The 55,586-nt window shown below is 61.7% G+C and carries 54 protein-coding genes and 1 tRNA gene (1 of these 55 only partly in view); 39 read left to right on the top strand and 16 right to left on the bottom strand.

Translation table 11 applies throughout. The annotated features are described in order from the left end of the window. From PRZ03_RS10395 to pepF, 5 genes are all read right to left on the bottom strand, one after another. Positions 1-3,031, bottom strand: the 5' portion of a protein-coding gene (locus PRZ03_RS10395; protein ID WP_273600239.1) for an error-prone DNA polymerase. 113 nt of this gene lie to the left of the window's left edge; the window shows 3,031 of its 3,144 coding nt (coding positions 1-3,031); the start codon lies at positions 3,029-3,031; its stop codon lies off the left edge, out of view. Continuing rightward, positions 3,031-4,377, bottom strand: a complete 1,347-nt coding sequence (locus tag PRZ03_RS10400; RefSeq protein WP_273600240.1) for a Y-family DNA polymerase — start codon at positions 4,375-4,377, stop codon at positions 3,031-3,033. The genes PRZ03_RS10395 and PRZ03_RS10400 overlap by 1 nt, the downstream gene beginning before the upstream one ends. Then, positions 4,331-5,227 (bottom strand): recombinase RecA, encoded by an 897-nt coding sequence (locus PRZ03_RS10405; RefSeq protein WP_273600241.1) that lies wholly within the window; start codon positions 5,225-5,227, stop codon positions 4,331-4,333. Before PRZ03_RS10405 ends, PRZ03_RS10400 begins: the two co-directional genes overlap by 47 nt. A 160-nt stretch (positions 5,228-5,387) precedes the next feature. Further along, on the bottom strand, positions 5,388-7,436 hold the full coding sequence (locus tag PRZ03_RS10410; RefSeq protein WP_273600242.1) for a sensor histidine kinase: 2,049 nt from the start codon (positions 7,434-7,436) through the stop codon (positions 5,388-5,390). A gap of 162 nt (positions 7,437-7,598) precedes the next feature. Next, positions 7,599-9,491 carry an oligoendopeptidase F gene (pepF, locus tag PRZ03_RS10415; RefSeq protein WP_273600243.1) on the bottom strand — a complete coding sequence of 631 codons (1,893 nt, stop codon included), beginning with the start codon at positions 9,489-9,491 and terminating at the stop codon, positions 7,599-7,601. 313 nt (positions 9,492-9,804) lie between these two features. Here pepF and PRZ03_RS10420 point away from each other — a divergent pair, with 313 nt between their 5' ends. Beyond that, positions 9,805-10,431: a GNAT family N-acetyltransferase gene (locus tag PRZ03_RS10420; RefSeq protein ID WP_273600244.1), complete on the top strand. Its 627-nt coding sequence runs from the start codon at positions 9,805-9,807 to the stop codon at positions 10,429-10,431. 36 nt (positions 10,432-10,467) lie between these two features. Here the strand turns inward: PRZ03_RS10420 and PRZ03_RS10425 are convergent, their stop codons facing one another. Beyond that, entirely contained in the window at positions 10,468-10,869 is a 402-nt protein-coding gene (locus tag PRZ03_RS10425) for a 5-carboxymethyl-2-hydroxymuconate Delta-isomerase (protein ID WP_273600245.1), read from the bottom strand. A 274-nt stretch (positions 10,870-11,143) separates the two neighbouring features. Between PRZ03_RS10425 and PRZ03_RS10430 the strand changes: the two genes are divergently transcribed. The 9 genes from PRZ03_RS10430 to PRZ03_RS10470 all read left to right on the top strand — a co-directional run bounded on the left by PRZ03_RS10430 (position 11,144) and on the right by PRZ03_RS10470 (position 21,254). Beyond that, entirely contained in the window at positions 11,144-13,090 is a 1,947-nt protein-coding gene (locus PRZ03_RS10430; RefSeq protein ID WP_273600246.1) for an AMP-dependent synthetase/ligase, read from the top strand. An 88-nt stretch (positions 13,091-13,178) separates the two neighbouring features. Next, a complete protein-coding gene (locus PRZ03_RS10435; RefSeq protein WP_273600247.1) occupies positions 13,179-13,964 on the top strand; it encodes an ABC transporter ATP-binding protein in 786 nt (261 codons plus the stop codon). Between the two features lie 9 nt (positions 13,965-13,973). Continuing rightward, the gene (locus PRZ03_RS10440) at positions 13,974-14,903 is read left to right on the top strand and encodes a branched-chain amino acid ABC transporter permease (RefSeq protein WP_273600248.1); all 930 of its coding nucleotides are present in this window, start codon (positions 13,974-13,976) and stop codon (positions 14,901-14,903) included. A gap of 101 nt (positions 14,904-15,004) precedes the next feature. Next, positions 15,005-16,069 carry a branched-chain amino acid ABC transporter permease gene (locus PRZ03_RS10445; RefSeq protein ID WP_273600249.1) on the top strand — a complete coding sequence of 355 codons (1,065 nt, stop codon included), beginning with the start codon at positions 15,005-15,007 and terminating at the stop codon, positions 16,067-16,069. A 74-nt stretch (positions 16,070-16,143) separates the two neighbouring features. Further along, positions 16,144-17,448: an ABC transporter substrate-binding protein gene (locus tag PRZ03_RS10450; RefSeq protein ID WP_273600250.1), complete on the top strand. Its 1,305-nt coding sequence runs from the start codon at positions 16,144-16,146 to the stop codon at positions 17,446-17,448. 19 nt (positions 17,449-17,467) lie between these two features. After that, complete coding sequence (locus PRZ03_RS10455; protein WP_263534549.1) at positions 17,468-18,280, top strand: ABC transporter ATP-binding protein; 813 nt, start codon at positions 17,468-17,470, stop codon at positions 18,278-18,280. A 39-nt stretch (positions 18,281-18,319) separates the two neighbouring features. Continuing rightward, positions 18,320-18,619 carry a hypothetical protein gene (locus PRZ03_RS10460; protein ID WP_263534548.1) on the top strand — a complete coding sequence of 100 codons (300 nt, stop codon included), beginning with the start codon at positions 18,320-18,322 and terminating at the stop codon, positions 18,617-18,619. After that, positions 18,616-19,890, top strand: coding sequence for a phenylacetate--CoA ligase family protein (locus tag PRZ03_RS10465; protein ID WP_273600251.1), 1,275 nt, complete (start codon positions 18,616-18,618; stop codon positions 19,888-19,890). The genes PRZ03_RS10460 and PRZ03_RS10465 overlap by 4 nt, the downstream gene beginning before the upstream one ends. Positions 19,891-20,105: 215 nt before the next feature. After that, positions 20,106-21,254: a YybH family protein gene (locus PRZ03_RS10470; protein WP_273600252.1), complete on the top strand. Its 1,149-nt coding sequence runs from the start codon at positions 20,106-20,108 to the stop codon at positions 21,252-21,254. 16 nt (positions 21,255-21,270) lie between these two features. Here the strand turns inward: PRZ03_RS10470 and PRZ03_RS10475 are convergent, their stop codons facing one another. Both PRZ03_RS10475 and PRZ03_RS10480 read right to left on the bottom strand, forming a co-directional pair. Continuing rightward, entirely contained in the window at positions 21,271-23,520 is a 2,250-nt protein-coding gene (locus PRZ03_RS10475; protein ID WP_273600253.1) for a xanthine dehydrogenase family protein molybdopterin-binding subunit, read from the bottom strand. Continuing rightward, on the bottom strand, positions 23,517-23,984 hold the full coding sequence (locus tag PRZ03_RS10480) for a (2Fe-2S)-binding protein (protein ID WP_273600254.1): 468 nt from the start codon (positions 23,982-23,984) through the stop codon (positions 23,517-23,519). The genes PRZ03_RS10475 and PRZ03_RS10480 overlap by 4 nt, the downstream gene beginning before the upstream one ends. Before the next feature lie 73 nt (positions 23,985-24,057). Here PRZ03_RS10480 and PRZ03_RS10485 point away from each other — a divergent pair, with 73 nt between their 5' ends. Both PRZ03_RS10485 and htpX read left to right on the top strand, forming a co-directional pair. Further along, positions 24,058-24,462: a MerR family transcriptional regulator gene (locus PRZ03_RS10485; protein ID WP_263534543.1), complete on the top strand. Its 405-nt coding sequence runs from the start codon at positions 24,058-24,060 to the stop codon at positions 24,460-24,462. A 198-nt stretch (positions 24,463-24,660) separates the two neighbouring features. After that, positions 24,661-25,542 carry a protease HtpX gene (htpX, locus tag PRZ03_RS10490; protein ID WP_273600255.1) on the top strand — a complete coding sequence of 294 codons (882 nt, stop codon included), beginning with the start codon at positions 24,661-24,663 and terminating at the stop codon, positions 25,540-25,542. On the opposite strand, the gene dtd is transcribed toward htpX, so the two are convergent. Then, entirely contained in the window at positions 25,539-25,979 is a 441-nt protein-coding gene (dtd, locus tag PRZ03_RS10495) for a D-aminoacyl-tRNA deacylase (RefSeq protein ID WP_273600256.1), read from the bottom strand. The genes htpX and dtd overlap by 4 nt on opposite strands. Positions 25,980-26,121: 142 nt before the next feature. Here dtd and argB point away from each other — a divergent pair, with 142 nt between their 5' ends. From argB to tatC, 13 genes are all read left to right on the top strand, one after another. Further along, the gene (gene argB / locus PRZ03_RS10500) at positions 26,122-27,039 is read left to right on the top strand and encodes an acetylglutamate kinase (RefSeq protein WP_263534540.1); all 918 of its coding nucleotides are present in this window, start codon (positions 26,122-26,124) and stop codon (positions 27,037-27,039) included. 72 nt (positions 27,040-27,111) lie between these two features. Beyond that, entirely contained in the window at positions 27,112-27,819 is a 708-nt protein-coding gene (locus PRZ03_RS10505) for a pyrimidine 5'-nucleotidase (protein WP_273600257.1), read from the top strand. Positions 27,820-27,907: 88 nt separating this feature from the next. Beyond that, a complete protein-coding gene (locus PRZ03_RS10510; RefSeq protein ID WP_273600258.1) occupies positions 27,908-28,582 on the top strand; it encodes a response regulator in 675 nt (224 codons plus the stop codon). A gap of 95 nt (positions 28,583-28,677) precedes the next feature. Continuing rightward, complete coding sequence (slmA, locus tag PRZ03_RS10515) at positions 28,678-29,340, top strand: nucleoid occlusion factor SlmA (protein ID WP_409993953.1); 663 nt, start codon at positions 28,678-28,680, stop codon at positions 29,338-29,340. Between the two features lie 58 nt (positions 29,341-29,398). Continuing rightward, positions 29,399-30,292 (top strand): ATP-binding protein, encoded by an 894-nt coding sequence (locus PRZ03_RS10520; protein ID WP_273600260.1) that lies wholly within the window; start codon positions 29,399-29,401, stop codon positions 30,290-30,292. Next, on the top strand, positions 30,285-30,740 hold the full coding sequence (locus PRZ03_RS10525; RefSeq protein ID WP_273600261.1) for an NUDIX domain-containing protein: 456 nt from the start codon (positions 30,285-30,287) through the stop codon (positions 30,738-30,740). The genes PRZ03_RS10520 and PRZ03_RS10525 overlap by 8 nt, the downstream gene beginning before the upstream one ends. A gap of 13 nt (positions 30,741-30,753) precedes the next feature. Beyond that, entirely contained in the window at positions 30,754-31,164 is a 411-nt protein-coding gene (gene hisI / locus PRZ03_RS10530; RefSeq protein ID WP_273600332.1) for a phosphoribosyl-AMP cyclohydrolase, read from the top strand. Then, complete coding sequence (locus PRZ03_RS10535) at positions 31,161-31,535, top strand: phosphoribosyl-ATP diphosphatase (RefSeq protein WP_273600262.1); 375 nt, start codon at positions 31,161-31,163, stop codon at positions 31,533-31,535. Before hisI ends, PRZ03_RS10535 begins: the two co-directional genes overlap by 4 nt. Then, positions 31,528-31,929: a DUF4870 family protein gene (locus PRZ03_RS10540; RefSeq protein ID WP_273600263.1), complete on the top strand. Its 402-nt coding sequence runs from the start codon at positions 31,528-31,530 to the stop codon at positions 31,927-31,929. Before PRZ03_RS10535 ends, PRZ03_RS10540 begins: the two co-directional genes overlap by 8 nt. A 44-nt stretch (positions 31,930-31,973) precedes the next feature. Next, positions 31,974-32,321: a histidine triad nucleotide-binding protein gene (locus PRZ03_RS10545; RefSeq protein ID WP_263534532.1), complete on the top strand. Its 348-nt coding sequence runs from the start codon at positions 31,974-31,976 to the stop codon at positions 32,319-32,321. A 106-nt stretch (positions 32,322-32,427) separates the two neighbouring features. Beyond that, positions 32,428-32,670, top strand: coding sequence for a Sec-independent protein translocase subunit TatA (tatA, locus tag PRZ03_RS10550; RefSeq protein ID WP_263534531.1), 243 nt, complete (start codon positions 32,428-32,430; stop codon positions 32,668-32,670). Between the two features lie 22 nt (positions 32,671-32,692). Further along, positions 32,693-33,205, top strand: a complete 513-nt coding sequence (gene tatB, locus PRZ03_RS10555) for a Sec-independent protein translocase protein TatB (protein WP_263534530.1) — start codon at positions 32,693-32,695, stop codon at positions 33,203-33,205. A gap of 29 nt (positions 33,206-33,234) precedes the next feature. Next, entirely contained in the window at positions 33,235-34,011 is a 777-nt protein-coding gene (tatC, locus tag PRZ03_RS10560) for a twin-arginine translocase subunit TatC (RefSeq protein WP_273600264.1), read from the top strand. A 10-nt stretch (positions 34,012-34,021) separates the two neighbouring features. On the opposite strand, the gene PRZ03_RS10565 is transcribed toward tatC, so the two are convergent. After that, positions 34,022-35,224, bottom strand: a complete 1,203-nt coding sequence (locus PRZ03_RS10565) for a trypsin-like peptidase domain-containing protein (RefSeq protein WP_273600265.1) — start codon at positions 35,222-35,224, stop codon at positions 34,022-34,024. A gap of 15 nt (positions 35,225-35,239) precedes the next feature. On the opposite strand from PRZ03_RS10565, the gene PRZ03_RS10570 reads away from it, so the two are divergent. Continuing rightward, positions 35,240-35,989: a Nif3-like dinuclear metal center hexameric protein gene (locus tag PRZ03_RS10570; RefSeq protein WP_273600266.1), complete on the top strand. Its 750-nt coding sequence runs from the start codon at positions 35,240-35,242 to the stop codon at positions 35,987-35,989. Continuing rightward, on the top strand, positions 35,986-37,020 hold the full coding sequence (pdxA, locus tag PRZ03_RS10575) for a 4-hydroxythreonine-4-phosphate dehydrogenase PdxA (RefSeq protein ID WP_273600267.1): 1,035 nt from the start codon (positions 35,986-35,988) through the stop codon (positions 37,018-37,020). The genes PRZ03_RS10570 and pdxA overlap by 4 nt, the downstream gene beginning before the upstream one ends. Before the next feature lie 27 nt (positions 37,021-37,047). Here the strand turns inward: pdxA and PRZ03_RS10580 are convergent, their stop codons facing one another. Both PRZ03_RS10580 and mscL read right to left on the bottom strand, forming a co-directional pair. After that, complete coding sequence (locus tag PRZ03_RS10580; RefSeq protein ID WP_273600268.1) at positions 37,048-39,561, bottom strand: DUF1631 family protein; 2,514 nt, start codon at positions 39,559-39,561, stop codon at positions 37,048-37,050. 178 nt (positions 39,562-39,739) lie between these two features. Further along, the gene (gene mscL / locus PRZ03_RS10585; protein ID WP_263534524.1) at positions 39,740-40,174 is read right to left on the bottom strand and encodes a large conductance mechanosensitive channel protein MscL; all 435 of its coding nucleotides are present in this window, start codon (positions 40,172-40,174) and stop codon (positions 39,740-39,742) included. A 223-nt stretch (positions 40,175-40,397) separates the two neighbouring features. Here mscL and petA point away from each other — a divergent pair, with 223 nt between their 5' ends. From petA to PRZ03_RS10615, 6 genes are all read left to right on the top strand, one after another. Further along, on the top strand, positions 40,398-40,994 hold the full coding sequence (petA, locus tag PRZ03_RS10590) for a ubiquinol-cytochrome c reductase iron-sulfur subunit (RefSeq protein WP_263534523.1): 597 nt from the start codon (positions 40,398-40,400) through the stop codon (positions 40,992-40,994). A 32-nt stretch (positions 40,995-41,026) separates the two neighbouring features. Next, a complete protein-coding gene (locus PRZ03_RS10595) occupies positions 41,027-42,436 on the top strand; it encodes a cytochrome b (protein WP_263534522.1) in 1,410 nt (469 codons plus the stop codon). Between the two features lie 17 nt (positions 42,437-42,453). Continuing rightward, the gene (locus tag PRZ03_RS10600) at positions 42,454-43,224 is read left to right on the top strand and encodes a cytochrome c1 (protein WP_263534521.1); all 771 of its coding nucleotides are present in this window, start codon (positions 42,454-42,456) and stop codon (positions 43,222-43,224) included. A gap of 136 nt (positions 43,225-43,360) precedes the next feature. Continuing rightward, positions 43,361-43,978 (top strand): glutathione S-transferase N-terminal domain-containing protein, encoded by a 618-nt coding sequence (locus tag PRZ03_RS10605; protein WP_263534520.1) that lies wholly within the window; start codon positions 43,361-43,363, stop codon positions 43,976-43,978. An 11-nt stretch (positions 43,979-43,989) separates the two neighbouring features. Further along, positions 43,990-44,604, top strand: a complete 615-nt coding sequence (locus tag PRZ03_RS10610) for a ClpXP protease specificity-enhancing factor (protein ID WP_273600269.1) — start codon at positions 43,990-43,992, stop codon at positions 44,602-44,604. Between the two features lie 39 nt (positions 44,605-44,643). After that, a tRNA-Thr gene (locus PRZ03_RS10615) sits at positions 44,644-44,719 on the top strand. A gap of 94 nt (positions 44,720-44,813) precedes the next feature. On the opposite strand, the gene PRZ03_RS10620 is transcribed toward PRZ03_RS10615, so the two are convergent. Then, positions 44,814-45,152, bottom strand: a complete 339-nt coding sequence (locus tag PRZ03_RS10620) for a hypothetical protein (protein WP_263534518.1) — start codon at positions 45,150-45,152, stop codon at positions 44,814-44,816. A 267-nt stretch (positions 45,153-45,419) separates the two neighbouring features. Between PRZ03_RS10620 and secA the strand changes: the two genes are divergently transcribed. Next, positions 45,420-48,164 (top strand): preprotein translocase subunit SecA, encoded by a 2,745-nt coding sequence (secA, locus tag PRZ03_RS10625; RefSeq protein WP_273600270.1) that lies wholly within the window; start codon positions 45,420-45,422, stop codon positions 48,162-48,164. Positions 48,165-48,309: 145 nt separating this feature from the next. Here secA and PRZ03_RS10630 read toward each other — a convergent pair whose 3' ends face one another. Both PRZ03_RS10630 and hemP read right to left on the bottom strand, forming a co-directional pair. Then, positions 48,310-49,419 (bottom strand): collagen-binding domain-containing protein, encoded by a 1,110-nt coding sequence (locus tag PRZ03_RS10630; RefSeq protein ID WP_273600271.1) that lies wholly within the window; start codon positions 49,417-49,419, stop codon positions 48,310-48,312. A gap of 299 nt (positions 49,420-49,718) precedes the next feature. Next, on the bottom strand, positions 49,719-49,943 hold the full coding sequence (gene hemP, locus PRZ03_RS10635) for a hemin uptake protein HemP (RefSeq protein WP_273600272.1): 225 nt from the start codon (positions 49,941-49,943) through the stop codon (positions 49,719-49,721). A gap of 177 nt (positions 49,944-50,120) precedes the next feature. Here hemP and bfr point away from each other — a divergent pair, with 177 nt between their 5' ends. After that, complete coding sequence (bfr, locus tag PRZ03_RS10640) at positions 50,121-50,600, top strand: bacterioferritin (protein ID WP_273600273.1); 480 nt, start codon at positions 50,121-50,123, stop codon at positions 50,598-50,600. Between the two features lie 125 nt (positions 50,601-50,725). After that, positions 50,726-50,953 carry a (2Fe-2S)-binding protein gene (locus PRZ03_RS10645; protein ID WP_273600274.1) on the top strand — a complete coding sequence of 76 codons (228 nt, stop codon included), beginning with the start codon at positions 50,726-50,728 and terminating at the stop codon, positions 50,951-50,953. 12 nt (positions 50,954-50,965) lie between these two features. On the opposite strand, the gene PRZ03_RS10650 is transcribed toward PRZ03_RS10645, so the two are convergent. Beyond that, positions 50,966-51,961: a M14 family metallopeptidase gene (locus tag PRZ03_RS10650; protein ID WP_273600275.1), complete on the bottom strand. Its 996-nt coding sequence runs from the start codon at positions 51,959-51,961 to the stop codon at positions 50,966-50,968. An 85-nt stretch (positions 51,962-52,046) separates the two neighbouring features. Between PRZ03_RS10650 and PRZ03_RS10655 the strand changes: the two genes are divergently transcribed. From PRZ03_RS10655 to PRZ03_RS10665, 3 genes are read left to right on the top strand one after another with little or no spacing between them, the layout of a single operon-like run. Further along, positions 52,047-53,399 carry a D-amino acid dehydrogenase gene (locus PRZ03_RS10655; RefSeq protein ID WP_273600276.1) on the top strand — a complete coding sequence of 451 codons (1,353 nt, stop codon included), beginning with the start codon at positions 52,047-52,049 and terminating at the stop codon, positions 53,397-53,399. A 15-nt stretch (positions 53,400-53,414) separates the two neighbouring features. Next, the gene (locus PRZ03_RS10660) at positions 53,415-54,593 is read left to right on the top strand and encodes a serine hydrolase (protein ID WP_273600277.1); all 1,179 of its coding nucleotides are present in this window, start codon (positions 53,415-53,417) and stop codon (positions 54,591-54,593) included. A gap of 13 nt (positions 54,594-54,606) precedes the next feature. Beyond that, entirely contained in the window at positions 54,607-55,509 is a 903-nt protein-coding gene (locus PRZ03_RS10665; RefSeq protein WP_273600278.1) for a S66 peptidase family protein, read from the top strand. Positions 55,510-55,586 lie beyond the last annotated feature (77 nt).

Here is a 55,586-nt window from a genome sequence, read left to right on the forward strand (position 1 = left end):
GCACGGCCAGCAGCCGGGCGGCGCGCACGACGATGCGGTGCTCGGCATAGATGTCGGGCCAGACGATCACCTGCACGCTGCCGCTTTCGTCTTCCAGGCTGATGAAGAGCGTGCCATGGGCCGTCTGCGGGCGCTGGCGCACGGTGACGATGCCGCAGGTGTGTGCCTTGCGGCCATTCGGCCAATGCTGCAGTTGCTCTGAGCTTTTCAGCCCGAGTTTGGCCAGGCGCGGGCGGAGCAACTTAAGCGGGTGGCTGCGCAGGGTCAGGCCCAAGGCGGCATAGTCCCAGATCACTTCCTCGCCCTCGGGTGCTGCCGGCAGGTCTAACTCTTCATCTGCGCTGAAGGCGCCCTGCAGCAGCCGCGGCTGGGCGCGCAGGGCCGAGGCCTGCCAGACCTGCTGGCGGCGCTGGCCGGCCAGCGACATCAGCGCGTCGGCGGCGGCGAGCTGCTGCATGTCTTGCTGGTCCAGCTCGGCGCGCAGGGCCAGGTCTTGCGCGTCGCTGAAGGGGCCGGCCTTGCGGCGCTCGGCCTCAATCCGAGCTGCTGCGGCCTTGCTGAGGCCCGAGATCAAATGCAGGCCCAGGCGCACCGCCGGCTGCTGGCTGCCTTCAAGAGTCTCCAAGCTGCTCATCTGCTCGCTCTCGTTGACGTCGGCCGCGCGCACCTCAATCTGGTGCCGGCGCGCATCCTGCACCAGCTGGCTGGGCGTGTAAAAACCCAGCGGCTGCGAGTTCAAGAGCGCGCACAAAAAGGCGGCCGGCTCATGCCGTTTGACCCAGCAGGACACATAGGTCAGCAGCGCAAAGCTGGCCGCATGCGACTCCGGAAATCCATAGGACGCAAAGCCCTTGATCTGGCGAAATATCGCCTCGGCAAACTCGTCCTGGTAGCCGCGTTCGCGCATGCCTGTGAGGATCTTCTCGTGGAAACGGGCCAGATCACCAGGCCGCTTCCAGGCCGCCATCGCGCGGCGCAGCTGATCGGCCTCGCCGGGCGAGAAGCCGGCCGCGATCATCGCCACTTGCATCACCTGCTCTTGAAAAATCGGGATACCGCAGGTGCGCTCCAGCGCCGCGCGCAACTCGTCCTTGGGGTATTTGATCTGTTCGGGCGGCAGCGCGCGGTTCTTCAAATAGGGGTGGACCATGCCGCCGGCAATCGGCCCCGGGCGCACCAGCGCGACCTCGATCACCAGGTCGTAAAAGCAGCGCGGTTTAAGGCGCGGCAGCATGGACATCTGCGCGCGCGATTCGATCTGGAACACGCCGATGGTGTCGGCCTTGCAAATCATGTCGTAGGTGGGTTGGTCACCCTCGGGCACATCTTTGATGCCGAAAGACTTGCCGCGCAAGCTGCTGATGAGGTCGAAGCTGCGGCGCAGCGCGCTCAGCATGCCCAGCGCCAGCACATCGACCTTCATCAGGCCGAGCGCGTCGATATCGTCCTTGTCCCACTGGATCACGGTGCGCTCGGCCATGCTGGCGTTCTCGATCGGCACCAGGCGCGACAGCGGCCCTTGGGTCAATACAAAGCCGCCGGGATGCTGGCTGAGGTGGCGCGGCATGCCCATCAGCTGGCGGCTCAGGCGCACCAGCTGGCGCAGTTTGAGGTCATTCGGGTCCAGCCCCAGCTCGATCTGCAAAGCTTGCAGGCGCTCGTCCGGCAGGCTCTCTTCGCTCCAGCCGCTGTGGTCCTTGGCGAGCTTTTCGACCAAGGCTTCGTCCATATTCAAAGCGCGGCCGACGTCGCGGATCGCGCTGCGCGGCCGGTAGCTGATGACGACGGCGGTCAGCGCGGCACGTTCGCGGCCGTATTTGCGGTACAGGTACTGGATTACTTCCTCGCGCCGCTCATGCTCGAAGTCCACATCGATATCGGGCGGCTCATTGCGCTCGCGGCTGATGAAGCGCTCGAACAGCATGCTGGAGCGCGCCGGGTCCACCTCGGTGATGAACAGGCAATAACAGACGATGCTGTTGGCGGCCGAGCCGCGGCCCTGGCAGAGAATCTCGCGGCCGCGCGCGAAGCGCACGATATCTGCCACGGTGAGGAAGTAATGCTCGTAGCCCAGCTCATGGATCAAGCTCAGCTCATGCTCAATCTGGCTGCGCAGTTTGGTCCTTATGCCGCCGGGCCAGCGCCGCACCACCCCGGCCTCGGTCAGCGCGCGCAGATGGGCCGTCGGCGTGCTGCCGGCGGGGATCACCTCGCTGGGGTATTGGTAGCGGATCTCGTCGAGCGAAAAATCGCACAGCCCCGCCACCACCAGCGTTTCGGCCAGCAGCTCGGCCGGGTAGAGCTGGGCCAGGCGCAGGCGGCTGCGCAGATGACGCTCGGCGTTAGGCTGCAGCTCAAAGCCGCAGTCGGCAATCGGCTTGTTCAGCCGGGTGGCGGTCATCACGTCCTGCAGCGGTTTGCGTGAGCGCCGATGCATATGTACATCGCCGCAAGCGACCAGGGGCAGGGCGGTCAGCGCTGACAAGGCGCGCAGGCGCTGCAACCACATCTCGTCACCCAGCTCGCGCAGCAACTCGACACCCAGCCAGGCGCGGCCCGGCACCTGCTGCAGCAGCCAGCGCGCCGGGGCCAAGAGCTCTGCGTCGCTGGCCGTGCGCGGCAGCAGGGCGATGAACAGGCAATCGGCCAAGGCCGGCAGCAACTGCTTTTGCAGTTGTGACCAGCGCAGGCAGTACGTGCCCTTGTCGGCCGCTCGGCGCAGATCGGTGATGAACTGGCAGAGATTGCCGTAGCCGTTCAGATGGCGTGCCAGTACCAGCAGCTTGAACAGCGGCTGTTCCGTCTCATCTTGCACAAGGAACTCGGCGCCAATGATCAACTTCAAACCGCAGGATTTGGCTGCTACATGCGCCCGCACCACACCGGCCAGTGAGCATTCATCGGTCAAGGCCAGCGCCGCATAGCCCTGCGCATGCGCGCGCTCCACCAGCTCGGCCGGCGTCGAGGCGCCGCGCAGAAAGGAGTAGTTGCTCAGGGCATGCAGCTCGGCGTAGCTGCTGATGAGGTTCATCACGCAAACACCCCATGCAAAAACCAGCCATGTTCGAACTCGGACAAGCGCTGCTGAAACACCCACAGCACGAGGTGGCCGGCGCTCAGCGCGAGAAAGTAGTCGCGCTGCACCTGAGCATGGCCATTCGGCAATGTCGCATCAAGCTGCCACCAGCCGCCCTCGATGCGCTGCGGCCCGGCCAGCAGCTGCAGTGGTGCTTGCTGGTACTGCGGGCGGTCCTGATGCACGCTCAGGCGCAGTGGGCAGCTGAGCAACCAACTCGGTTGCGGGTAGCTTGGCCCACGCACGGCCGATCTGGGCGCTGCGCCGCTGCTCGCCCAGGCCTGCCAATGTTGCATCGCTTCCAGCCGGTGGTCCTCTTGCAAATGGCCGCAGCGCACCCGCTCGGGGCTCAAACGCACGGAGATGCGTTCCAGCAATTGCGCCAGCGGCTCCAGTGCCTGATCGGGTGCGGCCGGCAGCAGGCTGGCGCTGGCCTCGATCAAGGGCAGGACTTCGCCCGCTTGCAGGCGAATCTCACCGGCCGGCGCGGCCAGCCTCAGCTGCGCCAGATGCTCGCCCAAGAGCCGCGAGAGGTGACCGAAGTCGCGCGTGCAGTGGCTGGTGTGGATCTGTAGCGAGCCGCCGCAGCCCACACCGCGAGCCCGCATCGCGTCATGCTCCCAGTGCAAGGTCAGCGCCTGGATGCCGGCATGGCGACCTGCCAACCAGGCGCATAACTGCAAAAGCAGATGGCGCACATATTGAAGCAAGAGCTGCGCATTCTCGACCCGCTGCGGCAGCTCCAGTCTGGCTTCAAATTCGGCCGGCGCCTGCAACCAAGCGTGCGCCTCGGGCTGCAGGCCCAGCGCCTGATCCAGCGCCTGCAGCAAGGCCTTGCCGAAGCGTCGGCTCAGGCCCGCACGCGGCAGCCGCCGCACATCGCCGAGCGTGCGGCAGCCCAGCCGCGCCAGCATGGCTGCCTGCGCCTGCACCGCGCTCAGACAGTGCAAGGGCAGGCCATCAAGGACTTCTGCGATGGGCCGGCTAAGACCGTCGCTGACGGCCGCGCGTGCTAGCGCCAGCGCGGCCAGGCTGGTCGGCGCCCAGGCGAGGGCTTGCAGGCTCAGGCCGGCCTGGACGGCGCTGCGCCGTACCCGCTGGTGCAAGACCTCGGCGCCGCCAAACAGCCGCAGGCAGGCTTGCACTTCGAGTACCACCGCTTCTTCGAGCCGAGCGACCTTGGGGCTGAACTGCAGCGCCCACCAAGCCAGCGCTTGCTGGGTTTGTTCGGGGTCAGCGCTGCAGGACGGCGGCTCATCGGTGGCTGATGGCGGGCTGGGGAGCAGGGCGAGCCAATGCATGGCGAGCCTCCACGGTATTGGGCAGCTGAATCTGTGGCTGGGCCCGGCTCAGCATCTGCGGTGTCAGCACCTGCGCCAGATCGGCCGGCATGGCCGGTAGGCTCAACAGCCCTTCGTGGCGCGGGCCGCGGCGTTTGAGCACATGCACTTGCAGCGTCCAGCCCGAGCCGGTGCTGACACACAGACGCAGCGGCGCGGCCGAGGGCTGCGTTTGCACGGCCAGCGGGCGGAACAGAAAAATCGGCGCATCCATCACTTGAGCGCAGCTTTGCAGGCGGCGGATTTGCTCGGGCGCGGCGCGTGGCAACCAGGCCAGGATGGCGGCGCTGGCATTGGCCTTGATCGCCTGCTCCAGCGTCCAGAGCTGCTGGGCCGGTGTTTCGGGGGCAATCCAAATCAGCCGGTGGGGCGGCAGCCCAGCTTGCTGTAAACCGGGCAGATGGGGCGTGAGCGGCGGGTTGATCAACAAGAGCGGGCGCTCGGGGCGAAGGGCCTTGGGCCGGTTTGATGCACGACTAAGCCTGCTCGTTGCGCTTGGCAAGGCCTGGCTGGCTGGGCTTCCAAGCAGCAAGCGCAGCGTTGGCGCCAGCAGCCGCCATTCCAGCGTGGCCACGCTGTCGCAGAGGATCTCGCTCAGGCTCTGGCTTGGCCAGCCGCCACCCGGCAGCTCGGCGTCCAGCGCGGCAAAGCCGCTGCCTACACAGGCACTGCGGCTGGAGCCCAAGCTGCTGGCGCGCCAGACCTGCGCCCGCAGCAAAGCATCCAGGCGAGCGCTGTTGGCGGCGGCTGAAGCTGCCGCGGCGCCAACATCGTCAGGCAGCGCCGAGCGTTGGGGGTCGGGGGCGAACATGGTTTGGGGTAATCAATTTACTGTATTTTTATACAGTATACGACCATACCCTCCGCTGGCAAGAGCGGCGGCAGGAGTGCCTCATATCCAGGGTCGGTCAGGGCCTTGCTTGGCGTGCGCGCTGTCCTGGTGACGCCAGGCTGTGTCTCAGCGGCAGGAGTCAGCCGGCGGGATGATGGATATGGAGGGGCAGTTTTAGCTCGACCTGACAACCTGCTCCGGCGCTGCTGAGAATCTTGATCTCGCCGCCCAAGCTCTGTGTGACCAAGCGGTATGCCGCATGCAGCCCCAGGCCTGAAGAACCCTGGCCGAGCCGCGTGGTGAAGAAGGGGTCGAACACATGGTCGAGATGCTCGGCCGCTATGCCGCGGCCATTGTCCTCGATGCGCAAGACATAATTTCCATTATCAACGGTTCCGGAAAGGGACAAGCGGCACGGTGGCGCTTGATCCTGAAAGCCGTGCAGCAGGCTGTTTTCTATCAGCTGAGCCAGTACTTGGCCGAGCGCGCCGGGGTCACTGCACAAGCTCACGGCTTGCAAACCCTGGGCATCGACCTCGATCTGGCTGGCGCGCAGGGCCGGTGCCATCACGGCCAGCGTGTTTTCAATCACCTGCAGCGGATTGAATCTCAGCACTTGCTGGCTCGATTGTTCGATCGCCAGCGCCTTGAAGCGCTGGATCAAGTCGCCCGCCCGGTGCAAGCTGCGCCCGGCAATGTCCAGGCCTTCTCCCATGGCCCTGTGCATCTGCGTCAAGTCTTGGCGGCGCATGCGGTTCTCATCAAAGGCCTGCACATTCGCTCTCAGGCTGTCGCTCATGGTGCTGGTGGCCAGGATCGCGTTGCCGATGGGCGTATTGAGCTCATGCGCCACGCCGGCCACCAGATAACTCAGCGCCGCCTGTTTTTCGCGCTCCAGCAGCAAGCGCATCGCATGCTCCAACTCGCGGCTGCGTTCCTCGACTTTGAGCTCCAGCGCGTCGCGCGCGGCTTTCAGCTCTGCTTCGGCTTGGCGGCGTATTTCGATCTCGTCTTGCAGGCGCAGCAGGCTGCGTTTGAGTTCGTGGTTGCGCTCGGCCAGTTCCAACTCCAACTGATTGCCCTGTTTGCGCAGGTATTCGTTCTGAGCCTGGGTGCGGGCGTGGCCCAACATGCCCAGCAGGCTGTTGCTATTGTTCAGCCGCATGGCGGCCAGTTGTGACTGTTGCAACTCCATCTGCTCTTTGCGGGCGGCCAGGGCTTCTTCCCACAGGCCTGCTTCCTCAGCGCATTCGGCCCGGCGGCGCAAGGCGCGCCCCAGGATGGGCCATTGCGACTGACTGCGGGCCGAGTCTCTGGCCTGCCGGAATAGCTCAATCGCCTGCGCATGCTGGCCCGATTTCCAGGCGACCAGGGCGTGGTTTTGCAAAAGGAAGGTTTCTTGTTCTTTGTTGATGGGGTGAGCGTTGTGCGTGGCTTCGGCCACCGCCAGCAGTTGCCGCGCTTCGTCCAGACGCCCGACCCACAGGCGCTGGTTGGCCAGATTGACCGCGTCGCGGAACAGCCGGGCCGGCTGGGCCAGCGTCAGCGCCTCCGCATAGAGGATTTCCTGCCAGTAGGTGGCGTCAAGCGGCCGGTCCAAAAAGGAATAGGCGGCCGCCAAATTGACCAGCAGGCTGTAGCGTTGCTCGGTGCTTAATGCAGCCAGGCGCTGCGCGTCATGCGCCCAGGGTTCCAGCTTGTCGACGGCCTGCTGATACATCTCGGTGTCATGCAGGATCTTGGCCGCCAGATTGAGGCAGCGAAACAGGTTCTCCGCATCCTGCAGCGCTTCAAAAATGGCTTCGGCTCGGCCCAGCGAGGCCAGCGCCAGCGCGCTCAGATGTGATTTGCTCTGAAAGCGGGCGAGACAGGTCAGCGCATCGGCCAGCGGCCGTTGTTCAGCTTGTGTCAGGCACAGTTGCTCGGCGCGGTCCACCAAGGCAAATGCTTGATCGACCATGTCTTGCGTGACGCCGTGCGGCATGCTGTTGCGCAGTTCACGGCTGCTCAGGCTGATCAAATCGCCCGGGCTCAGGTCATTGCGCAGCCGCAAGTCCTGCAGCAGGCGCACTACTTGCGCGCGGTCGCTGCTGTCGAGGTAGAAATCGAGGCGGGAGAGGGTCGCGGCGATGTCGGGGCTGTTGCCCATAGAGAGAACTTCGGCCGTCCTGTCGGTTTGGTCTGCCATGCTCACGCAACAAATGTTGGATGCGAGAAATTCTTAGAGGTGAACGCCCCATCACCCTGAGCGAAAGGATAGCAGTTCGTCAAACCGTTCGGCAGGGCGTTCCTAGAGGCGGGCGACGCCTTTGTGCTTGTCGCCCGCCTCGTTTCCTGCGCCTGTGAGCGCTCAGGACTTGGTCGCCAGCAAACCTTCCAGCTGATCCATCGCGAGGTTCATGCGCCGCACCAGCGCACGGTAAGGTTCCGGCGTGGCCAAGTCCAGACCGGCAGCGCGGGTCAGCGGATAGGGGTCGGCGGAGTTGCCGGCCTTGAGCAGGGTGAAGTAACGCTCCAGCATGGCGGCGTCTCCCTTGGCAATGCCTTCCGCAAAGAAGGCCCCGGCGCTGATGCAGGTGGCGTATTGGTAGACATAGAAATCACGGTAAAAGTGCGGGATATAGGCCCACTCGATGCCATAGATGTCGTCGATCTTGACCACGCCCTGGGCGTCACCGTGGTAGCGCTTGAGCAGATCCAGGTACATCTTGCTGAGGCTCTCGCCGGTGACGGGCTCGCCCTTTTCGACCGCTGCATGGGCGGCCAGTTCGAACTCGGCAAACATGGCCTGGCGGAAGAAGGTGGCGCGCAGGTTCTCGAGTTGCTGGCTGAGCGCAAAGATCTTCTCGTCGCGGGTCTTGGCGTTGGCCACCATGTAATCGGCCAGCAGCAGCTCATTGGCGGTGGACGGGATCTCGGCGATGAAGGTCGCGTAACCCGAAGTTTCATAGGGCTGCGAGTTCGAGTAGACCGTGTGCATCGCGTGGCCCCACTCATGCGCCAGTGTCGAGACGCTGTTGTAGTCGCCGTTGTAGCTCATCAAGAGATAGGGGTGCACATCGTAGGCGGCGCCGTTCATATAGGCGCCCGAGCGCTTGCCGCGCTGTGGCAGCGAGTGCATCCAGTTTTGTTTGAACGCGGCGCCGAGTTTTTGCGTGTAGTCCTCGCCCAGCGGCTTCAGCGCGGCCAAGGTCAAAGCCTCGGCTTCGGCCTGGGTGTAGGCGCCGGCGGGCTTGGCCAGCGGTACATACATGTCCTGGTAGCCGGCTTGTTTGAGGCTCAAGACCTTGCTGCGCAGCTTGAGGTAACGGTGCAAGGTGGGTAGGCCGGCATTGGCCTCTTGCACCAGGGTCAGGTAGACGGCCTCGGGGATGTTGTACTCGGCCTGCGCCATCGCCACGCTGCTGGGGTAGTTGCGAGCCTTGGCGTTGAAGACCGTGCCGCGCAAATTGGCGGCATAGACGGCGCCCAGCGTGCGCTCATAGTTTTTGTAGACCGGCCAGAAGGCGTCGAAGACCTGCTTGCGCACCTTCGGGTCCGGGTCGGAGCGGTAAGCGGTGTACTGTTCCTGATCCAGCACCACGTCTTTGCCACGGATCTTGATCTTGGGCCAAGGCAGATCAGCATTGGTCAGCAAGGTGTAGATCTGGCCCGGCTGCTGCAGCGTTTCGCTGGCAGCGGCCAGCAGTGCTTCCTCCTTGGGGCTCAAGGTGTGCTCGGCCATGCGCAAGATGGTTTGCAGCGACTGCCGGTGCTTGGCCAGGCCTGGCTCGGCAGCAATGAAGCCCTCGACCTTGGCACGGCCCATCGCGGCCACCTCGGCGTTGACGAAGGAGACGGCCTCGCCGTACTGGTTGTAGATCTGGTCGCCGAGTTGGCTGCGCGCTTGATTGGCGGTGATCTGGGTGTCCTCATCGGCCTTCATGCTGGCGTAGGACTGCAGGCGTGACAGGCGGCGTTGCATCGCTGACATCAAATCCAGGCCCTTGAGCAGGCTCTGTGCGCTTTCGCCCAGCGTGCCGGCCAGCGCCTTGAGCTTGGGGAACTCGGCTGCGATGGCCTGGCGCTCGGCCTCCCATGTGGCGTCGTCGGCGTAGAGCTGGGTCAAGTCCCACTGCTGCGCACTGGCTGTGCTGGGCGCCTTGGCGCTGCTGGTGACGGGCTTGCTGGGGGTGCTGGCTGCTTGTGCGTTGCTGAGCAGCAGCAGGGTGGCGGAGGCCAGGGCAATAGCGCTTAATTTCATGGACTGTCTCTTCGCTTATGGCGGTTTTGATGATGTGGGCGCCAGCTTGCGGCCGGCAACGGCCGCCATTGTGCAGTGCCCGTGCTGTGCAGGCTTTCGTCATGCTTGCGCGGCGTGGTTGGCAGCAGCGCCGGGTTTCGGGTGACAGCGGCGGGTCTGTCGCCCTTGGTGCATTGTTGTGTCTATGCCGCAGCCACCCTGCAGATGAGGGGGGTAAATCCGGCGATCCGGGGCGCGCAAGTCTTGGGCTGGGGTAATCTTAGGGTTTTCACCAGTTCTTCATTCCTGGTCGTTGATTCGAAGGCGAGCTTAGATGGCGTTGACAGAAGATTTTGAGGCGGCCTCGGCGCCAGCAGTGGCTTTTGCCGCCTTCGGGGACGCCGCCACTTCGCGCCTCTTGCTGCGCCCGCCAAGGGCCGACGATCTGGAGGCCGTGTTCGAGTTGCATGCCGATCCGGTTTGCACCCGCTGCAGCGCCAGCGCCACCTTGGTGGGTCGCGACGAAGCGCAGGTTTTGTTGCAGGGCTGGCTTGATCATTGGCAGACGAATGGTTTTGGCTATTGGGTGATCAGCGCGCGCGAGCAGCCCGATGTCGTGCTCGGCTTTGGTGGCGTGATGCACAAGACCGTCGACGGCGTCAGCGGCCCCTATCTGTATTTCCGCTTCCGCCCGCAAGCTTGGGGCCAGGGCTTCGCCTCCGAGATGGCCTTGAAGGCGCTGGACCTGAGTTTCAACACCCTTGGGCAAGCCCATGTGCTGGCCGTCGTGTTGCCGGCCAACACGCCCTCGCGCAAGACGCTGGAGCGCCTGGGCATGCTGTTGAAAAGCGCGCTGGCCGATGTGCCGGGCCAGCCACCCAGCTTGGTCTACGAACTCAGCGCCGCGCGCTTTGCCGGCCTGCCCAAGGTGCAGCCCCAGCCCACACCGTTTGGTGCTTGAGCGGGGCCGAGGCGAGGCTTTAAGCCCCGCGCCTGCTTAAAGCTCGGCCGCCCCCAGGCCGGTGGACTTGGCATAACTCGCCTTGGCATAACTCGCGCGCTCAATGTCTTGCAACTCCACGCAGAGCTGTACCGACTGGGTCTTGGGCCAGGCACAGGCCTGTTCCAAGACCTGCAGCAGGCCGGCCGAGAGGGTTTGCTTGAGCTGCGCCGAGCGCCCGCTCAGCAAGGCCAGCTTGACATGCACAAAGGCCTGGTTGTCTGGGTGGTTGCTGACATGCGTGCCGACCAAATAGGTGTCCAGGCGAATGGCTCGACTCTTGATGTCTAGCGCCTCGAATTCGCCACTGTTCAGCAGCAGCTTGTTGAGCGCCAATAGCGCGTCAGCGGCCTTGAACAGGGGGAGGTTGCTGGTGTATTCGAGGGTCAGGTGGGGCATGGTGACTTTCAATCGATGCGGCAGCGGCTCGGGGTGAGCGCGCTGGCGGCAAGCTGCGGATTTTCTTCGATTGCGCGCCAGGGCGCTTGCGCCAGCGCAGGGGGAATGCTTGTCAAGCACCGAGAGGCGCAAAGGGATTAGGGAAACTACGCGGCAGGGAAGTCCCTTGCTCTGTAGAGACAAAGCTGTGCCCGCAGCGAACTAGGATAGTGCCTGATTGATGAACACAGCGCCCCAAACTTGGGCGCCCCGTTTCACAAGGAGGCCCAGCACCGTGGCGACGACTTTCCCCCGGCTCTTGATCGAGCATGCAGCGCAGCGCCCGCAAGCGCCGGCGCTGCGCGAGAAGGAGTACGGCATCTGGCAAACGCTCAGCTGGCGTCAGCTTGAGGCCTTGGTCGCTGAGCTGGCGCATGGTCTGGCGGCGGCCGGCTTGCGCCGGGGTGACCATATTGCGCTGGTGGGCGAGAACCGGCCGCGCTTGTCCGCAGCCGTCTTGGCCGCGCAAGTCCTGGGGGCGATCCCGGTGCCGCTGTACTCCGACGCGGTTGCCGCCGAATTTGTGTTTCCGTTGGCTAACGCCGAAATTGCTTATGCCGTGGTCGAGGACCAAGAGCAGGTCGACAAGATGCTGGAGCTGCGCGAACAATGCCCGCAGCTGCGTTGCATCTGGTACGACAAGCCGCGCGGCCTGCGCAGCTATGTGGAGCCCGGCCTGGCGTCCTTGGATCAGCTTTGTGCGGCCGGCCGCGAACATGCCAAAGAGCGCCCCAACTTCTTTGCCGAGCAGGTGGCGGCCACGCAGCCCGGCGACAGCGCCGCGATGTTCTTTACTTCGGGCACAACCGGCAACCCCAAGGGCGTCGTCCACACCCATCTGAGCCTGATCGACCGGGCACAGGCCGGCGCGCGCTTTGACAAACTGACATCAAGCGAAGAAGTCCTGGCCTATTTGCCGCCGGCCTGGATAGGCCAAAACATCTTCAGCTACGCGCAGTGGTTGGTCTGCGGCTATGTGGTCAACGCGCCCGAGTCGGCCAGCACGGTGACCATAGACCTGAAGGAAATCGGCCCGAGCTACTACTTCGCGCCGCCGCGCGTCTTCGAGGGCCTATTGACCAGCGTATCGATCAGGATGGAAGACGCGAGCCGCCTCAAACGCTATTTGTTTGAGCGCTGCATGCGCCTGGCGCGGCGGGTTGGCCCCAGCTTGATGGACGGCCAGGCCGTAGGTCTCGTGGACCGCTGCAAATACGCATTGGGCAATCTGGCCATTTACGGCCCGCTGCGCAACAGCCTGGGTTTCTCACGGGTGCGCGTGGCCTATACGGCCGGCGAGGCGATAGGGCCGGACTTGTTCAGCTTCTACCGTGCCATCGGCATTAATTTGAAGCAACTCTACGGTTCGACCGAGACGGCGGTTTTCGTCTGCCTGCAGCCCGATCATCAGGCCCGCGCCGACACGGTCGGCGTGCCCATCGATGGGGTTGAAATCAAGGTCGCCGAGGGCGGCGAGATCCTGGTCAAGTCGGCCGGCCTGTTCAGCGGCTATTACAAAAATCCGGGCGCCACGGCCGAGGCCTTGACGCCCGAGGGCTGGTATCACACCGGTGACGCCGGCTTTATCGACGGCCATGGCCATCTGAAGATCATCGACCGCGCCAAAGATGTCGGTCGCATGGCCGGCGGCCCGTTTGACGGCGCCCTGTTTGCGCCCAAATATGTGGAGAACAAGCTGAAGTTCTTCCCCTTCATCAAGGAGGCGGTGGCCTTTGGCGACCAGCGTGCCAGCGTCTGCGCCTTTATCAATATCGACTTCGAGGCGGTCGGCAACTGGGCCGAGCGGCGCAATCTGTCCTATGCCGGCTACACCGATCTGGCGCAAAAGCCCGAGGTCTATGAGTTGATCCGAGGCTGCGTGGAGCAGGTCAATGCAGATTTGGCCGAGGACAGCGCCTTGGCCGGCAGCCAGATCGCGCGCTTGCTGATTTTGCACAAGGAGTTGGATGCCGATGACGGCGAGTTGACCCGCACCCGCAAGGTCAAGCGCAGTGCGATTGCCGAGAAATATGCGGTTTTGATTTCGGCGCTGTATGACGGACGCCAATCGCAGTTCATTGAGACCGCAGTCAAGTTTGAGGATGGGCGCAGTGGCTCGATATCGGCCGATTTGAAGATCGTCGATGCGAAGACATTCGCCTCGGTCGGGAGGGCCGCCTGAATGTTTGCCCCCACGTTTGCGGCTACGCCGCTTCTCAGCCCCCCGAGGGGGCGCTCAACGCCCTTGGGGCGGCCCGGCGGACGTTGATATGAGCAGCAAGAAGATCGGCGACATCATCCTCGAGGTCAAAAACATCTCGCTGGCATTTGGCGGGGTCAAGGCGCTGACCGACATTTCCTTTGATGTGCGCGAGCATGAAATCCGCGCCATCATCGGCCCCAACGGCGCGGGAAAAAGCTCGATGCTGAACTGCATCAACGGCGTCTATCAGCCGCAGCAAGGCGAAATTACCTTGCGCGGCCAGCATTTCAAGCATATGAATTCACGCCAGGTGGCCGAGATGGGCGTGGCGCGCACCTTTCAGAATCTGGCCCTGTTCAAGGGCATGAGCGTGCTGGACAACATCATGACCGGGCGCAGCCTGCATATGAAACGCAATCTGCTCTGGCAGGCGCTCAGGTGGGGGCCGGCCGAGCGAGAGGAGAACGAGCAGCGCGAGAAGGTCGAACGCATCATCGACTTTCTGGAGATTCAGGCCTACCGCAAGACGCCTGTTGGGCGGCTCTCTTACGGCCTGCAAAAACGTGTCGACCTGGGGCGTGCCTTGGCGATGGAACCGCAGGTCTTGCTGCTGGATGAGCCGATGGCGGGCATGAATGTCGAGGAGAAGCAGGATATGTGCCGCTTCATCCTCGACGTCAATGACGAGTTCGGCTGCACGATTGTGTTGATCGAGCACGATATGGGCGTGGTGATGGACATTTCTGACCGTGTCGTGGTCTTGGATTACGGCAAGAAGATTGGCGACGGCACGCCCGCTGAGGTAAGGCGTAATGACGACGTGATCAGTGCCTATCTTGGCACCAGCCACTGAAAGCGACCGATGGGTGCATTTCTTGAAATACTCTTTGGCGGCCTGATGACCGGCATGCTTTATTCGCTGATCGCCTTGGGTTTTGTCTTGATCTACAAGGCCAGCGGCGTGTTCAATTTCGCCCAAGGGGCGATGGTGCTGTTCGCGGCCCTGGCGATGGCGCGTTTTGCCGAATGGATCCCCGGGCTCACGGGCCTCAGCCACCCCGTTGCGGTCAATGCGCTGGCTTTTGGCCTGGCCTTCCTGTTGATGATTGGCTTGGCCTGGGGGATTGAGCGCCTGGTACTGCGCCATCTGGTCAATCAAGAGGGCATCACGCTCTTGATGGCCACCTTGGGGGTGACCTATTTCCTCGAAGGCCTGGGTCAATCGTTGTTTGGCTCGGATATCTACAAGATCGATGTTGGCATGCCCAAGGACCCGATATTTTTGTTTGAGAAGACTTTCGAGGGCGGGCTGCTGGTCAACAAGGAAGATCTTTATGCCGCCTTGATCGCTGCCGTGATGGTGGCCTTGCTGGCGCTGTTTTTCCAGAAGACGGCGACCGGCCGCGCCTTGCGCGCGGTGGCCGATGATCATCAGGCGGCGCAGTCGATAGGCATTCCGCTGTCCACTATCTGGGTCATTGTCTGGAGCGTGGCCGGTTTTGTGGCCCTGGTGGCCGGCGTCATCTGGGGCAGCAAGTTAGGCGTGCAGTTTTCGCTCTCGCTGGTGGCGCTGAAGGCCTTGCCGGTGGTGATCCTGGGCGGGCTGACCTCGGTGCCCGGTGCCATCATCGGCGGCCTGGTGATCGGAGTGGGTGAAAAACTCAGCGAGGTCTATATCGGCCCACATTTGGGCGGCGGCATCGAGATCTGGTTTGCCTATGTGCTGGCGCTGCTGTTCTTGCTGTTCAGACCGCAAGGAATGTTCGGTGAAAAGATCATTGACCGCGTATGACGCGGTCAATGATCTTTCGGCGCAGGCTAACTTTGCGCGGCAAAGTTAAGCGAACGCAGTGAGCGGCCGGAGTCAGAAGATCATCGAGGTTAAATAAATACATGTTCTACAGAGAAAACGGCCAGTTCAAAACCAGCTATCGCGCCGACGGCCAGATCTTCCCGATTCGGCAGGACCAGATCGCTATGGCCTTGCTCTTGCTGATCGCCCTCGTTGGTGTGCCGCTGTTTGCGTCCGAGTATTTGTTCCGCGCCATCTTGATTCCTTTTTTGATTCTGTCGCTGGCGGCCTTGGGGCTGAATGTCCTGGTTGGCTATTGCGGGCAAATCTCGCTGGGCACCGGCGCCTTCATGGCGGTCGGGGCTTATGCGGCCTATAACTTTCATGTGCGCATCGAGGGCATGCCCTTGATTGCTTCGCTTCTCCTGGGCGGGCTGTGTTCCACCTTGGTCGGCGTGCTGTTCGGCATTCCCTCGCTGCGCATCAAAGGCCTGTATCTGGCGGTGGCAACGCTGGCGGCGCAGTTTTTTTGCGACTGGGCGTTTTTGCGTATCAAGTGGTTCACGAATGATTCGCCGTCCGGCAATGTCTCGGTGTCCGGCCTGCAATTGCTGGGTTACAGCATCGAGTCGCCGGTGCAAAAGTATTTGTTCTGTCTGGGCTTTGTGCTGGTCTTTGCGCTCTTGACCAAGAACCTGGTGCGGTCCGCGATTGGCCGGGAATGGATGGCGATGCGCGATATGGACGTGGCCGCCGCGGTGATCGGCATACGGCCTGTATACGCCAAGCTGAGCGCCTTCGCCGTCAGCAGCTTCATCGTCGGCGTGGCCGGCGCCTTGTGGGGCTTTGTCCACCTGAGCAGCTGGGAGCCGGCGGCATTCTCGATCGACCGCTCGTTTCAGTTGTTATTCATGGTCATCATTGGCGGCCTGGGTTCGGTGATGGGCAGCTTTTTTGGCGCGGCCTTCATCATCATCTTGCCCATCGTCTTGGGGCAGATCCCGCATTGGTTCGGCATCCCTATGCAGACCGAGACCGCCTCGCATCTGGAGTTCATGATCTTCGGCGCATTGATTGTGTTCTTCCTGATTGTTGAACCACACGGTATCGCGCGCCTGTGGTCCACCGCCAAAGAGAAGTTGCGCCTGTGGCCCTTTCCTCATTGATTCCTCATTGATTCCTCATTGATTCCGCATTGAATTTTCATTGATCAGCCCTTGTAATCACGGAGACGAAAAACATGAAACTGAAATCGATTGCCTTTGTTACCAGCTTGCTGCTTGGCCTGCCTGCCTTGGCCGTCACCGAGCAATTTTTCCCGGTGCTGGTCTATCGCACCGGCGCCTACGCGCCCAACGGCACGCCTTGGGCCAACGGCTATGTGGACTATCTGAAGTTGGTCAATGCGCGCGGCGGCATGAACGGCGTCAAGATCACGTTTGAGGAATGCGAAACCGGCTACGCGACCGACCGTTCGGTCGAATGCTATGAGCGCTTGAAGGGCAAGGGTGCGACCTTGTTCCAGCCGCTCTCCACCGGCGCCACTTTCGCGCTGACCGAGAAAGCGCCCGGCGACAAAATCCCCTTGATCACCGCCGGCTATGGCCGCAGCGAGTCGGCCGATGGCGGCGTTTTCAAATGGAACTTCCCGCTCTTGGGCACCTACTGGGTGGCGGCCGATGTGCTGCTTCAGCACATCGCCAAGAAGGAAGGCGGCTGGGACAAGCTCAAGGGCAAGAAGATCGCGCTGGTCTATCACGACAGCCCCTACGGCAAAGAGCCTATCCCGCTGCTGCAGGAGCGCGCCAAGATGCATGGCTTCGAGCTGCAACTGCTGCCCGTGACCGCACCCGGGGTTGAGCAAAAAGCCACTTGGCTGCAGGTGCGCCAGAGCAAGCCCGACTACAGCTTGCTGTGGGGCTGGGGCGTGATGAACTCGACTGCCTTGAAGGAGGCGCAGGCGACCGGCTACCCGCGCGAGAAGATGTATGGCGTCTGGTGGGCCGGCGCCGAGCCCGATGTTAAGGATGTCGGCGATGGCGCCAAGGGCTATAGCGCGGTCACCATCCAGCATGGCGCCGAGCCTAACGCCAAGGTTGTGCAGGATGTGCTGAAGGAGCTGCACGCCAAGGGGCAGGGCACCGGGCCTAAGGAGGAAGTCGGGCAGGTGCTCTATATGCGTGGCCTGCTGTCGGCGATGCTGGGCGTCGAGGGCGTCAAGCGTGCGCAAGAACGCTTCGGCAAGGGCAAGCATATGGACGGCGAGCAAGTCCGTTGGGGCCTGGAAAATCTGGCCCTGGACCAGAAAAAACTCGACGCGCTGGGTCTGGCTGGCGTGATGCGGCCGGTGTCGACCTCTTGTGTCGATCACATGGGTTCAAGCTGGGCGCGCGTGCACAGCTGGGATGGCAAACAATGGAAATTCAGCTCCGACTGGTATCAGGCCGACGACAGCCTGATCAAGCCCATGGTCAGGGCGACCGCCGACAAATACGCGGCGGACAAAAAGCTCACGCGCAGAACACCCGAAGACTGCCAATCTTGATAGCGAACGAGGACTCAGTGTGAGCAATTCGGACATCTTGCTGAACGTCAACGGCATCGAGGTCATCTACAACCATGTGATCTTGGTGCTCAAGGGCGTGTCGCTGCAGGTCAGAGAAGGCTCGGTCGTCGCTTTGCTTGGGGGCAACGGCGCCGGCAAAACCACGACGCTGCGGGCCGTCTCCAACTTGCTGGCCGGCGAGCGCGGCGCCGTCACCAAGGGGTCTATCGAGCTGCGTGGCGAGCGCATCGACAAGCTCTCGACGGCCGACTTGGTCGGGCGCGGCGTGATACAGGTGATGGAGGGGCGCCACTGCTTTGCCCACCTCAGCATCGAGGAAAACCTGCTGACCGGCGCCTACACCCGCCGCGACGGCAAGGCGGCGGTGGCGGCGACCTTGGAGAAGGTCTACAACTACTTTCCAAGGCTGAGAGACCGCCGGGCCACCCAAGCCGCTTACACCTCGGGCGGCGAGCAGCAGATGTGCGCAATTGGCCGCGCTTTGATGGCCAAGCCCAAGATGGTCTTGCTGGACGAGCCTTCGATGGGGCTGGCCCCGCAGATTGCCCTGGAGGTGTTCGAGATCGTCAAAGACCTCAACCAGCGCGAGGGGGTGACATTTTTATTGGCCGAGCAAAATACCCATATGGCTTTGCGTTATGCCGACTATGGTTACATCCTGGAGAACGGCCGCGTGGTGATGGACGGCGCAGCCTCGCTGTTGAGCGAGAACGAGGACGTCAAGGAGTTCTACCTGGGCATGGGCGGCGGAGATAGGAAGAGTTTCAAGGATGTCAAAAGCTATAAGCGCCGCAAGCGCTGGTTGGCCTGAGGCGCGGCTGGGCAGCAGGCAAGGTAGGGACTGGACTGTATGAATGACGAACAATTTTTTGCCCCACCGGCCTTCAAGCCGGACGAGGCGCTGCAACAACTCAAGCGAGCGTTGCGCGACAGCCGCTCTCTGAGCGAGCGCAACAACCAGTTCAGCCTGCAGGGTCAAGTCGTGCTGGAGCTGAGCGTGGCTGACTCGATCCTGCATGCCCGCTTGGCCAAGCGCCCGGCGCGCAGCCCGGACTGGGATTTGCGTGACTGCAAGAACAGCAGCGAGGCGCGGGCGCTGCAAGACGAAATCAAGCGCCGCCTGGCGCGCTGGACGGACGAAACCCCATGAGCAGCGTGCAGCCGGGCCCGTTCTTCGACGCCTTAGAGTGCCTTGATCCGACCGAGCGCGAGCGCGCCCTGATGGCGGCGCTGCCGCAGCAGATCGCGCATGCCCAGGCCCAGGCGGGTGCATATTCTGAGCTGTTTGCCGGTCTTGACGCGCGCGGCATCAACAGCCGGGCAGCGCTGGCGCAGCTGCCCGTTACCCGCAAGGCCGAGCTGTTAGCGCGGCAGCAGCGCCTGCGCGCAAGCGATCCATTTGGAGGCTATGCAACGATTGCTTGGGGGCTGCGGCGCGGCGCCCGGCGGGTCTTCCAGTCGCCCGGCGGCGTCTATGAGCCTGAAGGCGAGGCCAGCGACTATTGGCGCGCCGCGCGGGCGCTGTTTGCGGCCGGCTTGCGCAGCGGTGACTTGCTGCACAACAGCTTCAGCTACCACCTGACGCCAGCCGGCTCAATGATGGAGGGCGGCGCGCACGCGCTGGGCTGCACCGTCTTCCCTGGCGGCGTTGGCAATACCGAGTTGCAACTGCAGGCCATTGCCGATTTGCGGCCAAAAGCCTTTGCTGGCACGCCGAGCTTTCTGCGCATCCTGCTGGAGAAGGCTGCAGCCATGGGCTTGGACGTCGGCGCCTTGAAGACCGCGCTGCTCAGCGGCGAGGCGCTGCCGCCCCCCCTGCGCGACTGGTTTGCCGAGCGCGGGGTGGCGGCTTTTCAATGCCTTGCCAGCGCCGATCTGGGCTTGATTGCCTATGAAACCGCTGCGCGCGAGGGCTTGGTGCTGGCCGAGGGCTTGATTGTCGAGATCGTGCGGCCGGGCACGGGCGAGCCCTTGCCGGACGGGGAAGTGGGTGAGTTGGTGGTGACCAGCTTGAATCCGGACTACCCCTTGATACGGTTTGGTACCGGGGACTTGTCTGCGGTGCTGCCGGGCCTGTGCCCGACCGGGCGCAGCAACACCCGCATCCGAGGCTGGATGGGCCGCGCCGATCAGTCGGTCAAGGTGCGCGGCATGTTTGTGCACGCGGCCCAGGTGGCCGAGATCATGCAGCGCTTTCCTGCCCTGGGGCGTGCGCGCTTGCTTGTCGAGGGTGAGATGGCGCAAGACCGCATGAGCTTGAGAATCGAGGCTGCGGCCGGCGCCGATGAGGAGGGTCTGTGTGAACGCATCGCCGCAGTGGTGCGCGAAGTCACCAAGCTGCGTGCCGAAGTGCAGTTGCTGGCGCTCGGCAGCCTGCCCAACGATGGGCGGGTTATTGAGGATGCGCGCATTTATGCCTAATCTGCTCGGGCTGGCAGCACTTGCCCCGCTCGGCAGGCTTTCGGCTTCGTTATAGTGCGGCTCGCCGCCGTCAAGGTGGCGCGCCAAGTCATCCCATTTCTCGCACTTTCTTTCTATTCAAGGCCACGCACATGTCAACAGCTCGGATCGCACCAAAGTCATTGTCTTGGCCTAGCTTGGGGCCGATCTGCCTCGCTTGCGCTTTGGCTCTGGGCATGTCGGCTTCGGCGCGTGCCGATGATGTGGCCGATGTGCAGGCCATGTTGGCCGGCGGCAAGCTTGCCGAGGGTTTGAAGAAGGCGGACGACTTGCTCAAGGCTAAACCTGGCGACGCGCGCCTGCGCTTGCAGCGCGGAATCGCCCTGTCCCTGCTGGGGCGCAACCCCGAGGCGATCGAGGTGTTCAAGAAGTTGGTCGCGAGCAACCCGGAGATGCCCGGCCCTTACAACAATCTGGCCGTGCTCTACGCCAACCAGGGCGACTATGAAAAGGCCAGGCAATCGTTGGAGCAAGCGGTCAGGGCCAACCCTGACTACGCCACTGCCTACCAAAACCTGGGCGACATCCATGCGCGGCTGGCCGAAAAAGCCTATGCCAAATCGCTGTCACTGGACAAGAACGACCTGGCACTGCCGCTGAAAATCGCGGCAGTGCAGAATGTCTTCGAGCCCGGCGCGCCGGCTCGTACCAGCCCACCAGCGGCAAAGCCGACTCCCGCACCTAGCCCTGCGGCCGTCGCTGCGGCGCCTACCCCTGTTCCTGCTCCTGCTCCTTCCAAGAGCCCTGCTGCACCTGCTGCTGCGGCAGTGGTGGCAAAAGCCAGCGCTGAATCTGCGAAGCCTGCTGATCCACTCACTTCGGCCGTGTTGTCCAGCCTGTCGGGCCAGCCTGCCAAGGTTGCTGCCAACACGCCCAGCACGGCCAACACAGGTAACACAAGCAAAGCGGCCCAGCCCGCCCCAGCCCTTGCTGCAGCGGCCAAGCCGGCGGCAGCGGCCGCTACGACCAAGGTCGACAGCTCGGCCAGCGACAGCCAAGCAGTTCGAACAGCGGTTGACGCCTGGGCTGCGGCCTGGAGCAAGCGCGATATGTTTGCCTATTTCGCCGCCTACGCCCCCGATTTCAAGGGCAAGGCCGCCAGCCGCAAGGCCTGGGAAGCGGACCGGGTCGCGCGTATTTCCAGCAAGAAGGAAATCTCGGTGGTGCTCAGCGATGTGCAGGTCAAGCTTGAGGGCAACACCGCCACCGTGAGCTTCAAGCAAGACTACCGCGCCGACGCCTTGAAGATGAAGAACGACAAGACCTTGGCGCTGATCAAGGGCAAAGCCGGCGATTGGCAAATCACCAGCGAGAACTCTAACTGACAGGCCATACGGCCTCTTAGAGCATCAGCGGCAGCCGGCGCAGGCGTTGGCCGGTCAGCGCGAACAAGGCGTTCGCGACTGCCGGAGCGATAGGCGGGGTGCCCGGCTCGCCGACGCCGCCCGGAGGCGCGCTGCTGGGCAAGATGTGGACCTCGATCACCGGCATCTGCGCCATCCGAATAACTTCATAGTTGGGGAAGTTGCTCTGCTCGATGCGGCCGTTCTTGATGGTGATCTCGCCGAACAAGGCGGCCGACAGGCCGTAGACGATCGCACTTTGCATCTGCGCCTCCACCGTGTCGGGGTTGACGACCACGCCGCAGTCGATCGCGCAGACGACCCGGTGCACGCGCGGCTGGCCGTCTTGCACGGACACTTCGGCGACCTGGGCGCACCAGGAACCAAAGCTTTCATGCACGGCAATGCCGAGTGCTCGGCCGGCGGGCAAGGCTTGGCCCCAGCCGGCCTTGGCGGCAGCTAACTCCAGCACCGCGCGGTGCCGGGGCTTTTCGGCCAGCAGGACGCGGCGGTATTCAAGCGGGCCCTTGCCGGCCGCATGGGCCAACTCATCGATGAAGCCTTCGGTGAAGAAGGCGTTGTAGGAGTGGCCGACGCTGCGCCAGGAGCCCACCGGCACAGGGGTCTTCACGCGCAGTTGGCGCACGCTCAAGTGAGGAATTGCGTAGGGCAGGTCAAACGCGCCTTCGATCTGATTTTTGTCCGGCGAGTCCGCGGCAAAGGCGGGTAGCAGGCGCTCGGTGGTGGACAGGCCGATTGAGGGCGCAGCCACCCGATTCAGCCAGGCAAGGGCTTGGCCCTGCTCGTCCAGCGCGGCGGCGAAGCTGGCCATCGCGGCTGGGCGGTACATATCGTGCTGCATGTCTTCTTCGCGCGACCAGATCAGCTTGACCGGCTGACCCTTTGTTCGGATCGCGATCAGCACCGCCTGCTCGATCATGTCGAGCTCCAGCCGGCGGCCGAAGCCGCCGCCCAAGAGCGGCACATGCAGCGTCACCTGTTCGCTGTCCAGGCCGGCAATCTTGGCGGCGCGCCAACGTGCCAGCGACGCGACTTGGGTGCCGCACCAGACGGTCAAATGCCCGTCCTTGAACTGGGCGGTGCAGTTGATCGGCTCCATCGCCGCATGGGCCAAGAATGGCGCCGAGTAAGTCGCCTCCAATTTGCGCGAGGCTTGGCTCAAGGCCTTGTCGGCATCGCCTTGGCTGCGAAAACCGCTGCCATTGTCACTGCCGGTCAATGCGGCTTGCAACTGAGCGCTGATCTGCGCCGAGTCGAGCTTGGCGTTGGGGCCTTCGTCCCATTCGACGTTCTGAGCCTCCAGCGCGGACTTGGCGCGCCAATAGCGGTCGGCCACGACGACCACGGCTTGGTCTTGAATCACAAAAGCGTCCGCTACGCCGCGCGCGGCCTTGGCCGCACTCGCATCAAAGCGCAAGACCTTGCCGCCCAAGACCGGGCATTGGCGAATCGCGGCAAACAGCAGGCCACCGGGTTTGACGTCGATGCCGAACTCGGCACTGCCATTGACCTTGGCCGGGATGTCGGTGCGCGCGGTGGGCTTGCCGATCAGGCGGAATTCGCTGGGGTTCTTGAGCTTCACGTCGCTGCGCGGTGCAATTTTTGCTGTGGCAGCCGCCAACTCGCCAAAGCCGATGCTGCGGCCGCTGGCCGGATGGCTGACCACGCCGGCCCGCACGCGGCAAGTCTCGGCTGCCACGCCCCAGGCTTGCGAGGCGGCGTCGACCAGCATCGCTCTGGCCGTCGCGCCGGCCAAGCGCATCGGGGCCCAGGCATCGCGGACGCTGGAGGAGCCACCGGTGACTTGCAGACTCAGCGCATAACCGACTTTTTGTACGGAGCGGCGCGCGATGCGAGCCAGCAGGTTGTCATCATCGCTGGCGAAGGGCAGCACATTGAGCAGCAGCGCGGTGTTGGCATAGATTTGGGCGACAGGCGCCTGCTCGGTGCTGACGCTGGCCCAGTCGGCGTCCATCTCCTCGGCGACCAGCATCGCCAAAGCGGTGTGCACGCCTTGGCCCATCTCGGCGCGCGGCGAGGCGACGATGACGCGGCCGTCCGGCATGATCTTGACCCAGCCGTTCAGCGCGACTTGCTCGCCGCTGGTGGGGAAACTGTGCTTGTCGCCCAGGCGCGAGCGGGCCGAGGGCGGTGTCGTCAGGCTCACGCCCAACAAAACGCCGCCGCCCAGCAGGCCGCCGGCGATCAAAAAGCCACGGCGCTTCATGCTGAAGCTCCGTTCAGCTGAGCTGCGGCGAGATGTATGCCCGCTCGAATGCGCTGGTAGGTGCCGCAGCGGCAGATATTGCTGATGTTGGTGTCGATGTCGGCGTCTGTAGGCCGGGGTTTAGCTCGCAGCAAGCTGGCTGCAGCCATGATCATGCCGCTCTGGCAGTAGCCGCATTGGGGCACTTGCTGTTCAATCCAGGCCGCTTGCAAGGCAGCGGTGATGCGGTCGGGCTCGGCCTCGATGGTGCGTATGCTCTTGCCTTCCAGCGCCATGATGGGCATCACGCATGAGCGGGTCGCGACGCCGTCCACCTCGACCGTGCAGGCGCCGCAGCTGGCGACGCCGCAGCCGAACTTGGTTCCAGTCAGGCCCAACTCGTCGCGCAGCACCCATAGCAGCGGGGTCTCGGGTTCAATATCCAAGCTGTGGCGCTGGCCGTTGATGCTGAGGTTTGTGTTCATGGTCGCCATGCTAAGCTTCAAGCCGACTTGAAGGTCAAGCATTTTTTGAACGTTCGGGCAGGGGCTAAATGTAATGAAGATTGGAGATTTGGCGCAGCGCACCGGGATGGCCACGTCGGCGATTCGGTTCTATGAATCCAGCGGTTTGTTGCCGCCGGCCAAGCGCGGCGCCAATGGCTATCGCAGTTATGACGAAGAAACCTTGCAGCGCTTGCTGGTGATTCAGACCGCGCAGCGCTTGGGTTTTTCGCTGGACACTTTGCGTCGCCTGGCCGGCCATCAAGGGCGCGAGATGCCGCATGATTTGGTAATGCAAAGCTTGCAAGAGCGTTTGAGTGAAATCGATGCCATGCAGAACACCTTGGCGACGCAGCGGCAAGAGACCGAGGTGCTGATGCAGCAGTTGCAGGCGCAATGGCAGCAAGGCCGCTGCTTGGAACTCGGCGCAGGCACGCCTTTGGTTGCGCAGACTGTTTGAACACGACTGACAAGAGGCTTGTTCGTAAAAAGAGGAAGCAAGCTCTTGGATTGGCTGCTTTATTCAAGTCCCCCTAGGCCTCAACATGGGAGGCCCGGGGGGACTTGCCTTGGCCATGGCAGTCGGAGCCTCAGTTTGTCACCGAAAGTGTTTAAGTCCCCTCGGCAATAAGCCGGAAATTTTGTAAAAAGGCCGTTCATGAAACGCATTGCCCTGTTTTTGTTGACCAATCTTGGCGTCATGCTGGTGTTGGGCTTGGCCGTTCACCTCTTGGGCCTGAACCGTTTCCTCACGGCCAACGGACTCAATCTCACCAGCCTCCTGGGCTTTGCCTTAGTCATGGGCTTTGGCGGCGCCTTTATCTCGCTGCTGATCAGCAAGCCGATGGCCAAGTGGACCGCCGGCGTCAAACTCATCAACGACTCCGGCGACACGACCCATATGTGGTTGGTGACGACCGTGGAGCGCTTCTCTGCCAAGGCCGGCATCAAGATGCCCGAGGTGGGCATTTACGAAGGCCCGCCGAATGCATTTGCGACCGGCGCTTTCAAGAACTCGGCCTTGGTGGCGGTGTCGACCGGCCTGCTGGAGTCGATGACGCGCGAGGAGGTGGAAGCGGTTCTTGGCCATGAGATCGCGCATGTGGCCAATGGCGATATGGTCACCATGGCCTTGATTCAAGGCGTTATGAATACCTTTGTGGTCTTCATCTCGCGCGTGATCGGCTATTTGGTCGACAAGTTCGTGCTGCGCAATCAGAACGACGGGCCCGGCATGGGCTACTTCATCACTACCATCGTGATGGACATCGTGTTGGGCGTGGTGGCGGCAATGATCGTGGCCTGGTTCTCGCGTCAACGCGAATTCAGGGCCGATGCCGGGGCGGCGCAATTGATGGGCCGTAAGCAGCCGATGATGAATGCCTTGGCTCGCTTGGGTGGGCTGGACCCCGGCGAGATGCCCAAGTCCATGCAGGCAATGGGCATCAGCGCGCGGCCCAGCGGCCTGATGGCGCTGTTCTCCAGCCACCCGCCGATGGAGCAGCGCATTGCTCGGCTCCAGCAGACAAACGCTGGCTAATTGACTCGCAGCGGGATCGTTACCGGCCCGTCGTTCAGTAGGCTCACTTGCATATCGGCGCCGAATTCACCGCCGGCCACTACCGGGTGCAGGCCGCGGGCATAGTTCAGGCAATGGTCATATAGGCGCTGGCCCGCTTCGGGCCTGGCTGCGCCGGTGAAGCTGGGCCGATTGCCGCCGCTGCAGTCGGCCGCCAGCGTGAATTGAGAGACGATTAACAGGCCTCCGCCCACGTCCTGCAGGCTCAGATTCATTTTGCCGGCTGCATCGCCGAAGATGCGCAGCTTCAAAACCTTGTTGATCAGTTTCTCGGCCTGCGCGTCGCTGTCGCCCGGCTCGGCGCAGACCAGCATCAGCAGGCCGGGGCCAATGGCGCCTATGGCTTGCCCGGCGACTTCGACCTCGGCGTGGCGCACTCTTTGCAAAATCGCGATCAAAATTCTTCCTTGTTTGGCAGTTGAAATGCCGCCTGTGCAGCGGCTCGAATTGTGTCCGCAAGCCCGAGCTTCAGCGCCAGACGCCCCCTACAATCCCGCCAGAATTTGTGACTTCACACCCTTGTTTTTGTCTGGATCAGCCATGAAGAACGAAGCCAGCTCGGCCCACAGCACCGATGTCTCCCATATCGCTCCGCGCGAAAAGGCCGAGATCCTGTCGCAGGCGCTGCCCTATATCCGCAAATTTCATGGCAAGACCATCGTCATCAAATACGGCGGCAACGCGATGACCGACCCGGCCCTGCAGCAGGACTTTGCCGAGGATGTGGTGCTCTTGAAGCTGGTCGGCCTGAATCCGGTGGTGGTGCATGGCGGCGGCCCGCAGATCGAAGGTGCCTTGACTCGCTTGGGCAAGAAGGGCCATTTCATCCAAGGCATGCGCGTCACCGACGAAGAAACCATGGAAGTGGTGGAGTGGGTCTTGGCCGGTCAGGTGCAGCAAGACATTGTTGGCCTGATCAATGTGGCCGGCGGCAAGGCCGTGGGCCTAACGGGCCGCGACGGCGGCATGATCCGCGCCAAGAAGCTCAAGATGCTGGACAAGGATGACCCGGCCAAAGAACACGATATCGGCCAGGTCGGCGACATCGTCAGCATCGACCCGAGCGTGGTCAAGGCGCTGCAGGACGACCAGTTCATCCCGGTCATCAGCCCGATCGGCTTTGGCGAGCACAACGAGAGCTACAACATCAATGCCGATGTGGTGGCTGGCAAGTTGGCCGAAATCCTCAAGGCGGAAAAGCTGGTGCTCTTGACCAACACGCCCGGCGTGCTGGACAAGGCCGGCAATTTGCTGACCGACCTGAGCGCGCGTGAGATCGACGAGTTGTTTGCCGACGGCACGCTGTCGGGCGGCATGCTGCCCAAAATCGCCTCGGCACTGGAGGCGGCCCGGAGCGGCGTCAATGCCGTCCACATCATCGACGGCCGCGTGCCGCATGCGATGCTGCTGGAGATTTTGAGCGATCAAGCGTACGGAACGATGATCCGATCCCACTAAGGGATCGGGACATCGTTCCGCGTCCGACCGACGGGAGGACTTGCGATGATCAGATCGTACCGAGGACTGTGAATGGGCCAAGCCCGCAGGAAAGTCTGGTTCTTCGATCTCGACAACACGCTGCATAACGCGTCCGCTCATGTGTTCCGGGCGCTGAATTTGGCGATGACCGATTACATCGAAACCCATGTCGGCGTGCCGCGCGATGAGGCCAACCGCCTGCGCGCGCTGTACTGGCATCGTTACGGCGCGACGCTACTGGGTTTGGTGCGGCACCACGGCGTGCAGCCGGCACATTTTTTGCACCACACCCATCAATTGCCGGGCGTGGACGCCTTGCTGCACGGCCATGCTCATGATCTGGCGGCGCTCAAGCGTCTGCCCGGGCGCAAATTCTTGTTGACCAATGCGCCTTTGGCCTATGCCGAACGGGTATTGGCCGTGCTGGGAATTTCGCATTGTTTTGAGGGTGTGATCGCCTTCGAGCAAATGCGTATGTTTGGCCAGTTACGCCCCAAGCCCGATGCGCGCATATTCCGCCACTTGCTGGCTGGGCTGCAGCTTCGCGCAGGGGGCTGTGTGCTGGTGGAAGACACGCTGGTACATCAAAAGGCCGCCCGTCGGGTGGGCATGCGCACGGTCTGGATGCAGCGCTGGCTGCATCGCTCCCGCAACAATCCACTCGGCCCGGAGGCGCACAAGGGCTTGCGCCGCAGGCCGGTCTATGTGGATAGGCGCATTAATCGGCTCGGTGCCTTGCTGACCATCCCCCCAGTTTGAGGCCTGCATGGACGAGGCGCTGCGCCTAACCTTGCGGTACCGTACAGCGTCTGTTTACTCGTTTGCAAACTCAAATCGTGAAGCGCTCATGAGTGTTTTCTCCGTGCTTGTCGTTGAAGATCAGGCCCGCTTTCGCGAGGCTTTCGCGCGTTCGCTGGCGCATGTGACCGACATCAACTTGCTGGGGCTGGCGCATGATCTGCCGCAGGGCCGCAAAATGTTTGACCAGTACCGGCCGGACGTATTGCTGGTCGATCTGGATCTGCCCGGCGGCAGTGGCATCGATTTGATTCGCCATGCCGCGCAAACGCGGCCCGAGTGCGAGGTGATGGTGATCTCGGTGTTTGGCGATGAGCAGCATGTCTTGGCCAGTATCGAGGCCGGAGCCAGCGGCTATTTGCTCAAGGACAGCCTGGCGCTCGATCTGCCCGAGCAACTGCGCAGCTTGCGCTGCGGCGGCAGCCCGATCAGCCCCCTGATTGCGCGGCGTTTGCTCAAACGCTTGGCGCCCACCGCCCATGCGGATCGTGGTACTGGGCCAGCGGCGTCCTTGGACGAGGATGCAGTGGCCTTGTCGGAGCAGGAGTCAAAGGTCTTGAATCTGGCCGCCAAGGGCTTCACTTTTGATGAGATCGCCGGCTTTATGGCGGTGTCTCCGCACACGGTGATGACTTACGTCAAACGGGTTTATCGCAAACTGCATGTGCGCTCCAAGGTGGAGGCGATCTATGAAGCGCGCCGCCTGGGTTGGCTGCGGGATTGAGTGTCACGCGGCTGTGCCAGAATCGGCCGCCGGCTGCCGTCATGGGCCGAGCGCTTTCGTGACGCGACAATTTTTGCGAACAACCCCAAGCCGCTATGCCCATGTCAGCTCCAGAGCCAAAACTGAATCTTGTCGCCTCCGCATTGCCCACTGCCGCTGCCACAGCTTCGGCACCGCGAAAGCGGCCGCGGCCGGGTGAGCGCCGGGTGCAGATTCTGCAGACGCTGGCCAGCATGTTGGAGCAGCCGGGCGCTGATCGCGTGACCACCGCTGCCTTGGCGGCCAAGCTTGAGGTCAGCGAAGCGGCCTTGTACCGTCACTTCGCCAGCAAGGCGCAGATGTTCGAGGGCCTGATCGAATTCATCGAAAGCAGCATCTTCACCCTCCTGAATCAGATCAGCGAGCGCGAAGGGTCGGGCCTGCTGCAGGCGCAAAAAATTGTCTCCATGCTCTTGCAGTTTGGCGAACGCAACCCCGGTATGACCAGGGTGATGGTAGGCGACGCCCTGGTGTATGAAAACGAGCGCCTGGTGCTGCGCATGAACCAGTTCTTCGACCGTGTGGAGTCAACGCTGCGCCAGGTGCTGCGCAACGCGGCCGAAGCGAAGGGATCCAGCACGCCGACGGTAGACGCGAATGCGCAAGCCTCGGTGCTGGTCAGCTTCATCATCGGGCGGTTGCTGCGCTATGCGCGCAGTGGCTTCAAGCGCAGCCCGATCGAGCAGCTGGACTCGGCGCTGCGCATGTTGCTCAGCTGAAACTCGGGCCCGCTGGGGCTCGCCGCTACACTGGCCAGCCCTTGAATGCGCGCTGACCATGGACGAATCAATACAAGTTTCCCTGCAGGGTTTTCTGCAACGAGCCGAGTCATTGCTGGCTCGCGTTGAGACCCTGCTGCCGCCTGCGTTGACCGCACCCGACTGGCAGGCAGCGGCGGCCTTTCGTTACCGGCGCCGACGCGGTGTGCCGGTGCTGGAGCCGGTGCGGCATGCGGCCAGCATCCGGCTGAGCGAGCTCTTGGAAGTGGACACGCAAAAGCAGCGCTTGCTGCAAAACACCGAGCAGTTTGTGTCCGGCCGCTTGGCCAACAATGTGTTGTTGACCGGCGCTCGCGGCACCGGCAAAAGCTCGTTGATCAAGGCTTGCCTGAATGAATTCGCGCCGCGGGGCCTGCGTCTGATCGAGGTCGACAAGGCCGATCTGGTGGATCTGCCCGATCTGGTGGACTTGGTGGCCGAGCGCCCCGAGCGCTTTGTGATCTTCTGTGACGACTTGAGCTTCGACGAGGGCGAACTCGGCTACAAAGCCTTGAAGTCGATGTTGGACGGGTCGGTGGCGGCAGCCAGCGACAACGTCTTGATCTACGCCACCAGCAATCGCCGCCACCTTTTGCCCGAGCAAATCAAGGACAACCTGAGCTACACCCACCAGCCCGACGGCGAGGTGCATCCGGGCGAGGCGATCGAAGAGAAGATCTCGCTGTCCGAGCGCTTCGGCCTGTGGCTGAGCTTCTATTCCTTCAGCCAGGATGAATATCTGGCCATTGCCGCTCAATGGTTGCGTTACTTCAGCGTGCCCGAACCGGCGATTGCAGCGTCCCGTCAGCCCGCGCTGGTTTGGGCGCTGGAGCGCGGCTCACGCTCGGGCCGGGTGGCTTACCAGTTCGCCCGTGATTTGGCCGGGCGTGAAGGGCTGGATCATCATGGCTGAGCCAAGCGCGCAGGACCGTGTGCCGGTTGATGTGGCGGTGGGCGTGCTGGTCGAGCGCGACGGCAGCGGCTGCGAAGGGCGTTTCTTGTTGACCAGTCGGCCGGTGGGCAAGGTCTATGCCGGTTTCTGGGAATTTCCCGGCGGCAAGCTGGAAGCGGGTGAAACCGTCGAGCAGGCGCTGCGCCGCGAGCTGCATGAGGAGCTCGGCATCGAGATCGGTGCGGCCCACCCCTGGCAAGAGCTGGTGATGGACTACCCGCATGCGCGTGTACGGCTGCACTTTTGCAAGGTGTTCGAGTGGACAGGCGAGTTCGAGATGCGTGAGCAGCAGGCCATGGCTTGGCAAAGTCTGCCGGTGCAGGTGCAGCCGGTCTTGCCGGGCACGATTCCGGTGCTGGATTGGTTTGCCGGCGAGCGGGGCTTTGTAGGGGCGACCCATCTGGGCTGACCCCTCAACTACACTGAAGCCCATGAACTGGTTGGATCAAATCAAGTGGGATGCGGACGGCCTGGTGCCGGTGATCGCGCAGGAGCGGGCGAGCGGGGACGTGGTCATGTTCGCCTGGATGAACCGCGCCGCGCTGGCGCGCACCCAGGAACTCGGGGAGGCCGTGTATTGGAGCCGCTCGCGCGCCAAACTCTGGCACAAGGGCGAAGAGTCCGGCCACACGCAGACGGTGCATGAGATGCGGCTCGACTGCGACAACGACGTGCTGCTGTTGAAAATCACCCAGAACGGCCACCAACCCGGCATTGCCTGTCACACCGGACGGCATTCCTGTTTTTATCAACGCCTGGAGCAGGGCGGCGCCGCGCCGGACTGGCAGGCTGTCGAGCCGGTGCTGAAGAACCCTGAGCAAATTTACAAATGAATGATATTCAGCGCGTCGGCAGTGACAACACCTTGGCCCGCATCGCCGCCGTGATCGAATCACGCAAGCCCGGCAATGGCGGCGACCCCGCCAGCAGCTATGTGGCCAAGCTGTTCGACAAGGGCTTGGATTCGATTTTGAAAAAAATCGGCGAGGAGGCGACCGAAACGGTGATGGCGGCCAAGGACGGTGACCCCCAAAAGCTGCTCTATGAAGTGGCCGATTTGTGGTTTCACTCCATCATCGCGCTGAGCCATTTTGGTTTGAAGCCCGAGCAAGTGCTGGCCGAACTGGCCCGTCGCGAGGGTTTGTCGGGCTTGCAAGAGTTTGCCCAGCGCTCAAAGGCGCAAGAGGAAGAACCGAATGACTGAAGCCAAGGAGTCGGTGGAGAATGCGGTCGTTTTGGACAGTGCGCGTGAGCGCAGCCTGCACACCGTGGGGGTGCTGAGCTACTTGCTGCATGCGGTGGTGGCGGTGGGGGCGGTGCTGCCCGGCGTGCAGGCCAGCGTCTTTTTGTTGCTGGTGGCTGTGTTGATCGATTTGATCAAACGCGATGAAGCTAAGGGCTGCTGGCAGGCCTCGCATTTCAGCTGGCGCCTACGCAGTGTGCTGTGGGCGGGCGTGCTCTATGCGTTGACCAGCCCCTTGTTTTTGCTTCTTTTCGTGCCGGGCTGGATAGCTTGGGCCCTGGTGTCGATCTGGTTTCTGTATCGCATCGTGCGCGGCTGGACAGCGATGAATGGCGGCCGGGCGATGCCGACTTGATCTGAGCACTGTGATTGTTTGACCCCCACAACGAGTCTCCTGCCATGCCACACGACCCCAATTGCCTGTTCTGCAAAATCATCGCCGGCCAGATCCCCAGCCGCAAGGCGTACGAGGATGAGTTGGTGCTGGCCTTTCATGACATCCACCCTTGGGCGCCGGTGCATGTGCTGATCGTGCCCAAGCAGCACATCGCGATGATGAGCGATTTGGGGCCTGAGCATCAGCTATTGCTGGGCCATATGGCGGTGCTGGCGCCCAAGTTGATGCGGGAGCTGGGCGTGACGAATGGCTTTCGCACCGTCATCAACACCGGCCCCGATGGCGGCCAAGAGGTCTACCACCTGCATATGCATGTGATGGGCGGGCCGCGCCCTTGGTTGAAAGGCTGACCAAGCATTTAGCAAGCTTTGATCTGTGACATCGTCATATGTCACCCTGGGGCGATTTGTCATGTGGCCCAACTAGAATGCCAAGATTGTCTGTAGGAGTTGAATAATGGGTTCGTTTAGTATTTGGCACTGGCTGATCGTGCTGGTGATTGTGGTGTTGGTGTTTGGCACCAAAAAGCTCAAGAACATCGGCAGCGATCTGGGCGGTGCCGTCAAGGGCTTCAAAGATGGCATGAAGGACGGTGGCGCAGACGCGGCCCCGACGTCGACTGCCCCTGCGCAACAAGTCACCAGCAACAAGACGGCCGACAGCAACACGGTTGACGTCGAGGCCAAGACCAAGTCTTGATGGACTGCCGGTCTGACGCTGCATGATTGACTTCGGATTTGACAAGCTGGCGCTGATTGGCGCAGTGGCTCTGATCGTCATCGGTCCCGAGCGCCTGCCAAGGGTGGCGCGTACCGTCGGGCATTTGATCGGCAAGGCACAGCGCTATGTGTCTGACGTCAAGGCCGAGGTGAGCCGCTCGATCGAGCTCGAAGAGCTCAAAAAAATGAAGACCGAGATGGAAACGGCTGCCCGCGATGTGGGGCAGGCCGTTCAGCAAGAGGTGGACGGTGCCAATCAAGCGTTCGCGCAGACCTGGTCCGATCTCGGCGACAACAGCATTGGAGGCGACCTTGGCAGCCATGCTTACGAGGGTAACTCCTTTGGCGCCACGGCTTACAAGCGGCCCAAGAAGAACTGGCGCTTGAAGCGAGGAGCTACGCCGCAGTGGTACAAGCAGCAGCTCGGCGTGCGCAGGCATGCGCAGTCCGGTGCCGCGCGGGTTGCTCGTTATCGCCCTGCAGGCGCCGCGCTACGTCGTTCGACCCCACCTTGAATCAAGCCAGATAACGACGACCCCATCGCATGAGCAATGACAGCAAACCGGACGATGAACTCGCCGGCACGGAACAACCCTTTGTCTCCCACCTGATCGAACTGCGCGACCGCTTGGTACGCGCGTCGATTGCCGTGGCGATTGCCTTTGGCGTCTTGGCCTTTTTCCCCGGTCCCTCGGCCCTGTACGACATGCTGGCCGCGCCGCTGGTGGCGCAGTTGCCGGCCGGCTCGACGCTGATCGCCACCAATGTGATTTCGCCTTTTTTGGTGCCTTTGAAGATCACCTTGATGGCGGCCTTTTTGATCGCCTTGCCTATCGTGCTGTACCAAGTCTGGGCCTTTGTGGCGCCGGGTCTTTATTCGCATGAGAAGCGCTTGGTGCTGCCTTTGGTGTTTTCCAGCACCGTGCTGTTCTTCATAGGCGTGGCGTTTTGCTACTTCTTCGTGTTCGGGCAGGTTTTCAAATTCATCCAGAGCTTTGCGCCCAAAAGCATCACCGCAGCGCCCGATATTGAGGCCTATCTGAGCTTTGTGATGTCGATGTTCATTGCCTTCGGCGCGGCATTCGAGGTGCCGGTGGTGGTGGTCTTGCTGGTCCGCATGGGTTTGGTGACGGTCGAGAAGTTGCGCGAGTTTCGCGGCTACTTCATCGTCCTGGCCTTCGTGATTGCCGCCATCATCACGCCGCCCGACGTGGTGTCGCAGCTGGCGCTGGCGATACCGATGTGCATCTTGTATGAGCTTGGCGTCTTCGCGGCCGGCTATTTCAATCAATACTCCAAGGCGCCGGACGAGCAAGCCTGAGGCGCTGGGTCTAGCGCTCGCCGCCCGGACCCTCTAGCTGCTGAACCTGTGTCGGTGGCTTAGGCCGCTGCCCGATCATCACTTCGATCTCCATCTGCCGCTCGCCGCGCTGTACCGCCAGTGTCGCCGGCTTCAAGGGCGGCAGCGCGGCCACAGCCGCCAGCAATTGAGCCGGGCTCTGTACGGCGGTGCTTCCCACCTTGGTCAACACATCGCCTGGCTTGACGCCGGCCTTGGCGGCCGGTGCATTGGCCAGCACGCCGCTGATCAGCACGCCTGACACCAGCGGCAGCTTGAAGGCCTCGGCGAACTCGGGCGTGAGCTCACGGGTTTGCACGCCAATCCAGCCTCGAGCGACCTGACCGTCACGCAGCAAGGCGTCCATCACCAGGCGCGCCGAGCTGATGGGAATGGCGAAACCGATGCCAAGGCTGCCGCCGTTGCGCGAGTAGATGGCGGTGTTGATGCCGACCAAATTGCCGTCCACATCGACCAGCGCGCCACCCGAGTTGCCGGGGTTGATGGCCGCGTCGGTTTGAATGAAATTCTCGAAGGTGTTGATGCCCAGCTGACTGCGCCCAAGGGCGCTGACGATGCCCGAAGTCACCGTCTGCCCGACATTGAAGGGGTTGCCAATGGCCAGCACCACATCGCCGACCTGCAGGCTGTCGGCCGTGCCAAGGTGGATGACGGGCAGGCGCTCGAGCTCGATCTTCAGCACCGCCAGATCGCTTTCAGGGTCGGTGCCGACCAGCGTGGCGCGCGCTTGGCGGCCATCGGTCAACATCACCTCGATGTCCGACGCGCCCTCGACCACATGGTTATTGGTCAGTAAATAACCGTCTGCCGATACGATCACGCCCGAGCCCAGGCCGGTTTGCGGGCGCATCGCTTCTTTGCCTCGGCCGCGTTGACCGAAGTGGAACCTGAACCAGGGGTCTTGGGCTTCGCTATTGCGCGGCGGCGCCTTGCTGGCCGTGATGCTGACGACTGCGGGCGCGGCGCGTCGGGAGGCCAGGCTGTAGCCGGTGCGCTGGCCGCTGCTGGCTGCGGTGGCGGGCGGGTAGGCGGCGGACAGGGCTGCTTGATTGAAGGCGGGCAAGTTGGCGCTCGCGGCCGGGCGCAGCCATTCGGGCTTGAGTGTGCTCAGAACAAAAAGAATGGCCATCGCCACGGTCGTGGTCTGAGCGAAAATCAACCAAAGCTTACGCACTCTCAAAGTCTCCCCATGCCTCAACGCCACGTCATCGATCTCCATCTGAAACGCCTGCTGGAGGTCGACCGGTTCAAGGATTATGGGCCGAATGGCTTGCAGGTCGAGGGCCGGGCCGAGATTCGGCACATCGTCTGCGGGGTCACCGCCAGCTTGGGCCTGATCGAGGCCGCGATCGCCGCCGGCGCCGATGCGATTTTGGTCCACCATGGCTTGTTCTGGCGCGGCCAGGATGGCCGAGTCACCGGCTGGATGAAGCAGCGCCTGGCGCGCTTGTTGGCAGCCGATGTCAATTTGTTTGCCTACCATTTGCCGCTGGATGCGCATGCCGAATACGGCAATAACGCGCAACTCGGACGGCTGATGGATTGGCAAGCGGATGCGCGCTTTGGCGAGCAAGACTTGGGTTTTGCGGGCAGTCTCGCTGCACCCCAAAGCCTGCTCGAATTGAGCTCGCATCTGGAGCGCCAGTTGGGGCGGACGGTGCTGGCTGCTCCCGGTGATGGTCGCCCCTTGCGGCGGCTTGGCTGGTGCTCGGGTGGCGCGCAGAGCTATTTCGAGGCGGCCATCGCCGCCGGCGTCGATGTGTTTGTGACCGGTGAAATCTCCGAGCCGCAAGCCCATTTGGCGGCCGAGACCGGGGTGGCTTTTGTTGCCGCCGGTCATCATGCGACCGAGCGCTATGGCGTGCAGGCCTTGGCCGCGCACCTGGCGAGCGAACTGGGCGTGACTCAGCAATTCATCGATATTGCGAACCCGGCATGAGCAAGGTACGGGCGAACAAGCGGGTCTTGCTCACCATGGGTGATCTGTGCGGCATCGGACCGGAGATTGTCGCCATGGCGCTGGGCCGTCCGGAGCCGGGCATGGACGCGCAGCTCTGTGTGGTCGGCGATGTTGCAGTGATGCGCCGCGCGATGACTTGGGCGGGCGTGCAGCGGCCTTTGCTGCGCCTGACTTCACTGCAAGAGTTGGGCGATCTGCCGCCGAATTGTGTGGCGGTATGGCAGCCCGAGGGCTTGCCCCAGGGGCTGCTGGATTGCGCCATCGGGCAGATTGATGCGAAGGCGGGAGCGGCAGCTGCCCTGTGCATCGAGGCGGCTGTGGGTGCCATACAAGCGGGCTCGGCCGATGCACTGGTGACGGCGCCCATCCACAAGGAGGCCTTGCATGCGGCAGGCATAGGCTATCCGGGCCACACGGAGATGCTGCAGGCGCTGGCTGCCGGCAGCGGCGCAGCGCTGCCCGTGCGCATGATGTTGGCCAATGATGAGTTGCGGGTGGTGTTGGTGACGATTCACTGCGCGCTGCGGCGCGCCATAGACTTGATCAATGCCGACAGCGTGCTGGAAACCTTGCGGATCGCGCAGGCGGCGATGCTGCGCTTCGGCATCGCCGCGCCGCGCATTGCGGTGGCCGGATTGAATCCTCACGCGGGTGAGGGGGGCTTGTTCGGAGATGAAGAAATTCTGCATATTGCGCCGGCCATTGCGCGGGCGCGTGCCGAGGGGCTAGACGCCACTGGCCCGTTCGCGCCCGACACCGTGTTCATGCGCGCACGCCACAGCGCCGCGCACCCGGGCGAGTTCGATGTGGTGGTGGCCATGACCCATGACCACGGGCTGATCCCGGTCAAGTACCTGGGCGTTGAGCAAGGCGTCAATGTGACCTTGGGCCTGCCTTTTGTGCGCACCAGCCCGGATCATGGCACCGCCTTTGACTTGGCCGGCAGCGGCCGTGCCGACCCCGCCAGCTTCAAGACGGCGCTGCGCATGGCTTGCCAGTTATTGCCCTGAACGGGCTGCGCGCTGACCGGCGCGGGTTCAGACCTTGATGGCTGCTAACTGTTTGCGTGCACGGGAGATGGCCCGCTCCATCAGGTAGGCGTTTTCAAACGCGCGCATGCGCTTGGCTTCGCACAAACGTTTGAGCATGCGCGCCGTCATGGTGACTGTTTCCTGATGCTTGGCGCCTTGGGTGAAGATGAAGAAGCTGCGGCCGGCACTGATATGGGCCAGTCTTACCTTGTGCCAGCGGTCGCCGGTATGCATTTGATAGGCAAAGCCCAGTTGAAGATGTTCGATCAGCAATTCGCCTTCGCTGGGCTCGGGGGCATCAGTAGAGGCTGGCAGGCCCTCGATGCTGATGTCCACGGCCTGCAAGGGCGCGTCGGCGCTCAGATCGATGTCGATTTCCCCCGACCAATCAACGCCGGACTCTTTGATCAGGCCCAGCGACGAGGCCTCGGCGGCACTCAAGCGCGCCGACAGGTCGGCATCTTGAGGCATTGCGCCCGCGCTATCGGCACCTAAATCTTGTTCAGCCGGCGGCGCGCTGCCGAAAACGCCGTCGAGTTGCTTGGACAGCAAATTGGCTTCGAGCGCGCTGAGGGCCTGGCCCTTCAGTGATTCCGCATGGGCGGGTAGCAACTGACCGAAAAAGGCGTTGCGAGCAGGCTCGGGCCAGGCGATCAAATCCAGGCCTTCGTTGAGGGTTTGCATCAGCTTGGGTAGGGCGCCCAAAAAGAGCTGCCTTTGCGCCGTGCCGGCCTTGGGCTGCACACTCATGACCAAGTCGCGGCCAAACTGCCTGATGCGTTGCGTGCGCTCGGGCGTGCTGGCGCTGTCGCGGCTGACCAGCACAATGACTTGACTCCAGGCCTGCGACAAAAAGTCGCGGATGAAGTCCGGCATGGCGACAGGCGTCAAGGCGGATTGCAGCTGCTTCGCGTACATCTGCTGCAGGCGCAGATCAACTTCTTTGCGAGCCAGCAGGGCGGCGGCATCGCCTTGTGAGCTAAGCGCCTTGCCGACCTGCTCGGCAATGAACTGTTCGAGCGCATCGAGCTTGCTCTCGTAAACATCCATGCGGTCGAAGTCGCCGTTAGCAACTTCCTGCACCAGTTCCCGCACATGGGCCAAAAAGGCCAGCCCGGGGTCTTCGCTAAAGTCGTCGAAGGCGCAGGCGAGCGAAGCCATGCGGTTGATGAAGCGGCGTACCGGATGGCGGCGGGACGAGAAGAAGGTCTGATCACCCAACGCAGCCCGTAAGACAGGCAGCTGTAGGCTGGCCAGCAGCCGCGCCATCTGTGGCGGCACTTTGGGGTCGGACAGCACTTGATCAAACAGACTGCTGACGACGTCGATCACCATGTGATCAAGGCGGCCGGTGGCTGCTTCGCGCAGCTCCTCTCGGTGCAGATGGATCAAATTGGGTGGTGCCGCGCCTTGCCAGCTGGAGGCGCTGAAGTCTTCGCTCCAGCGAGCGCTGTTGGCCAGATCGACTGGCTGAGCGTAGCCGTCGCCCGCTGGGTTGTCGCCGGTGGTGGCCCAGCCGGCCGGTCCTGCACCACCTGGGCCGGCTGGCCCGGCTGGCACTTGGGCCAAGCGGCGCAACAAGTCCATCAGCTGAGCATCGACAGCGCCCAGGCCGCCCGAGCCTTGGGCTGTGTAGCCTTGCGGCCCGCCGCCAAACTGACCGCCACCGCCACCGCCACCGCCACCGCCAAAGCCGGTGCTATGTCCGCTGCCATGACCACTGTTGTAGCCGCTGCTGTGACCTCTGCTGTGACCGTCACCATGTCCACCGAAAGTCCCGCCGCCATGTCCCGAGTTGCCAAATCTGCCGCCGCCGGTGCTGAGCCCTTCGTCCAGCGCGCCGGCCTGGCTGTGCGCCGACAGTCCATGCGCGCGGCTGGATGGGCTGGCCTCGGAGCCTCTGACGCGCAAGTCTTGCGGGCGCAGGCCTCGGTTGCGGAACAACTCGGCAATATCGGCGTAGCAAACGCGCATTTCCTGCGCCAAGGCGCGGGTCAATTCATCGATCAGTATTTGCCGGGTGTCGGCCTCGTCGGTGACCGCCTGAACGGCGGTCAGCAAGGCCTGGCCGATCAATTCGGGGCGCAGTGGATTGCGCTCTCCTATGCTCAGGCCTCCCATATAGGACTCGACCTCGCGCAACTCCCACTCGCTTTGATGCCCGATGGCCAGGCCGATGCGGTCGCCCACTACCAGAGCGTCGACCTGCTCGTCATCCATCAAGGACAGCTCACCCCAGTCCTTCTTGCCGCTAGGCCGAGCGCCCGCTTTGACGGTTTGCTCCTGGTCCAACTGCGTGCGCAGCGACAAGTAGAACTGCTGACCAAACAAGGCCTGCTGTTTACGGAACAAATACTGCGCCGCCAACAGTGCTTCGCGGCGTTTCACTTGCCCGGCAGAGAGAGCTGACAGGCCCAAACCTTCCGCGCAGCGTTCGGCCGCTTGGTCACCTGCCGTGCGAACGCGCTGGACGGCGGCTTCCAGATGAGGGTTCAGTCGGCTGAGTTCGGGCGCATTCATGGGGTCGGTGGGCGATCTTTGTAGCTTGGTTGCCACAGTCTATAGCAGCAATTATCGAGCTTATATCGCCCGCCGGGGCTTGGTTCAGCGCGTTGGCAGGCCCCACGTGTCAATTAGCTAACGCCTTATTGCGCTGAAACTTTCACTTACACATGTGCCCGCCAATGGTGACCCTCGCTTAGCGTTTCAAGGAATCGCGAATTTCGCGCAGCAAGACGATGTCTTCGGGTGTGACGGCAGCGGCTTCGGGCGCTGCTGGCTCGGCTCGCTTGAGGCGATTGATTTGCCGAATCATCATGAAAATGATGAAGGCCAGAATGATGAAGTTCAGCAGCACGGTGATGAAGCTGCCGTAGGCGAAAAGGGGTACGCCGGCCTTGCTGAGGGCTTCGTAGGTGGCTGGGCCTTTGTAATCGGCCGGAATACTGCCCAGGGTGATGAAGTAGTTCGAGAAATCCAAGCCGCCGACGATGCGGCCAATGACCGGCATGATCAAGTCCTTGACGATGGAGTCCACAATCTTGCCAAACGCGCCACCGATGATCACGCCCACAGCCAGATCAACCACATTGCCCTTGACGGCAAATTCCCTGAATTCTGACAACATTCCCATAAATCGCTCCGATGAAGGCCCCTGGGGCCGATGAGTAATTGGACGGACATTCCTTCATCAGCTTGTCGTATGCATGATGATTGCCCGCCCTAGATTGCTTAAAGCGCCGACATTGTCGTGTGAAAATACATCGGTGTAATGATGGCGCCGCGAATAGGCGATGCCGTCCGTTAGAATCTCGGGTTGACCCCGATCAGAAGTGAAGTCTCGTTTGAGGATGCCCATGAGTGACCAGCAAGTGGACCACGGTAAGCGTACATGGCTGATAGCCACAAGTTGCGCCGGCGCCGTTGGCGGTGTAGCCGTCGCAGTACCTTTCGTCAGTTCTTTCGCCCCGTCCGAGCGCGCCAAGGCCGCCGGAGCCGCGGTGGAAGTCGATATCAGTGCCATCAAGCCGGGCGAGAAATTGACCGTCGAATGGCGTGGCAAGCCTGTTTGGATCGTGCGCCGCACGCCCGAGCAAGTGGCCGCCCTGAGCGGGCATGACGGCGAATTGGCCGATCCCATGTCCAAACGGACTGCGTTCCCGACGCCGGAATACGCCAGAAACGAGGCTCGCTCGATCAAGCCCGAGTTCATGGTGGCGGTGGGTATTTGCTCGCACCTGGGCTGCTCGCCCAGCGAGAAGTTCACGGCCGGCCCTCAGCCTTCGCTGCCGGACGACTGGCGCGGTGGCTTTTTGTGCCCATGCCACGGTTCGACCTTTGACTTGGCAGGTCGCGTGTTCAAGAACAAGCCGGCGCCCGATAACCTCGAAGTGCCTCCGCATATGTACCTGTCCGACACCAAGATCATCATTGGTGAAGACAAGCCGGCGTAATCGCCGCATTAGGCTAAAGGACAGAGGTCAACATGGCTGAATTCAAAGAAGCTCCCGCAGGCGCACCAATGGGTGAGCAACTCCTGACTTGGGTGGATAACCGCTTCCCTGCGAGCAAGCTGTACAAAGAGCATTTGTCGGAGTACTACGCTCCGAAAAACTTCAACTGGTGGTATATCTTCGGCTCGCTGGCCCTGGTGGTGCTGGTGATTCAAATCGTCTCAGGTATTTTCCTGGTGATGCACTACAAGCCCGACGCGGCGTTGGCGTTCGCCTCGGTCGAGTACATCATGCGTGATGTACCTTGGGGTTGGTTGATCCGCTATATGCACTCGACCGGTGCCTCGGCGTTTTTCATCATCGTCTACTTGCATATGTACCGGGGCCTGATTTATGGCTCCTACCGCAAGCCGCGCGAGTTGGTGTGGATCTTCGGTTGCGGCATCTTCTTGTGCCTGATGGCCGAAGCCTTCATGGGTTATCTGCTGCCTTGGGGCCAGATGTCCTACTGGGGCGCGCAGGTGATCGTGAACTTGTTCGCTGCCGTGCCCTTTATTGGCCCCGATCTGGCCTTGCTGATTCGCGGTGACTTTGTGGTGGGTGACGCGACGCTGAATCGCTTCTTTGCCTTCCACGTGATTGCGGTGCCGCTGGTGCTGCTGGGCTTGGTGGTCGCGCACATCATTGCGCTGCACGAAGTGGGTTCGAACAACCCTGACGGCGTTGAGATCAAGGGTCCGAAGGCACCCAAGGATGCCAATGGACACCCGCTGGATGGCATTCCTTTCCATCCGTACTACAGCGTGCATGACATCTATGCCCTGAGCCTGTTCTTGATCGTATTCACGTCCATCGTGTTCTTCGCGCCTGAGATGGGTGGCTACTTCCTCGAGTACAACAACTTCATCCCAGCCGATCCGCTGAAGACTCCGGCTCACATTGCGCCGGTCTGGTATTTCACGCCGTTCTACTCGATGCTGCGTGCCACCAATGACACGCTGATCAACGTGCTGGTCGGCATCATTGGCCTGTCGGCGATCTTGGCGGTCTTGAAGGGTAGTTTCTCTGGCAAGGCCAAAGTGGTGGTCTTGGTTGCTGCCTTGGTGGCAGCCGCGCTGCTGAAGACGTTCGACGCCAAGTTCTGGGGCGTGGTCGTGATGGGCGGCGCAGTCGTGATTCTGTTCGTGTTGCCTTGGCTGGATCACAGCCCCGTCAAGTCGATCCGCTATCGCCCTGACTGGCACAAGTATGTTTACGCCGTGTTCGTGGTGCTCTTCTTGATCCTGGGTTATCTGGGCATTCAGCCGCCTACGGACATGGGTACGCTGGTGTCACAGATTGGCACGCTGTACTACTTCGGCTTCTTCCTCTTGATGCCTTGGTGGAGCAAGCTGGGTACGCCAAAGGCTGTACCCGACCGCGTGACCTTCCACGCCCACTGAGCCACGGAGTACAAAGAATGAAAAAACTCATCGCGACTTTGCTGACTTGCTTTGGCTTGGTGTCCGGCGCGTTCGCTGCTGCGGGCGGCATCGAATGGGACAAGTTCCCTAGAGAAAAAATGCAGGATATGGCGGCGTTGCAGAACGGCGCCAAGCTGTTCGTCAACTATTGCCTGAACTGCCACTCTGCTGCTTTCATGCGTTACAACCGTATGCGAGACATCGGTTTGACCGAACTGCAGATCAAGAACAATCTGATGTTTGCCACCGACAAGGTCGGTGACACCATGAAGATTGCCATGGACCCACGTCAGGCCAAGGATTGGTTCGGCGCGGCTCCGCCTGATCTGACCGTTATCGCACGCTCGCGTGCCGACGGTTCCAAGGGTTCGGGCGCGGACTATCTCTACACCTATCTGCGCAGCTATTACGCAGACGACACGAAGGCCACGGGTTGGAATAACCTAGCCTTCCCAAGTGTGGCCATGCCGCATGTGTTGTGGGAATTGCAAGGTGTTCGCGGCGCCACTTTCGCCGAGGAGACCGATCCCCATGACCATGCCAAGAAGATCCATATCTTCAAGGGCTACGAGCAGCTGACACCCGGCACCATGACAAACGCTCAGTACGACAATGCCGTGGGCGATCTGGTGGCTTACCTGCAGTGGATGGGTGAGCCGGCGCAGGGTCAGCGCTTCCGTCTTGGCGTGATGGTGCTGTTGTTCTTGCTGGTGTTTACCGTCTTTGCATGGCGCCTGAATGCGTCTTACTGGAAAGACGTGAAGTAATCGATCAGGCCTGGGCTTTGCCCGGCCGAAAGCGCAGTGGGATGCTTGAGAAAGCTCCCACTGCGTTTGCGTTTTGTGTGGATTTGTTCTTGAAGTCCGCCACCCTTTTCACCTCACTCTTTGGGAGCCTGCCGCCATGATGGTGCTTTATTCTGGAACCACCTGCCCTTACTCGCATCGCTGCCGCTTCGTGCTGTTCGAAAAGGGTATGGACTTTGAAATCCGCGATGTGGACTTGTTCGCCAAGCCCGAAGACATCGCCTTGATGAATCCGTACAACGAAGTGCCGATTCTGGTTGAGCGCGACTTGATTCTGTACGAGTCGCACATCATCAATGAGTACATCGATGAGCGCTTCCCGCATCCGCAACTGATGCCCGGCGATCCGGTGGCGCGTGCTCGCGTGCGTCTGTTCTTGCTCAATTTTGAGAAGGAATTGTTTGCTCACGTCAACGTGTTAGAGGGCCGTAGTCAGACCGCTAAAGCGGCCGACAAGCAGTTGGAAAAGGCGCGCTCGCAGATCCGCGATCGCCTGACCCAGTTGGCGCCGATCTTCTTGAAGAACAAGTACATGCTCGGCGACGATTTCTCGATGCTGGACGTGGCCATTGCGCCGCTGCTCTGGCGCTTGGATTACTACGGTATCGACATGTCGAAGAACGCGCTGCCGCTGCTGAAATATGCTGAGCGGATTTTCTCGCGCCCAGCCTATATCGAAGCGCTGACGCCATCCGAAAAGGTCATGCGCAAGTAAGCGGTTGGCATATGGAACAAAGCAGTGAGAACGGCGGGTCGGGCAGTGCATCGACCCGGCCATACCTGATACGGGCCTTGCACGACTGGTGCACCGATAACGGCTTCACGCCCTATATTGCGGTCCATGTCGACAGGTTTGTGCAGGTGCCGATGGAGTATGTCAGCAACAACGAGATCGTCCTCAATGTCGGTTTCGATGCCACTAGCAGCCTAGAACTGGGCAATGAATTCATCCAGTTCAAGGCCCGTTTTGGCGGCACTGCGCGGGAAATCATTGTTCCCATCGACCATGTGGTGGCCATCTATGCGCGTGAAAACGGGCAAGGCATGGCTTTCCCGGCGCCCGATGTGCAAACTGCACTAGGGCCGGTTGCAAGCTCGGCTGCTCCTTCTGTTTCTTCTTCTTCCGCTTCTGCGGAGTCGATTGAGCAAAGCGGACCAGCGGCAGGTCGTCCTGCTGCTACTCCCTTGCGTTCGGTAAAGCTGACCCCGAATTCGGAATCGAATTCGGTCGAAGCCAAGCAAGAGCAGGGCGAGGCGAGTGTTGCTGCAGTGCAGGACGGTGACGAACCCGATGCGCCGCCACCCAGTTCTGGCCGACCTTCATTAAAACGCATTAAGTAGTAGACAGCCTCGAAATTCAAGGCTATACTCTTGGTCTTCGCCGGCTTAGCTCAGTTGGTAGAGCAACCGCCTTGTAAGCGGTAGGTCATCAGTTCGAATCCGATAGCCGGCACCAAAGTTAAAAATACCGCCTTCACAGGCGGTATTTTTTTGCCCGCAAGAACTTGGCTGAGTTTGGATATCCCTGTCAGCTCATCTGTCGCACCGAATTACTGCTGCACCTTCACCCGAACCTTTGCCGGCTGCAATCCTGCTTCTTCAATCAGTTCTTGCAACCGAGGCTGCAAGTGGCGCAATTTGGCGGCGACTGCAGCATTGGCGGCCAGCAAGGTCCAGCCGTCCTCGTCGACCGGGCCTGGGCGAACAAATCGCGTCAAGGCGCCCGGCAGGCAAGGTTTGATCAATTCCATGCGACGGTTCGATTCGCGCATCAAGAGACTTAAACGCGCCAAGCCCTCGTGCTGCTGTATGGCGCGCGCAATTGCCAGCGGTTCAGGCACTTGCTGAGCACTTCGATTCTTCGGCCGGGGGCTGTAGGGGGCACGCATCCCTGCAGTGTATGCCCGAGGGCTGCTGCCACGGGACTGCCTTCACTCAGATGCTAAACTGCCGGACCCTTGGCGCTGGCTGCTAGTGAGCGAGATGGGGGTGGTCCTATTGCAGTGCGCTGAATGCGCCTCATATGGGCCAAGCATCAAGAAGAATTCAGGGGCCTAGCTCGGGGCAAACAAGAGAGTTTGTTTGCCTATAGCGACCGCCAACCCCAGGGGGCGGCCCTGCCGCTCCCAGAACTTACGATTCAATCATCACGCTGCATGTTGCCCAAGCTTCTCACCCAGATTTTCGGTAGCCGTAATGAGCGCTTGCTTAAAGGCTACCGCCGCACCGTCCAGCAGATCAATGCGCTGGAGCCGCAATTCGAGCAACTCGATGATGCCGCCCTGAAGGCCAAGACCGAAGAGTTCAAGCAGCGTCTGGCCAAGGGCGAAACCTTGGACTCTTTGCTGCCTGAAGCGTTTGCGGTTGTTCGCGAAGGCGGCAAACGTGCGCTGAAGATGCGCCACTTCGACGTGCAGTTGATTGGCGGCATGGTGCTCAACGCCGGCAAGGTGGCCGAGATGGGGACCGGCGAAGGCAAAACCTTGATGGGAACCTTGGCGGTCTACCTGAATGCCTTGACCGGCAAGGGTGTGCACCTGGTGACCGTCAATGATTACCTGGCCAAGCGCGACGCCGAATGGATGGCGCGGCTTTACAACTTCCTGGGTCTGACGGTTGGCGTCAATTTGGCGCAGATGTCGCGTGAAGAGAAGCAGGCCGCTTACGCCGCTGACGTGACCTATGGCACCAATAACGAATACGGTTTTGACTACCTGCGTGACAACATGGTGCACGAGGTGTCGGACCGCGTGCAGCGGCCGCTGGCGTTTGCCATCGTCGACGAAGTTGACTCGATTCTGATCGACGAGGCGCGCACGCCTTTGATCATCTCCGGCCAAGCCGATGACCAGACCGATGTGTACCTGGCCATCAACAAGGTCGCACCGGGCTTGAAGAAGCAAATCGGCGAGTTGGATATTCGCACCGGCGAAGGCGTGATCGAGCCGGGTGATTTCACCGTCGATGAGAAGTCCCATCAGGTCTATTTGACCGAGGACGGTCACGAAAACGCCGAGCGTCTGTTGAGCGAGGCCGGCCTTTTGGTCGAGGGCGCCAGCCTTTATGACGCTGGCAACATCACGCTGATGCATCATCTGTATGCAGCGCTGCGTGCCACCCATATCTATCACCGCGACCAACATTACGTGGTGCAAAACGGTGAGGTCATCATCGTTGACGAATTCACCGGCCGCTTGATGACAGGTCGACGCTGGAGTGACGGCCTGCACCAAGCCGTGGAAGCCAAAGAGGGCGTGGCGATCCAGAGCGAGAACCAGACGCTGGCCTCGATCACCTTCCAGAACTTCTTCCGCATGTACGGCAAGCTCTCGGGCATGACCGGTACGGCCGATACCGAGGCCTATGAGTTCCAGGAAATTTACGGCCTGGAAACGGTGGTGATTCCGCCTAACCGTCCAACCAAGCGCAAGGACGAACAGGACTTGGTTTACAAGACCACGTTTGAAAAGTTCCACGCCGTCGTCGCCGACATCAAGGACAGCCATGAACGCGGTCAGCCGACCTTGGTCGGCACCACCTCGATCGAGAACTCCGAGTACATCTCCAAGCTGCTGACGGCAGAGAAGTTGCCGCACAAGGTACTGAACGCCAAGCAGCATGCGCAAGAGGCGCTGATCGTGGCGCAGGCCGGTCGGCCCGGCATGATCACGATTGCGACCAATATGGCCGGTCGAGGCACCGACATTGTGTTGGGCGGCAATGTCGAGAATCAGATCAAGCTGATTGAAGCCGACGCCAGCGTTGCCGAGGCCGACAAGGCCCTGCAGATTCAGACGTTGAAGGATGAGTGGGCCGGCCTGCACGAGCAAGTCAAGGCCGCCGGCGGCCTGCGCATCATCGCCACCGAGCGACATGAAAGCCGCCGCATCGATAACCAGTTACGTGGCCGTTCGGGCCGCCAGGGTGACCCTGGTGCCTCGCGTTTCTATTTGTCGCTGGACGATCAGCTGATGCGTATCTTCGCGGGTGACCGTGTGCGCGCCATCATGGACCGCCTGAAGATGCCCGAAGGCGAGGCGATCGAGGCAGGCATCGTCAGCCGCTCGATCGAAAGCGCGCAGCGCAAGGTCGAGGCGCGCAACTTTGACGTACGCAAGCAGTTGCTCGAGTACGACGATGTGTCGAACGATCAGCGCAAGGTGATTTACCAACAGCGCAATGACATCCTCGAAGCGCAAAGCTTGGTTGAGCAAATCAACAATCTGCGCGCCAGCACGCTGGGTGATGTGGTGCGCAGCTTTGTGCCTTCCCAAAGCGTCGAAGAGCAGTGGGATCTGCCTGGTCTGGAACGCGTCTTGCGCGATGAATGGCAGCTCGAAGTGGCTTTGACGGCCATGGTCGACAAGAGTGATTCCATCACCGATGAGGATGTGCTGGATCTGGTTGTGAAGACCGGCGACACGGTGTTCGCCGACAAGGTGGAGCGTGTTGGCATCGATCAGCTGACTCCATTCATGCGCATGGTGCTGCTGCAAAGCATTGACCAGCATTGGCGCGAACATCTGGCTTCGCTGGACTATCTGCGCCAGGGCATTCATTTGCGCGGCTATGCGCAGAAGAACCCCAAGCAGGAGTACAAGCGCGAAGCATTCGAGCTGTTCTCGCAACTGCTGGATGTGGTGAAGATGGAAGTCACCCGCACGCTGATGAATGTGCGCATCCAGTCGCAAGAAGAAGCCAACCGGGCAGCCGAAGCCATCGAAGCCCGCGCCGAGCGGGTCAGCAACGTCACCTATACGCACCCCAACGAGGACGGCTCGGTGTCGCAAGACGCGGCACCCGACTTCGATGCCGGCAAGTACGGCCATGTGGGGCGCAACGACCCCTGCCCATGCGGCAGCGGCAAGAAGTTCAAGCTTTGCCACGGCAAGCTGGCCTGATCGCTAGGTCATCAGCTCAGCTGAGCATCTAAAAAGAAAGGGCCGCATCCGGCAAGGATGCGGCCCTTTTTGCTTCTTGGCGCGGGTGAACATGAAAAAGGCTCCCGCAGGAGCCTTTGTTTTGCGGGCGAAATCCGCCTGCGATTTAAGCGCCAATCTTGCGGCGGCGTGCCATGAAGCCAATCGCGCCCAAGCCGGCCAGCAGCATTGCGTAGGTGCCTGGCTCCGGCACCGCGGTCACGTTGCGGAAGGGCTCCCAGCCCACTTCAACGGCCGAAGACATACTCTTGGCGATCAATGTGCCTTCGATATGACCGGAACCTTTGTAGATATCGGCGTTGGTGGCCAGAATGCTGCCGTTGACAAACGTAGAAACATCAAGTTTGTCGGCGTGTTCGAAGTTCCAAAGCACATTTCCGCGCCAGTGCCCGAGATTACTCGCGTCTGAGACGATTTGAGTGTCCGCCCCCAGATCGCCGCTAAGTTCAATGGCGCCTTTCTTGGAATTGTTGATGACGATACGAGCGCCCTCTTTAATGTTCAGAAAATCGATGCCCTTTATCTTCGCAACGTCGCCGAGATCAAAAAAGTAGAAATCAGACTTTTGTGTTCCGCCGTCCAGGGTGTAGGTCCACGCGCCTTTTCCTGCGGCTGCGACCTTGCCCAGCGCAAAGCCATCGCCAGTGCCCGTCTTGCTCAAGCTACTGGAGAGGGCTTGCAGCGAAGTCTTGGCTGCGGCGAAGTCAAGGAAACTTGGGTTCTTGACGCGATGTGCCGCATCAACATCGTTAAGGCTGCCTGTGTACGTACCGCCATAAACGACAGTGCCTTTGTTCCAGTTCGATCCAGCGGCGGGACCGGCGCCGACACCAGGTTTGGCGGGCCCGATGGAGCCATTGACATTCCAGCTCTTATCGCTTGATCCATTTTCAACTGTCGCTGAGTTGAAGTAGCTATTTTTTCCGGTGCCAACTTGGAGGTTGACGTTGCCACCTACGACAACGGTCGGCGCAGTCGAAGCTTGACCATTCACCAAAGGGACGCGCTGGCCGGCGCTAAAGGCTGTGCCCTTGATATCCCCTCCAACGGCCAATCGGCCTTCAAAATCGTTGGCCTTTGTTACGTTGCCAAAGAAAAAGCCGCTGTAGTTGCTGGCGACGCCCAGATCCAGTACCGGCAGCGCCTGTGCCGCACCGGCCAGCAAGGCCATCGCTGCGATAGAAACCAACTTCAGACCACTTGCACGATTCAACATTTTGCTTTTCACCTGAAACACCTCGATTAGATGAGTTTTCGATCACAGCGGAGGATGCCCCGCCATGCTCAGAATTCTAGGGAAAGCACCGATGAAAAGTGCGGTCGAGCGGAAGTGGTATTGCTTTGGTTTGTGCGCTTTGCACGAAAACTCGAACTTGAATGGCTGAACTGCCAGGTCTTGGCCTGCTTGTTCAGATCCAGCGGACGGAGTAAAGGCTTTTGGCTGCTGAATGGCTCCCTGAATCAGCCGCCCAAGACGCGGCCTGGCGCGCTGCTCAAGGGTTCACAAATGATGGCCTATTTGGTCAGGATCAGTTTGCCCAAGGCCGTCAAGCGCAGGCGATAGAGTTGCTGGCCATGCTCGATTTCAATCTCTGTCTCATTGCCCAAAAGGCTCTGGCTGCTGATTCTCTTGCGTGAATCCAGCAGCGTGAGCGCAGGCGTGGGCCTTGCCCTTGGGTCGCAATCATTGGCAGCCGCAGGGGCGCCTGCTGCTTGGTCGGTGGAGGTAGAGGTCTGCATGTTCGCATCTTAAATGCGAATGATTCGCACTGGCAATGAGTTTCTGCAAATTTGGTTTGATGCTTGCAGGCTCTTGCCATGCAAACGCTTCTTCTTCACTCTAAAAATTCATGGTTTTGCGTTGGTGAACTTCCGCACACCGCGCACAATAGTTGCAGATTCATTGAGGAGACTTCCATGCAAGGCGACGCGAAGGTTTTGGACTATCTGAATGCACAGCTCAAGATCGAGTTGACTGCGATCAATCAGTACTTTTTGCACTACCGGATGCTCAAAAATTGGGGCTTTGAGCGTTTGGCCAAGCATGAGCATGACGAGTCGATCGAAGAGATGAAGCATGCCGACAAGCTGATGGATCGCATCCTGATGCTGGACGGCCTGCCGAATTTGCAGGACTTGGGCAAGCTCTATATTGGCGAAAACGCCGTCGAAGTCTTGCACTGCGATTTGAAACTAGAAGCGGGCTCACAGCCCGGGCTGAAAGAAGCCATTGCCTACTGCGAAAGCGTGCGCGACTATGTTTCGCGCGAAGTGCTGTGCAGCATCCTCAAAGACACCGAAGACCATATCGACCATCTGGAAACCCAAATCGGCCTGGTCGCGCAGCTGGGCGAGCAGAACTGGCTGCAGTCGCAAATGGGCGAGGCCGGGTCCTGATCTTCAGAAAGCCGCCGTCCAATCTCCGATAAATGGGATGGCTTTTTGAATGGCATTGAGAAACATTCGCATTTGCGTTAAAGTCCAGGCAACTCAATACGAGTTGCCTTTCTTTCGCTTAGCCCATGATTGTTTGTCTGTGCCGCCGAGTCTCCGATCGCGACATCCATGCCCAAGTGGCGTCCGGCGTCAGCAATTTCGAGCTCTTGCAGGATGAAACCGGCGTGGCCAGTGCCTGCGGTTGCTGCGGGGACTGCGCACGCGAGGTTTTTGACGCGGCACTGGCCAAGAGCGGCTGTGCCGGCGCCTGCCGCAGCGAGCGCCCGGCCTGGGCCGTGGTCAGCCTGCGCTGAATCCTTCGAGGCTTAGGCGCTCAAATCGCGTGCGCTAGGCCGCGCCAAATAGAACCACTCCTGGCCCGTCAAAGCCTTGCTATTGGGGAACACGATGCGGCCATCCGCTGGGGCCAGCACCGCGCTGCCGTCGTGACGCGTGCCAATTTTCTGGCCTTTCGAGATCGCGTCAAAGCTGGTCCAGGCTTGTTCGAAGCAGTCATCCGGGTGCTGCCTGTCGATCACTTCATACAGCTGCAGCACTTCGGCAGGCTGGTTTGGCTGCTGCGCCGGAGCAGACTCGGGCGAAATCAAACCTAGCAGGGCCATGCTGCGCAGGATGGCCAAACGTGCCACCTCGGGCGCCTGCGGGTCGAGATGCTGACCACATTCCAAGGTGACACCGTAGCCACCTTGGCTGCGCATGTATTCGGTCGTGCCGACGCCGTAATGCGGATCCAGGGTCAAGTCTTGCCTTGGGGCGGATGCTTCGTGCTTGTTTGCCGCACGCCGGCGCAGACCCAATTCGTAAGTGGATAGCCAGCCTTCGACAATGCGCGTGGGCCCCAGGCATTTGGCCAGTGCAGCTTCGGCGCTGGCATGCGCAAAGGGCTCAAGATCGCCCGCGTTGTCCTGCGGACCTAACATCACAAATGCTTTGCCTTGGCTCTGGAAAGAATGCAGATCCAGCAAGACATCATGGCTGGCCAATAGCGGGCACAGCCGTGCGGCGACGCGGTCCTCGAAATCTTGCGCAATCACGGCCGGGCGCAGGTTGCGGTTCAAATTGCGCTCGCCTTCGCGGCGGCCCAGTTGGTGGGCCAGCGGGTTGGCGATAGGCACAAAGGTCAGCGTCCCGCGCAGCAGCTGCAAGGCGCCGCTGTCCAGCGCGGCCATCACCTGCTCGATACCGCTGACACCGCAGGTCTCGTTGCCATGCACAGCCGCGGTCACCAGCAATTTGGGGCCTGATTTGAGGCCCGCATATTGGTGGATGCGCAGATGGGTGGGGTGATTGTCGAAGCTCATGCGGCCTTCTCTGTATAGGTATCGGGTGAGTGTATTTTGGGCCCGCTGCGGCCTTGCGTCGATGAGCTAATCGGCCAGCGGCCATATGGCGAAGTTATGGTTGCCGCCGCTGCTTTCATTGGCTCCGGTGCATGTTTGTGCTTACGCTGACGCATCAATCAAACCTAGAAGAATCCCGATGCAGCATTGTGTGGTGATTGGCGGCGGCATCGTCGGCTTGACGACAGCCTGGGCCCTGGCCGAGCGGGGCTTGGCGGTGACCCTGGTCGAGCGTGCGAGCCAGGTTGCTGCGGGTGCCAGCCAAGCCAATGGCGGGCAGTTGAGTTATCGTTATGTTTCGCCTTTGGCCGACGAGGGCGTGCCGCTGAAGGCGCTGCGCTGGTTGCTGGATGCCGACGGCCCCTTGCGTTTCAAGCCCGAGTTGCGCTGGCAGCAATGGTCGTGGATGTTTGACTTCCTGCGTGCCTGCCGAGGCCCGGTCAACCGTCGTATGACGGACCGCTTGCTGGCGCTGGGCGCCTACAGCCATGCCGCTTTTGACGCCTTGCGAAGCGAGGCCGGGCTGGATGAGATCGCCTTGCGCGAGCCGGGCAAGCTGGTGGTCTACCGCAAGACGCAGGAGTTCGCGCGCGTGGCGGCTCGCATCGCTGCGCAGGCTGAAGCCGGCAAGGCAGGGCCGGAGCAGGCTTTGTCGCATGACGAGTGCGTGGCGCTGGAGCCGGCGCTGGGCTTCAGCGATGCCCATTTGGCCGGTGGCATCTTCACCGCCGGTGAAGCCGTGGCCGATTGCCGCCGGGTTTGCGACTTGCTGCTGCAGCGACTGCAAAAGCACGCCAACTTTCGCGGTCTGCTGCGTGCCAATGCCGAGGGCTTCGTGCTGCGCGCCGGCAGTGCCGTGGCGCTGCGCAGCAGTGCAGGAGAAATCGCCGCCGAGCACTTTGTGCTCGCCGCCGGCCTGCAGAGTCGGAGCTTGGGTTTGAGCGCCGGTATCAAACTGCCCATCTACCCCTTGAAGGGCTACAGCCTGACGGCGCCAATCGCTGCGCAACATCGCCCGCCCCTGGTCAGCGTGACCGACTTTGAGAAGAAAGTCGTTTACGCCCGCATTGGCGATAGCTTGCGGGTAGCGGCCATGGTCGACCTGGTGGGCGATGACGAGCGCATTGACCCGGCTCGCATCGCCTCGCTGCGCCGCACCGTGTTGGCTACCTTTCCCCAGGCCGCCGACTATGCGCTGGCCACCGAATGGGCCGGGCTGCGCCCGGCGACGCCCAGTGGCGCGCCGATCTTGGGCGCTTCGGGCGTGCGCAATTTGTGGCTCAATGTCGGCCATGGCGCATTGGGCTTTACCTTCTCGTTTGGCACGGCCAATATCGTGGCCGAACTGGTCGCGGGGCGCGCCAGCCCGATCGACCTGCAAGGTCTGCAATATTCCTGAACCAGCGGAGCCGCAATGAGGCATGAAGACTTGGCGCAGCTGCTGCTCGCAGCTGTGCGCGCGCAGCATTTTGAGGCCACGCCCGATGCGATGCAGGGCGGCGCGCCGCTGGGGCAGTTCCCCAGCATAGACCTGGCGGTGGCCGCGTTTGCGCCCGGCGCAGCGCCGGTGTTTGCCAATGTGCTGTTCTCGCGCGAGCATCCCGAGGGGCTGGTTGCCGATCTGGGGCCAGCGGCTTGCGCGTCAAATATCCGCTTTGTGGCCGATCTTCAAGACGAGCAGGGTCGCTCCATCGCCTGGTTGCCGGGCAGTGACTGGTCCGGCTTGCCGTGGACGCCGCTGACGGGCAGCGGCCCGCAGCGCTTTGTGGCGCCTTACCCGGCCTCCTTGCTCAAGCTGATGGTGTTGGTCGGCGTGGCGAGGCTGGTTGATCAAGGGCGTAGTGACTGGGCGGCGGTTTTGAGTTTCGACGGCAGCGCGCGCCCCTTAAGCGATTGGGCTTTTGATATGACGGCGATCAGCTGCAATCGCTCGACCTCGGCGCTCATCATGCATTTGCACGCCTGCGGCGCGATTAGGCGCGAGGGCTCGGTCGAGGTGCATAACGAGTTACATCTGCTGTTTTCCGCGCTTGGCCTGAGCAGCTTGCGGCTGGCCAATACGCGCGCCGATGGCGGCTGGGGCAATGCCGCCGGTGCCGGCGTTGGGCATTTGCAGATGACCGCGTGGGACAGCCTGCGCCTGCTCTGGTTGCTGGACGTGCAGGCGCCGCCCGCCCCTTGGTTGCCGGCGGGCCATGCGCCGCTGCTCGGCGCCAGTCATGCCTATGTGATGTTCTGCCTGGAGCAGCAGTCGCTGCATGAGGTTTTGTCCAGCACGTCTTTGCTCGGCTTGCCCGGCTGGGTGCCAGGGCTGCCCGCTCGGCTGCCGCAGCGTTGGCAAAGTAAGTCTGCATCTTCATCTGCGCCGGCGGCCGAAGTGCTGTTTGCGCACAAGACCGGCAATACCGAAAACTACACAGCCGACGCCGGCATCGTGCGCGGCCTGGCCCCTGCCAAGCGCCATTACCTGATCGCGCTGACCAGCAATCTGGGCAGTCGCTACGCACCTGATCCACGCGCCGCCACGACCTGGAAGCTGCCGGCATTGGGCGCGGCCATAGACAGCGGCTTGCAGGCCTATTTGGGCAGCTGATTTGGAGACTGATTTGAGCGATCTGCCGCTGTTCTCGCCCTTGCCTCAGGGCGCTTGCCTGACCGTGATCGCGCCGGCCGGCCCGCCCAAGCCGGGGCAGTTGGCGCAGGTGCCGGACCTGTTGGCCGCGCATGGTTTCAGGGCCAAGATGTTTCCGGGTTGCGCAGGCCCGGCCTTGCTGGGTCATCTGGCCGCCAGTGATGAGCAGCGCCTGGCCGATTTACATGCCGCTTTTGCCGACCCCGAGGTGGCTGCCGTGCTGTGTCTGCGCGGCGGCTACGGCTCGGCGCGTTTGCTGGCAGCGATCGACACGCAACTGATGCGTCGTCATCCAAAGTTATTGATCGGCTTCAGCGATATCACCGCCTTGCACGCTTTGCGCGACGGTTTGGGCCTGCCTGGCCTGCATGCGCCGATGCCGGCCTCGAATTTGCTCGACGATGATGCCGGCGATGATGCGAAGGCCTTGTTCGGCTTGCTGCACCGGGGCCTGCGGGCCGGTGATCTGCTGGCGCCGGCCTTGCCCGCGCATGAACTCAACCAGGGCGAGGCCGTGGCGGGCCGCTTGATCGGCGGCAATCTGGCGGTCTTTACCGCGCTGCTCGGCACGCGCTGGGCGCCCCGAGCCGAGGGCGCCATCGTGTTCCTGGAGGAGGTAGGCGAAGAGCCCTACCGGGTTGATCGCATGCTGTGTCAGCTGCGCCAGGCCGGCGTGCTGGACGCTGCGGCGGGCTTCTTGATCGGCAGCTTCAGTGAGGCTGAATCGGCCGAAGCGGTGCTGGCCGACTACCTGCCTGTCTTGAACAAGCCCATCCTGGCCGGCTGGCCTGCCGGGCATTGCCGGCCGCATCTGCCCTTGCCGCTGGGTTTGCCCCTCATGATGGATGTGCGCGCACGCAGCTTGCGCATGCTTTGAAGCGCGCTTAGAGCTGACAAATAAGAAGCCCCGCAGCGCAAGCTGGCGGGGCTTTGTTCATGGCACTTGGGCAGCCG

Origin of the sequence: Roseateles albus, assembly GCF_028595345.1 — a bacterium.
Classification (GTDB): domain Bacteria; phylum Pseudomonadota; class Gammaproteobacteria; order Burkholderiales; family Burkholderiaceae_C; genus Paucibacter_A; species Paucibacter_A albus.

What these genes read in the sequence shown, in the direction of transcription:
- PRZ03_RS10400 (WP_273600240.1), bottom strand. Translation starts at nt 4,377, where the DNA reads ATGCATTGGCTCGCCCTGCTCCCCAGCCCGCCATCAGCCACCGATGAG.
- PRZ03_RS10405 (WP_273600241.1), bottom strand. Translation starts at nt 5,227, where the DNA reads ATGTTCGCCCCCGACCCCCAACGCTCGGCGCTGCCTGACGATGTTGGC.
- PRZ03_RS10410 (WP_273600242.1), bottom strand. Translation starts at nt 7,436, where the DNA reads ATGGCAGACCAAACCGACAGGACGGCCGAAGTTCTCTCTATGGGCAAC.
- pepF (WP_273600243.1), bottom strand. Translation starts at nt 9,491, where the DNA reads ATGAAATTAAGCGCTATTGCCCTGGCCTCCGCCACCCTGCTGCTGCTC.
- PRZ03_RS10420 (WP_273600244.1), top strand. Translation starts at nt 9,805, where the DNA reads ATGGCGTTGACAGAAGATTTTGAGGCGGCCTCGGCGCCAGCAGTGGCT.
- PRZ03_RS10425 (WP_273600245.1), bottom strand. Translation starts at nt 10,869, where the DNA reads ATGCCCCACCTGACCCTCGAATACACCAGCAACCTCCCCCTGTTCAAG.
- PRZ03_RS10435 (WP_273600247.1), top strand. Translation starts at nt 13,179, where the DNA reads ATGAGCAGCAAGAAGATCGGCGACATCATCCTCGAGGTCAAAAACATC.
- PRZ03_RS10440 (WP_273600248.1), top strand. Translation starts at nt 13,974, where the DNA reads ATGGGTGCATTTCTTGAAATACTCTTTGGCGGCCTGATGACCGGCATG.
- PRZ03_RS10445 (WP_273600249.1), top strand. Translation starts at nt 15,005, where the DNA reads ATGTTCTACAGAGAAAACGGCCAGTTCAAAACCAGCTATCGCGCCGAC.
- PRZ03_RS10450 (WP_273600250.1), top strand. Translation starts at nt 16,144, where the DNA reads ATGAAACTGAAATCGATTGCCTTTGTTACCAGCTTGCTGCTTGGCCTG.
- PRZ03_RS10460 (WP_263534548.1), top strand. Translation starts at nt 18,320, where the DNA reads ATGAATGACGAACAATTTTTTGCCCCACCGGCCTTCAAGCCGGACGAG.
- PRZ03_RS10465 (WP_273600251.1), top strand. Translation starts at nt 18,616, where the DNA reads ATGAGCAGCGTGCAGCCGGGCCCGTTCTTCGACGCCTTAGAGTGCCTT.
- PRZ03_RS10470 (WP_273600252.1), top strand. Translation starts at nt 20,106, where the DNA reads ATGTCGGCTTCGGCGCGTGCCGATGATGTGGCCGATGTGCAGGCCATG.
- PRZ03_RS10475 (WP_273600253.1), bottom strand. Translation starts at nt 23,520, where the DNA reads ATGAAGCGCCGTGGCTTTTTGATCGCCGGCGGCCTGCTGGGCGGCGGC.
- PRZ03_RS10480 (WP_273600254.1), bottom strand. Translation starts at nt 23,984, where the DNA reads ATGAACACAAACCTCAGCATCAACGGCCAGCGCCACAGCTTGGATATT.
- PRZ03_RS10485 (WP_263534543.1), top strand. Translation starts at nt 24,058, where the DNA reads ATGAAGATTGGAGATTTGGCGCAGCGCACCGGGATGGCCACGTCGGCG.
- htpX (WP_273600255.1), top strand. Translation starts at nt 24,661, where the DNA reads ATGAAACGCATTGCCCTGTTTTTGTTGACCAATCTTGGCGTCATGCTG.
- argB (WP_263534540.1), top strand. Translation starts at nt 26,122, where the DNA reads ATGAAGAACGAAGCCAGCTCGGCCCACAGCACCGATGTCTCCCATATC.
- PRZ03_RS10505 (WP_273600257.1), top strand. Translation starts at nt 27,112, where the DNA reads ATGGGCCAAGCCCGCAGGAAAGTCTGGTTCTTCGATCTCGACAACACG.
- PRZ03_RS10510 (WP_273600258.1), top strand. Translation starts at nt 27,908, where the DNA reads ATGAGTGTTTTCTCCGTGCTTGTCGTTGAAGATCAGGCCCGCTTTCGC.
- slmA (WP_409993953.1), top strand. Translation starts at nt 28,678, where the DNA reads ATGCCCATGTCAGCTCCAGAGCCAAAACTGAATCTTGTCGCCTCCGCA.
- PRZ03_RS10520 (WP_273600260.1), top strand. Translation starts at nt 29,399, where the DNA reads ATGGACGAATCAATACAAGTTTCCCTGCAGGGTTTTCTGCAACGAGCC.
- PRZ03_RS10525 (WP_273600261.1), top strand. Translation starts at nt 30,285, where the DNA reads ATGGCTGAGCCAAGCGCGCAGGACCGTGTGCCGGTTGATGTGGCGGTG.
- PRZ03_RS10535 (WP_273600262.1), top strand. Translation starts at nt 31,161, where the DNA reads ATGAATGATATTCAGCGCGTCGGCAGTGACAACACCTTGGCCCGCATC.
- PRZ03_RS10540 (WP_273600263.1), top strand. Translation starts at nt 31,528, where the DNA reads ATGACTGAAGCCAAGGAGTCGGTGGAGAATGCGGTCGTTTTGGACAGT.
- PRZ03_RS10545 (WP_263534532.1), top strand. Translation starts at nt 31,974, where the DNA reads ATGCCACACGACCCCAATTGCCTGTTCTGCAAAATCATCGCCGGCCAG.
- tatA (WP_263534531.1), top strand. Translation starts at nt 32,428, where the DNA reads ATGGGTTCGTTTAGTATTTGGCACTGGCTGATCGTGCTGGTGATTGTG.
- tatB (WP_263534530.1), top strand. Translation starts at nt 32,693, where the DNA reads ATGATTGACTTCGGATTTGACAAGCTGGCGCTGATTGGCGCAGTGGCT.
- tatC (WP_273600264.1), top strand. Translation starts at nt 33,235, where the DNA reads ATGAGCAATGACAGCAAACCGGACGATGAACTCGCCGGCACGGAACAA.
- PRZ03_RS10570 (WP_273600266.1), top strand. Translation starts at nt 35,240, where the DNA reads ATGCCTCAACGCCACGTCATCGATCTCCATCTGAAACGCCTGCTGGAG.
- pdxA (WP_273600267.1), top strand. Translation starts at nt 35,986, where the DNA reads ATGAGCAAGGTACGGGCGAACAAGCGGGTCTTGCTCACCATGGGTGAT.
- PRZ03_RS10580 (WP_273600268.1), bottom strand. Translation starts at nt 39,561, where the DNA reads ATGAATGCGCCCGAACTCAGCCGACTGAACCCTCATCTGGAAGCCGCC.
- mscL (WP_263534524.1), bottom strand. Translation starts at nt 40,174, where the DNA reads ATGGGAATGTTGTCAGAATTCAGGGAATTTGCCGTCAAGGGCAATGTG.
- petA (WP_263534523.1), top strand. Translation starts at nt 40,398, where the DNA reads ATGAGTGACCAGCAAGTGGACCACGGTAAGCGTACATGGCTGATAGCC.
- PRZ03_RS10595 (WP_263534522.1), top strand. Translation starts at nt 41,027, where the DNA reads ATGGCTGAATTCAAAGAAGCTCCCGCAGGCGCACCAATGGGTGAGCAA.
- PRZ03_RS10600 (WP_263534521.1), top strand. Translation starts at nt 42,454, where the DNA reads ATGAAAAAACTCATCGCGACTTTGCTGACTTGCTTTGGCTTGGTGTCC.
- PRZ03_RS10605 (WP_263534520.1), top strand. Translation starts at nt 43,361, where the DNA reads ATGATGGTGCTTTATTCTGGAACCACCTGCCCTTACTCGCATCGCTGC.
- PRZ03_RS10610 (WP_273600269.1), top strand. Translation starts at nt 43,990, where the DNA reads ATGGAACAAAGCAGTGAGAACGGCGGGTCGGGCAGTGCATCGACCCGG.
- PRZ03_RS10620 (WP_263534518.1), bottom strand. Translation starts at nt 45,152, where the DNA reads ATGCGTGCCCCCTACAGCCCCCGGCCGAAGAATCGAAGTGCTCAGCAA.
- secA (WP_273600270.1), top strand. Translation starts at nt 45,420, where the DNA reads ATGTTGCCCAAGCTTCTCACCCAGATTTTCGGTAGCCGTAATGAGCGC.
- PRZ03_RS10630 (WP_273600271.1), bottom strand. Translation starts at nt 49,419, where the DNA reads ATGTTGAATCGTGCAAGTGGTCTGAAGTTGGTTTCTATCGCAGCGATG.
- hemP (WP_273600272.1), bottom strand. Translation starts at nt 49,943, where the DNA reads ATGCAGACCTCTACCTCCACCGACCAAGCAGCAGGCGCCCCTGCGGCT.
- bfr (WP_273600273.1), top strand. Translation starts at nt 50,121, where the DNA reads ATGCAAGGCGACGCGAAGGTTTTGGACTATCTGAATGCACAGCTCAAG.
- PRZ03_RS10645 (WP_273600274.1), top strand. Translation starts at nt 50,726, where the DNA reads ATGATTGTTTGTCTGTGCCGCCGAGTCTCCGATCGCGACATCCATGCC.
- PRZ03_RS10650 (WP_273600275.1), bottom strand. Translation starts at nt 51,961, where the DNA reads ATGAGCTTCGACAATCACCCCACCCATCTGCGCATCCACCAATATGCG.
- PRZ03_RS10655 (WP_273600276.1), top strand. Translation starts at nt 52,047, where the DNA reads ATGGCGAAGTTATGGTTGCCGCCGCTGCTTTCATTGGCTCCGGTGCAT.
- PRZ03_RS10660 (WP_273600277.1), top strand. Translation starts at nt 53,415, where the DNA reads ATGAGGCATGAAGACTTGGCGCAGCTGCTGCTCGCAGCTGTGCGCGCG.